The sequence below is a fragment of the Burkholderia sp. Se-20373 genome, assembly GCF_017104705.1.
Taxonomy (GTDB): domain Bacteria; phylum Pseudomonadota; class Gammaproteobacteria; order Burkholderiales; family Burkholderiaceae; genus Burkholderia.
The window spans coordinates 1-50,667 of sequence record NZ_JAAGPH010000048.1 but is presented as its reverse complement, the minus strand read 5'-3'; the positions used below and the strand labels follow the sequence as shown (position 1 = coordinate 50,667).

At 66.9% G+C, this 50,667-nt stretch carries 49 protein-coding genes and 3 pseudogenes; 18 read left to right on the top strand and 34 right to left on the bottom strand.

The window, feature by feature from the left end:
* A pseudogene (locus G3N96_RS17795) lies at positions 1-467 on the top strand (peptidoglycan endopeptidase); the annotation flags it as partial.
* 149 nt (positions 468-616) lie between these two features.
* Here the strand turns inward: G3N96_RS17795 and G3N96_RS17790 are convergent.
* The 10 genes from G3N96_RS17790 to G3N96_RS17745 all read right to left on the bottom strand — a co-directional run bounded on the left by G3N96_RS17790 (position 617) and on the right by G3N96_RS17745 (position 8,239).
* A complete protein-coding gene (locus G3N96_RS17790; protein ID WP_089495013.1) occupies positions 617-1,627 on the bottom strand; it encodes an inorganic phosphate transporter in 1,011 nt (336 codons plus the stop codon).
* Between the two features lie 10 nt (positions 1,628-1,637).
* Positions 1,638-2,264, bottom strand: a complete 627-nt coding sequence (locus tag G3N96_RS17785) for a DUF47 domain-containing protein (protein ID WP_089495014.1) — start codon at positions 2,262-2,264, stop codon at positions 1,638-1,640.
* A gap of 138 nt (positions 2,265-2,402) precedes the next feature.
* Positions 2,403-3,785: a replicative DNA helicase gene (locus G3N96_RS17780; RefSeq protein ID WP_006486249.1), complete on the bottom strand. Its 1,383-nt coding sequence runs from the start codon at positions 3,783-3,785 to the stop codon at positions 2,403-2,405.
* Positions 3,786-3,924: 139 nt separating this feature from the next.
* Positions 3,925-4,377 carry a 50S ribosomal protein L9 gene (rplI, locus tag G3N96_RS17775; protein ID WP_021156519.1) on the bottom strand — a complete coding sequence of 151 codons (453 nt, stop codon included), beginning with the start codon at positions 4,375-4,377 and terminating at the stop codon, positions 3,925-3,927.
* A gap of 27 nt (positions 4,378-4,404) precedes the next feature.
* A complete protein-coding gene (gene rpsR / locus G3N96_RS17770; RefSeq protein ID WP_006486248.1) occupies positions 4,405-4,680 on the bottom strand; it encodes a 30S ribosomal protein S18 in 276 nt (91 codons plus the stop codon).
* Between the two features lie 4 nt (positions 4,681-4,684).
* Positions 4,685-4,984, bottom strand: a complete 300-nt coding sequence (priB, locus tag G3N96_RS17765) for a primosomal replication protein N (protein WP_011657069.1) — start codon at positions 4,982-4,984, stop codon at positions 4,685-4,687.
* Positions 4,985-5,024: 40 nt separating this feature from the next.
* On the bottom strand, positions 5,025-5,399 hold the full coding sequence (rpsF, locus tag G3N96_RS17760; RefSeq protein WP_206137974.1) for a 30S ribosomal protein S6: 375 nt from the start codon (positions 5,397-5,399) through the stop codon (positions 5,025-5,027).
* Between the two features lie 235 nt (positions 5,400-5,634).
* Positions 5,635-6,519 (bottom strand): zf-HC2 domain-containing protein, encoded by an 885-nt coding sequence (locus tag G3N96_RS17755; RefSeq protein WP_206137973.1) that lies wholly within the window; start codon positions 6,517-6,519, stop codon positions 5,635-5,637.
* Positions 6,509-7,150 (bottom strand): RNA polymerase sigma factor, encoded by a 642-nt coding sequence (locus tag G3N96_RS17750; protein WP_206137972.1) that lies wholly within the window; start codon positions 7,148-7,150, stop codon positions 6,509-6,511. Before G3N96_RS17750 ends, G3N96_RS17755 begins: the two co-directional genes overlap by 11 nt.
* 177 nt (positions 7,151-7,327) lie before the next feature.
* Positions 7,328-8,239, bottom strand: a complete 912-nt coding sequence (locus tag G3N96_RS17745) for a LysR family transcriptional regulator (protein ID WP_206137971.1) — start codon at positions 8,237-8,239, stop codon at positions 7,328-7,330.
* A 172-nt stretch (positions 8,240-8,411) separates the two neighbouring features.
* On the opposite strand from G3N96_RS17745, the gene gcl reads away from it, so the two are divergent.
* The 4 genes from gcl (at position 8,412) to lysM (ending at position 12,909) form a co-directional block, all read left to right on the top strand.
* Positions 8,412-10,187 carry a glyoxylate carboligase gene (gcl, locus tag G3N96_RS17740; RefSeq protein WP_124583680.1) on the top strand — a complete coding sequence of 592 codons (1,776 nt, stop codon included), beginning with the start codon at positions 8,412-8,414 and terminating at the stop codon, positions 10,185-10,187.
* Between the two features lie 43 nt (positions 10,188-10,230).
* Complete coding sequence (gene hyi / locus G3N96_RS17735; RefSeq protein ID WP_206137970.1) at positions 10,231-11,040, top strand: hydroxypyruvate isomerase; 810 nt, start codon at positions 10,231-10,233, stop codon at positions 11,038-11,040.
* Positions 11,041-11,081: 41 nt separating this feature from the next.
* Positions 11,082-11,975 carry a 2-hydroxy-3-oxopropionate reductase gene (locus tag G3N96_RS17730; RefSeq protein WP_124583682.1) on the top strand — a complete coding sequence of 298 codons (894 nt, stop codon included), beginning with the start codon at positions 11,082-11,084 and terminating at the stop codon, positions 11,973-11,975.
* A gap of 463 nt (positions 11,976-12,438) precedes the next feature.
* The gene (lysM, locus tag G3N96_RS17725; RefSeq protein WP_039367010.1) at positions 12,439-12,909 is read left to right on the top strand and encodes a peptidoglycan-binding protein LysM; all 471 of its coding nucleotides are present in this window, start codon (positions 12,439-12,441) and stop codon (positions 12,907-12,909) included.
* Between the two features lie 96 nt (positions 12,910-13,005).
* Here lysM and G3N96_RS17720 read toward each other — a convergent pair whose 3' ends face one another.
* Complete coding sequence (locus G3N96_RS17720; protein WP_206137969.1) at positions 13,006-14,028, bottom strand: asparaginase; 1,023 nt, start codon at positions 14,026-14,028, stop codon at positions 13,006-13,008.
* A 261-nt stretch (positions 14,029-14,289) separates the two neighbouring features.
* Here G3N96_RS17720 and G3N96_RS17715 point away from each other — a divergent pair, with 261 nt between their 5' ends.
* Positions 14,290-14,580 (top strand): PsiF family protein, encoded by a 291-nt coding sequence (locus tag G3N96_RS17715; RefSeq protein WP_043188161.1) that lies wholly within the window; start codon positions 14,290-14,292, stop codon positions 14,578-14,580.
* Between the two features lie 281 nt (positions 14,581-14,861).
* On the top strand, positions 14,862-15,311 hold the full coding sequence (locus G3N96_RS17710) for a hypothetical protein (protein WP_050013249.1): 450 nt from the start codon (positions 14,862-14,864) through the stop codon (positions 15,309-15,311).
* On the opposite strand, the gene G3N96_RS17705 is transcribed toward G3N96_RS17710, so the two are convergent.
* Complete coding sequence (locus G3N96_RS17705; protein WP_206137968.1) at positions 15,301-15,513, bottom strand: hypothetical protein; 213 nt, start codon at positions 15,511-15,513, stop codon at positions 15,301-15,303. The two genes, G3N96_RS17710 and G3N96_RS17705, sit on opposite strands and share 11 nt — an antisense overlap.
* A 28-nt stretch (positions 15,514-15,541) precedes the next feature.
* Between G3N96_RS17705 and G3N96_RS17700 the strand changes: the two genes are divergently transcribed.
* Positions 15,542-16,129 carry a YSC84-related protein gene (locus G3N96_RS17700; RefSeq protein ID WP_039367021.1) on the top strand — a complete coding sequence of 196 codons (588 nt, stop codon included), beginning with the start codon at positions 15,542-15,544 and terminating at the stop codon, positions 16,127-16,129.
* Positions 16,130-16,234: 105 nt separating this feature from the next.
* Here the strand turns inward: G3N96_RS17700 and G3N96_RS17695 are convergent, their stop codons facing one another.
* From G3N96_RS17695 to mltG, 9 genes are all read right to left on the bottom strand, one after another.
* A complete protein-coding gene (locus tag G3N96_RS17695) occupies positions 16,235-17,299 on the bottom strand; it encodes a glycosyltransferase family 4 protein (protein ID WP_124583686.1) in 1,065 nt (354 codons plus the stop codon).
* Between the two features lie 239 nt (positions 17,300-17,538).
* Positions 17,539-18,717, bottom strand: a complete 1,179-nt coding sequence (locus G3N96_RS17690) for an AAA family ATPase (protein ID WP_206137967.1) — start codon at positions 18,715-18,717, stop codon at positions 17,539-17,541.
* A 30-nt stretch (positions 18,718-18,747) separates the two neighbouring features.
* Positions 18,748-19,920, bottom strand: coding sequence for a mechanosensitive ion channel domain-containing protein (locus G3N96_RS17685; RefSeq protein ID WP_124583690.1), 1,173 nt, complete (start codon positions 19,918-19,920; stop codon positions 18,748-18,750).
* Positions 19,921-20,009: 89 nt separating this feature from the next.
* Complete coding sequence (locus G3N96_RS17680) at positions 20,010-20,366, bottom strand: Rap1a/Tai family immunity protein (RefSeq protein WP_059506076.1); 357 nt, start codon at positions 20,364-20,366, stop codon at positions 20,010-20,012.
* A gap of 119 nt (positions 20,367-20,485) precedes the next feature.
* Complete coding sequence (locus tag G3N96_RS17675) at positions 20,486-21,196, bottom strand: ankyrin repeat domain-containing protein (RefSeq protein ID WP_124583692.1); 711 nt, start codon at positions 21,194-21,196, stop codon at positions 20,486-20,488.
* Positions 21,197-21,239: 43 nt separating this feature from the next.
* A complete protein-coding gene (locus tag G3N96_RS17670; protein WP_069248154.1) occupies positions 21,240-22,019 on the bottom strand; it encodes a TatD family hydrolase in 780 nt (259 codons plus the stop codon).
* Between the two features lie 143 nt (positions 22,020-22,162).
* Positions 22,163-23,191, bottom strand: a complete 1,029-nt coding sequence (locus tag G3N96_RS17665) for a DNA polymerase III subunit delta' (protein ID WP_206137966.1) — start codon at positions 23,189-23,191, stop codon at positions 22,163-22,165.
* A gap of 19 nt (positions 23,192-23,210) precedes the next feature.
* Entirely contained in the window at positions 23,211-23,831 is a 621-nt protein-coding gene (gene tmk / locus G3N96_RS17660; protein ID WP_039367036.1) for a dTMP kinase, read from the bottom strand.
* Positions 23,831-24,850 (bottom strand): endolytic transglycosylase MltG, encoded by a 1,020-nt coding sequence (gene mltG, locus G3N96_RS17655; RefSeq protein ID WP_206137965.1) that lies wholly within the window; start codon positions 24,848-24,850, stop codon positions 23,831-23,833. Before mltG ends, tmk begins: the two co-directional genes overlap by 1 nt.
* A 77-nt stretch (positions 24,851-24,927) precedes the next feature.
* Here mltG and G3N96_RS17650 point away from each other — a divergent pair, with 77 nt between their 5' ends.
* Positions 24,928-25,962 carry a folate-binding protein YgfZ gene (locus G3N96_RS17650; protein ID WP_206137964.1) on the top strand — a complete coding sequence of 345 codons (1,035 nt, stop codon included), beginning with the start codon at positions 24,928-24,930 and terminating at the stop codon, positions 25,960-25,962.
* Positions 25,963-26,038: 76 nt separating this feature from the next.
* Positions 26,039-26,884 (top strand): NRDE family protein, encoded by an 846-nt coding sequence (locus tag G3N96_RS17645; protein WP_206137963.1) that lies wholly within the window; start codon positions 26,039-26,041, stop codon positions 26,882-26,884.
* Between the two features lie 20 nt (positions 26,885-26,904).
* Here G3N96_RS17645 and G3N96_RS17640 read toward each other — a convergent pair whose 3' ends face one another.
* The 4 genes from G3N96_RS17640 to G3N96_RS17625 form a co-directional block, all read right to left on the bottom strand.
* Positions 26,905-27,345 (bottom strand): GNAT family N-acetyltransferase, encoded by a 441-nt coding sequence (locus G3N96_RS17640; protein ID WP_069248160.1) that lies wholly within the window; start codon positions 27,343-27,345, stop codon positions 26,905-26,907.
* 41 nt (positions 27,346-27,386) lie between these two features.
* Positions 27,387-28,346 carry an alpha/beta hydrolase gene (locus G3N96_RS17635; protein WP_206137962.1) on the bottom strand — a complete coding sequence of 320 codons (960 nt, stop codon included), beginning with the start codon at positions 28,344-28,346 and terminating at the stop codon, positions 27,387-27,389.
* A 173-nt stretch (positions 28,347-28,519) separates the two neighbouring features.
* Positions 28,520-28,999: a PaaI family thioesterase gene (locus G3N96_RS17630; protein WP_046545900.1), complete on the bottom strand. Its 480-nt coding sequence runs from the start codon at positions 28,997-28,999 to the stop codon at positions 28,520-28,522.
* Entirely contained in the window at positions 28,996-29,310 is a 315-nt protein-coding gene (locus G3N96_RS17625) for a Dabb family protein (protein ID WP_027787175.1), read from the bottom strand. Before G3N96_RS17625 ends, G3N96_RS17630 begins: the two co-directional genes overlap by 4 nt.
* A 118-nt stretch (positions 29,311-29,428) precedes the next feature.
* On the opposite strand from G3N96_RS17625, the gene G3N96_RS17620 reads away from it, so the two are divergent.
* Positions 29,429-29,800 (top strand): Arm DNA-binding domain-containing protein, encoded by a 372-nt coding sequence (locus G3N96_RS17620; protein ID WP_206137961.1) that lies wholly within the window; start codon positions 29,429-29,431, stop codon positions 29,798-29,800.
* A gap of 25 nt (positions 29,801-29,825) precedes the next feature.
* The gene (locus G3N96_RS17615; RefSeq protein WP_124583850.1) at positions 29,826-30,749 is read left to right on the top strand and encodes a recombination-associated protein RdgC; all 924 of its coding nucleotides are present in this window, start codon (positions 29,826-29,828) and stop codon (positions 30,747-30,749) included.
* A gap of 143 nt (positions 30,750-30,892) precedes the next feature.
* On the opposite strand, the gene G3N96_RS17610 is transcribed toward G3N96_RS17615, so the two are convergent.
* A complete protein-coding gene (locus G3N96_RS17610) occupies positions 30,893-31,423 on the bottom strand; it encodes an isochorismatase family protein (protein WP_124583852.1) in 531 nt (176 codons plus the stop codon).
* Positions 31,424-32,236: 813 nt separating this feature from the next.
* On the opposite strand from G3N96_RS17610, the gene G3N96_RS17605 reads away from it, so the two are divergent.
* Positions 32,237-34,381, top strand: a complete 2,145-nt coding sequence (locus G3N96_RS17605) for a hypothetical protein (protein WP_206137960.1) — start codon at positions 32,237-32,239, stop codon at positions 34,379-34,381.
* 163 nt (positions 34,382-34,544) lie between these two features.
* On the opposite strand, the gene G3N96_RS17600 is transcribed toward G3N96_RS17605, so the two are convergent.
* From G3N96_RS17600 to G3N96_RS17580, 5 genes are all read right to left on the bottom strand, one after another.
* Positions 34,545-35,945 carry a GGDEF domain-containing protein gene (locus G3N96_RS17600; protein WP_124583856.1) on the bottom strand — a complete coding sequence of 467 codons (1,401 nt, stop codon included), beginning with the start codon at positions 35,943-35,945 and terminating at the stop codon, positions 34,545-34,547.
* 261 nt (positions 35,946-36,206) lie between these two features.
* A complete protein-coding gene (locus G3N96_RS17595; RefSeq protein ID WP_206137959.1) occupies positions 36,207-37,385 on the bottom strand; it encodes an acetyl-CoA C-acyltransferase in 1,179 nt (392 codons plus the stop codon).
* Between the two features lie 46 nt (positions 37,386-37,431).
* Positions 37,432-38,064, bottom strand: coding sequence for a bifunctional nicotinamidase/pyrazinamidase (gene pncA / locus G3N96_RS17590; RefSeq protein ID WP_124583860.1), 633 nt, complete (start codon positions 38,062-38,064; stop codon positions 37,432-37,434).
* 40 nt (positions 38,065-38,104) lie between these two features.
* Positions 38,105-40,189 carry a 3-hydroxyacyl-CoA dehydrogenase NAD-binding domain-containing protein gene (locus tag G3N96_RS17585; RefSeq protein ID WP_206137958.1) on the bottom strand — a complete coding sequence of 695 codons (2,085 nt, stop codon included), beginning with the start codon at positions 40,187-40,189 and terminating at the stop codon, positions 38,105-38,107.
* A 201-nt stretch (positions 40,190-40,390) separates the two neighbouring features.
* Positions 40,391-42,034: a 3-(methylthio)propionyl-CoA ligase gene (locus G3N96_RS17580; RefSeq protein ID WP_206137957.1), complete on the bottom strand. Its 1,644-nt coding sequence runs from the start codon at positions 42,032-42,034 to the stop codon at positions 40,391-40,393.
* A 146-nt stretch (positions 42,035-42,180) separates the two neighbouring features.
* On the opposite strand from G3N96_RS17580, the gene G3N96_RS17575 reads away from it, so the two are divergent.
* The 5 genes from G3N96_RS17575 to G3N96_RS17555 all read left to right on the top strand — a co-directional run bounded on the left by G3N96_RS17575 (position 42,181) and on the right by G3N96_RS17555 (position 45,993).
* Entirely contained in the window at positions 42,181-43,749 is a 1,569-nt protein-coding gene (locus G3N96_RS17575; protein ID WP_124583867.1) for a protein adenylyltransferase SelO, read from the top strand.
* A 44-nt stretch (positions 43,750-43,793) separates the two neighbouring features.
* On the top strand, positions 43,794-44,225 hold the full coding sequence (gene msrB / locus G3N96_RS17570) for a peptide-methionine (R)-S-oxide reductase MsrB (RefSeq protein ID WP_206137956.1): 432 nt from the start codon (positions 43,794-43,796) through the stop codon (positions 44,223-44,225).
* A gap of 126 nt (positions 44,226-44,351) precedes the next feature.
* Complete coding sequence (locus G3N96_RS17565) at positions 44,352-44,882, top strand: septation protein A (protein WP_011352350.1); 531 nt, start codon at positions 44,352-44,354, stop codon at positions 44,880-44,882.
* A 1-nt stretch (position 44,883) separates the two neighbouring features.
* On the top strand, positions 44,884-45,192 hold the full coding sequence (locus G3N96_RS17560) for a BolA family protein (protein WP_059678099.1): 309 nt from the start codon (positions 44,884-44,886) through the stop codon (positions 45,190-45,192).
* Positions 45,193-45,210: 18 nt separating this feature from the next.
* Complete coding sequence (locus tag G3N96_RS17555; protein WP_089495040.1) at positions 45,211-45,993, top strand: peptidylprolyl isomerase; 783 nt, start codon at positions 45,211-45,213, stop codon at positions 45,991-45,993.
* A gap of 175 nt (positions 45,994-46,168) precedes the next feature.
* Here G3N96_RS17555 and G3N96_RS17550 read toward each other — a convergent pair whose 3' ends face one another.
* From G3N96_RS17550 to G3N96_RS17540, 3 genes and pseudogenes are all read right to left on the bottom strand, one after another.
* A complete protein-coding gene (locus G3N96_RS17550; protein WP_124583965.1) occupies positions 46,169-46,714 on the bottom strand; it encodes an N-acetyltransferase in 546 nt (181 codons plus the stop codon).
* 5 nt (positions 46,715-46,719) lie between these two features.
* Positions 46,720-50,544 (bottom strand): annotated as a pseudogene (purL, locus tag G3N96_RS17545) (phosphoribosylformylglycinamidine synthase); the annotation flags it as partial.
* Positions 50,531-50,656 (bottom strand): annotated as a pseudogene (locus G3N96_RS17540) (DUF6566 family protein); the annotation flags it as partial. The pseudogenes G3N96_RS17540 and purL, both read right to left, overlap by 14 nt.
* Between the last annotated feature and the right edge of the window lie 11 nt (positions 50,657-50,667).

Genomic DNA, 50,667 nt, shown 5'->3' with positions numbered 1-50,667 from the left:
CGGTGGTCGTGACTGCCGCCGCGCCGCGGCCGCCTGCCTATGCCTCGTCGCAAGCGAGAACCGCGCAGGCGTCTGCGCCGGTCATCGCTGCCGCGCCGGTCGTGACGACCGCCGCAGCCGCACCCGCGGCCCCGGCCGCCGATCCGTACGAACCGCCGCCACCGCGTAGGCAGGCCGCGCAGCAACAGGCAACGTCAGTGAATGATGGGATGACCGCGATGACGGCCAATACAGCGCCTGCCGCCCCGGTCGAGTCCGGCACGCAGATTCCGACGACGGCGCTCACGGCCGCCCAGGCCGCCGCATTCGATGCCGAACCGCCGCCGGCCGCCGCGCCGGCATCTCCGCGCGGTATCGAACCCCCACCTGTGCAGGTATTGCGCGCGTCGACGCAATCCGCGCCCGTCAGCCCGCGCACCAGTACGGCAGACGATCCGATCGCACGGTTTGCGAACGGAAGCTACTGACCGGTTGCCCGAACCTCGCCAGTCAATCACGTTGGCGGTATCTGCCGCCGCCCCGCCCGTTCCGCCGCGAACTCCCCGCTCCCAAAGAAAATGCGCCGCAGCCTTTCGGCTTGCGGCGCATCGGATTGCCGATCCGGCTACGTCGGCGATCAGAAGATCTGGTGCCCGAGCCACCATCCGCCGGCCGCGAACAACGCAGCCGCAGGCAACGTCAGCACCCAGGCCCACACGATGTTGCCGGCTACCCCCCAGCGCACGGCCGACAGCTTCTGCGTCGCGCCGACGCCGACGATCGCGCCGGTGATCGTGTGCGTGGTCGACACCGGAATGCCGAGGAAGGAGGCGAGGAACAGCGTCATCGCACCACCGGTTTCCGCACAGAAGCCACCGACCGGCTTGAGCTTCGTGATCTTCTGGCCCATCGTGCGCACGATGCGCCAGCCGCCGAACAGCGTGCCGAGGCCCATCGACAGGTAGCACGCGCCGATCACCCACGCCGGCGGCGCATCGGCGGTCGCCGACGCATAGCCCGACGCGATCAGCAGCATCCAGATGATGCCGATCGTCTTCTGCGCGTCGTTGCCGCCGTGGCCGAGGCTGTACAGCCCGGCCGACAGCAGCTGCAGCCGGCGGAAACGCCGGTCGACCTTGCTGGGCGCGGTGCGGAAATACAGCCACGACACGCCGAGCATGAACAGCGAACCGAGGATGAAGCCGAGCAGCGGCGAGATGAAGATGAACGCGATCGTCTTCAGCAGCCCGTCGATGTTCAGCGAGCTCCAGCCCGACTTGGCGAGCGCCGCGCCGACGAGGCCGCCGATCAGCGCGTGCGACGAGCTCGACGGGATCCCGTAGTACCACGTGATCACGTTCCAGCCGATCGCACCGACCAGCGCGCCGAAGATGACGTAGTGGTCGACGATCTCGGGGTCGATCGTGCCTTTACCGACGGTCTGCGCGACTTTCAGGTGGAAGATGAAATATGCGATCACGTTGAACGCGGCCGCGAACACGACGGCCTGCTGGGGCTTCAGCACCCCGGTCGACACGACGGTGGCGATCGAGTTCGCCGCGTCGTGAAAGCCGTTCATGAAGTCGAATATGAGCGCGACGAGCACGAGTGCCGCGACCATCCATAGGGCGAGTTGTATCGAATGCATCGTGGTCCGCTCAGGCGTTTTCCAGCACGATGCCTTCGATGATGTTCGCGACGTCCTCGCACTTGTCGGTGATCTCTTCGAGCAGCTCGTAGATCGCCTTCAGCTTGATGAGCGTCTTCACGTCGTCTTCCTCGCGGAACAGCTTCGACATTGCGGCGCGCAGCACGCGATCGGCTTCCGACTCCCAGCGGTCGATCTCCTCGCACTGCTTGAGGATCTGCGCCGACTGCTTCATGTCGGACAGCAATCCGACTGCCTGCTGCACGTGCTGGGCCGACTGCGTGACGATGTGCGCGAGCTGGCTCGCTTCCGACGTGACGGAACGTACGTCGTACAGCGACACGGCCGTCGCGACGTCTTCCATCAGGTCGAGGATGTCGTCCATCGTCGTGATCAGCTTGTGGATCTCGTCGCGATCGAGCGGTGTGATGAACGTCTTGTGCAGCAGATCGATCGCCTCGTGCGTGAGCTTGTCGGCGGCCTTCTCGGCGGTCTGCACGTTTTGCTTGTGAATCTCGGCATCGGCGAGATTGTCGATCAGCAGTTCGAGTTCGCGCCCGCCGGCAACGATGTGCTTCGCGTGCGCGTTGAAGAGTTCAAAGAACTTGCCCTCGGTGGGCATGAATCGACCGAACATGGGATTCCTGAGAGATTGTCAAACTACTGTCACGAAAACGGGCGGTATTGTACCGTTTCCGGTCGCGCCGCGCCGCGCGCATGTGCGCACGGCGGGATTGGATACAACGTTTGGCGATTTAGGACTTTACAACCGGCGTTACTCGCCGTAGAAGGTCTGCGCTCCAGCAAAGTTGTCGAACTTCGTGTATTGCCCCAGGAACGTGAGCCGAACGGGGCCGATCGGGCCGTTACGCTGCTTGCCGATGATGATTTCGGCCGTGCCCTTGTCGGGGCTGTCCGGGTTGTAGACTTCGTCACGGTAGATGAACAGGATCACGTCCGCGTCCTGTTCGATTGCGCCGGATTCACGCAAATCCGACATCACCGGGCGCTTGTTCGGACGCTGTTCGAGGCCGCGGTTCAGCTGCGACAGCGCGATCACCGGCACGTCGAGCTCCTTCGCGAGGCTCTTCAGCGATCGCGAGATTTCCGAGATTTCGGTCGCGCGGTTCTCGCCCTGCGACGAACCCGACATCAGCTGCAGGTAGTCAACGATGATCAGGCCGAGCTTGCCGCATTGCCGCGCAAGACGCCGGGCCCGCGAGCGCAATTCCATCGGGTTCAGGCCGCCGGTTTCGTCGATGAACAGCTGTGCCTCGCTCATCTTCTGCACCGCGTGCGTCAGTTTCGGCCAATCCTCGTCCGTCAGGCGGCCGGTACGCATCCGGTGCTGGTCGAGCCGGCCGATCGAGCCGAGCATCCGCATCACGAGCTGGGTGCCCGGCATTTCCATCGAGAACACCGCGACCGGCAGCCCGTACTCGACCGCGACGTATTCGCCGATGTTCATCGAGAAGGCCGTTTTACCCATCGAGGGTCTTCCGGCCACGATGATCAGTTCACCGCCGTGCATCCCGGACGTCATCCGGTCGAGGTCGACGAAGCCCGTCGGCGTGCCCGTGACGTCGCTCGGATTCGCCGTGTGATACAGCGTATCGATGCGCTCGACGACCTGCGTGAGCAGCGGGCCGATCTCGAGGAAGCCCTGGTTGCCGCGCGCGCCCTCTTCGGCGATCGAGAACACCTTCGACTCGGCCTCGTCGAGCAGCTGGCGGACTTCCTTGCCCTGCGGGTTGAACGCATCGGCCGAGATTTCGTCGGCAACCGACACGAGCCGGCGCAGCACCGCGCGGTCGCGCACGATTTCCGCATAGCGGCGGATGTTCGCCGCGCTCGGCGTGTTCTGTGCGAGCGCGTTCAGGTAGGCCAGCCCGCCGACGTCGTCGGCCTTGCCGGACGTGGTCAGCGCTTCGTACACGGTCACGACGTCGGCCGGGCGCGTCGACGCGATCAGGCGGCCGATGTGCTCGTAAATGATCCGGTGGTCGTAGCGGTAGAAATCGCCCTGCGACAGGAAGTCGGCAATCCGGTCCCAGGCCGCGTTGTCGAGCAACAGGCCGCCGAGCACCGACTGCTCGGCTTCGACCGAATGCGGCGGGACTTTCAGCGATTCGATTTGAGGATCTTGCGGCGCGTTCATGGGTTGGGATTATCGCGAATTACACAGGACGGCGCCATACCGGCCACCGGCGAACGAGCAATAAAAAAGGCAGGCCCCGGTTGCCCGGGCGCCTGCCCTTGTCCGGACGGCGGAAGCCGCCCGGAAAGCTTGCGTACGCTTACGCGTGGTCGCCGATCACGTTGATCGTGACGTCGACGACGACGTCCGTATGCAGCGCGACCTGGACGTTGTGCTCGCCGATCATCTTCAGCGGGCCTTCCGGCATGCGAACTTGCAGCTTCTCGACTTCGAAACCTGCCTTCTTCAGCAGTTCCGCGACGTCGCCGTTCGTGACCGAGCCGAACAGACGGCCGTCAACGCCCGACTTCTGCGTGATTTCGAACGACTGGCCGTTCAGCTTCTCGCCGACTGCCTGCGATGCCGCCAGCTTTTCAGCGGCAATCTTTTCGAGTTCAGCGCGGCGCACTTCGAATTCGGCGATCGCTTCCTTCGTTGCACGGCGAGCCTTGCGGTTCGGGATCAGGAAGTTGCGAGCGTAACCGTCCTTGACCTTGACGATGTCGCCGAGGTTACCCAGATTGGCGACTTTTTCCAACAGAATGATTTGCATTCGAATTCTCCTTATTGCGTCGCCTGATTACGCCTTGTGCTGATCGGTGTACGGCAGCAGCGCGAGGAAACGCGCACGCTTGATGGCCGTATCCAGCTGACGCTGATAGTGCGCCTTCGTACCCGTCAGACGAGCCGGCGTGATCTTGCCGTTTTCGCCGATGAAGTCCTTCAGCGTTTCCGTGTCCTTGTAGTCGATCTGCTCGACGCCTGCAGCCGTGAAACGGCAGAACTTCTTGCGCTTAAAGAGCGGGTTTTGTTGCTGACGACGCTTGTCGAATTTCTTACCAGTCGGGCGGGGCATGATTTCAGTCCTTTCCAATGTCCTGCAATGCTGTGATGTGAAACACCAAGGTTCTCGCGTTGCGGCTTTTCTTTGCCAGGAAGCCCGTGAACAGCGTTTCGACGCCCATTTCACGGCTTTCCAGCCTGCCGCTCGCCTCACCGGCCGCCACCGCCTCGATCGTCATTTCGACCTGACGGGGAATGCCTGCTTCGACGACTTCCGTGCGGTGATGCAATGTGGCGCTTGCGATCGGAACGCCTGCCGGCGTATATCGCACCGGTGCGCGTTCGACGACGCTCGCCGTCAATTGCAACCTGTTCACGTGAGTGACGCGCTCCTTGATGGCTTAATGAATGACGAACTTAAGCCTGCGCTTCGGTCGGCTGAGCTGCAGCCGCCTTCTTGGCTTCTTCGCGCTGAACTTCCTTCATCATCGGCGACGGGCCGGTTTCAGCCTTCTTCATCTTGACGATGAGGTGGCGCAGCACGGCGTCGTTGAACTTGAACGCGTGTTCGAGTTCGTCGAGCGTCGTCTGGTCGCACTCGATGTTCATGCAGACGTAGTGAGCCTTCGCGAGTTTCTCGATCATGTAGGCCAGTTGGCGACGGCCCCAGTCTTCGACGCGGTGGATCCGACCGCCGTGCGACGTGATCGTGGTCTTGTAACGCTCGATCATCGCGGGCACTTGCTCGCTCTGATCGGGGTGCACGATGAATACGATTTCGTAGTGACGCATTACACACTCCTTGTGGATTAAAGCCACCCGGGCGTCTGAACCGGTGTGGCAAGTGAGAAGCCGAAGATTCTAACCCGGATACGGGGCGCGTGCAAGGCCGATCGACGATTCGTGCGCGGATTCGGCCATGTTTTCAAAGACTTGAAGGGGGAACCCGGGCAGGTCGGCCGCGCTTCGGCCTATTTCCCGGTCAGGGTCGGAACAGAAGCGCGCGGCAGACCGCCGCCCGCCGCCGTCATTCGGTGCGCGTCACGCCGAGTCGCGCATCGAGCGCGGTCCTGAATGCCGTGAGCGCCGACGGTTCGGCGTCGGTCACGGCCCACCAGGTCATTCCGGCCGCCTCCCAGCGGTCGAGCGCGTAGCCTTGCGACACGGTCGTGTACGGCGCCCCCGGCCCCTCCCCGGCCGGCCGCACGTAGACGTCGATCACGTGCTGCCGGTAACGGTAGACGAGCACCGCGACGCGCCGCCGCCCGACGTAGTCGAGCCGGCCGCCGACCAGCGCGAAGCCGTCCGTCGCGAGATCCTCGACCGGCGGCGCATAGTCGATCCGGCCGTTGAACCACGGCTTGACCGTGTGCCGGTCGGTCGAGATCACGTCGATGTCGCGCGCCGACAGGTCGGCCCGCACGTGGCTCGACACGAGTTCGTCGACCGTGCGGTCGGTGTCGGCGTGGCGGGCGGACAACGTCATCCCGCCCGCCGCGGCAAGCGCCACCAGCAGCGCGACGCCCCAGCCGAGGCCGGGCAGCGCGGCCACGCGCGGCCCCATGCCGGCCGACGCCGGGCGTGCCGCCCCGCCTTGATCCGTCAGCCACGAAAACCAGCGGCGGCCACGCGGACGCGCCCGCGGCCTTGACCGCGGTTCGGGCTGCGCCTGCTCACGCACGGGCGCATCGGCCGCTGCCGGCAGGCTCGCGAGAATGCTGGCCCGCAACGCATCCGGCGCACGATGGTAGTCGGCCTGGCGCACGGCCTGCACCAGCGTGACGATCCGCGCGCGTTCGCGGCGGCACGCTTCGCATCCTTCGACATGCTGCTGGACCCGCAACGCATCGGGCGCCGACAGCTCGCGGTCGACGTCCGCGTCCAGCAACGCTCGCGCTTCGTTACAGTCCATCGATAGCCTCCGATGCGGTTCCACCAGCCGGCGTACGGCCCTGCCTGCCTTCGGCCGCCGGTGCCGGCTCGCGGCCCAGCAGCGCGGCGAGCTTGCGCCGGCCGCGTGCGAGCCGCGACATCACGGTGCCGACCGGCACGTCCGCGATCGCCGCGATCTCGCGGTAGCTCAGGTCCTCCATCTCGCGCAGCACGAGCACCTCGCGGTATTCGGGCGCCAGCTTCGCGAGCGCTTCGTTCACGAGCCGCACGTTCTCGCCGCGCAGCAGGTGCGCGAGCGGATCGTCGGTCGCGGGTTGCCAGTCGTCGGGCACGTCGGAGTCGTCGAGCGTGTCGGGCAGCGCAACCTCGTGCGCATGCGTGCGGCGCCGCCATTCCGTGTACCAGGTGTGGCGCACGATCGTCAGCAGCCACGGCCGGGCGTTGTCGCCGCGACACGAATCGACGAAGCGCAGTGCGCGCATGCACGCGTCCTGGACGACGTCGTCCGCATCGCCGGCGTTGCCGCTCAGCCAGCGCGCGAGGTTGTACGCGGCGTCGAGATGCGGCAGCACGAGCGCACGAAACCGCTCGCCGCGCGCCACCGCGTCGTCCGCCGACCGCTCTTCGATCGCCTGTCCGGCTTGCCCCACATGGCCTCCCTGGTCCCGGCGGCCGAAGCCGCGCCCGTTCCGAGCACGACGCCCGGACAGACTGGCAACGTGCACGCTTGATGACCTTACCGTCGTTGCGTCGAGTTTATTCCCGCGCCGCGCGCCCGAAGCGATAAAAAATTGCCGGACAGCCCTGTGGCCGGCCCGTCCGCGCCGTTACGGCGTGGTGCTCCAGTAGCCCGGGCTCGCGTAAGCGGCGCGCAGGTAGTCGATGAAGTAGCGCACGCGCGCCGGCACGTAGCGCTGCTGCGGGTAGACCGCGAGGATGTCGTAATCGGGCAACGCATATTCGTCGAGCACGGTTTCAAGCGCGCCCGTCTCGAGCTGGGCGGCGATTTCCCATGTCGAGCGCCAGCCGAGCCCGAGACCTTCGGCCACCCAGCGGTGCAGCAACTCGCCGTCGTTGCAGTCGAGATTGCCCGCCACGCGCATCGTCGCGATCTTGCCGTGGCGCTGGAAATACCAGCCGCGGTTCTGCCCGCCCTGCAGGTTGAACGCCAGGCAGTTGTGCTTGAGCAGGTCGTCGAGCGACTTCGGCCGGCCGTGCCGGCGGAAATACTCGGGCGTGCCGCACACGACACGCCGGTTCGATGCGAGCTTCACCGCGACGAAGTTCGGATCGACGGCCCCGCCGATCCGGATCGACAGGTCGTAGCCTTCGCGCACGAGGTCGACGACGCGGTCGGTCAGGTTGAACGACAGCTGCATCTCGGGCTTGTCGGCCAGAAAGCCGGGGGCGTGCGGCGCGACGTGCTTGCGCCCGAATGCGGCCGGCGCGGACACGATCAGGTGCCCGCTGACCGCGCGGCGCCCGGCGGCCAGCTCGTTCTCGGCCTGGTCCCATTCGGACAGGAGGCCGCGACAACGCTCGAGGAACGCGGCGCCCTCCTCGCTGACCACCAGCCGCCGCGTCGAGCGGTACATCAGCTTCACGCCGAGACGCTTTTCGAGCGCGTCGATGCGCCGCCCGAGCACCACCGGCGACACGCCCTCCTCGAGCGCCGCCGCCGCGAGGCTGCCGGCATCGGCCACCCGCACGAACGTCTCGATCTGCTTGAAGCGATCCATCTCCCGTCTCCGTCTCTGTGCCAGCACCGGCGGAAAGCCCCGCCCGGCCGTCATTCCATACTTTTAGTTTCGAAAAAAGCGACTTCGGCTGATCTTATCAAACCTTTCCTGCATCCCTAAAGTGTCCCCAACAGACCCATTTGCAAGATCCACCCCATTCAAGGAGACATTCATGGCCAAGATGAGAGCCGTCGACGCAGCTGTGCTCGTGCTCGAGAAAGAAGGCATCCAGACCGCGTTCGGCGTGCCGGGCGCCGCGATCAACCCGTTCTACTCGGCCATGCGCAAGTCGGGCGGCATCAGCCACGTGCTGGCACGCCACGTCGAAGGCGCGTCGCACATGGCCGAAGGCTTCACGCGTGCGGCCCCGGGCAACATCGGCGTGTGCATCGGCACGTCGGGCCCCGCCGGCACCGACATGATCACCGGTCTCTATTCCGCTTCCGCCGACTCGATTCCGATCCTCGCGATCACCGGGCAGGCACCGCGTGCCCGCCTGTACAAGGAAGACTTCCAGGCCGTCGACATCGAGTCGATCGCGAAGCCCGTCACGAAGTGGGCCGTCACCGTGCGCGAGCCGGCGCTCGTGCCGCGCGTGTTCCAGCAGGCGTTCCACCTGATGCGCTCGGGCCGTCCGGGCCCGGTGCTGGTCGACCTGCCGATCGACGTGCAACTCGCCGAAATCGAATTCGACATCGACACGTACGAACCGCTGCCGGTCTACAAGCCCGCGGCCACCCGCGCGCAGATCGAGAAGGCGCTCGCGATGCTCAACGACGCGGACAAGCCGCTGATCGTGTCGGGCGGCGGCGTGCTCAACGCAGCGGCGGAAGACCTGCTCGTCCAGTTCGCCGAAACGATCGGCGTGCCGGTGATCCCGACGCTGATGTCATGGGGCGCGATTGCCGACGACCACCCGCTGATGGCCGGCATGGTCGGCCTGCAGACGTCGCACCGCTACGGCAACGCCACGATGCTCGCGTCCGACTTCGTGCTCGGCATCGGCAACCGCTGGGCGAACCGCCACACGGGCAGCGTCGAGGTCTATACGAAGGGGCGCAAGTTCGTGCACGTCGACATCGAGCCGACGCAGATCGGCCGCGTGTTCGGCCCGGATCTCGGCATCGTGTCGGACGCGAAGGCCGCGCTGGAACTGTTCGTCGCCGTCGCACGGGAATGGAAGGCCGCCGGCAAGCTGAAGGACCGCAGCGCATGGGTCTCGGAATGCCAGGAACGCAAGCGCACGCTGCAGCGCAAGACGCACTTCGACAACGTGCCGGTCAAGCCGCAGCGCGTGTACGAAGAGATGAACAAGGTGTTCGGCCGCGATACGTGCTACGTCAGCACGATCGGCCTGTCGCAGATCGCCGCCGCGCAGTTCCTGCACGTGTTCAAGGCGCGCAACTGGATCAACTGCGGCCAGGCCGGCCCGCTCGGCTGGACGATTCCCGCCGCGCTCGGCGTGCGTGCCGCGGACCCGAGCCGCCCGATCGTCGCGTTGTCCGGCGACTACGACTTCCAGTTCATGATCGAGGAACTGGCCGCCGGCGCGCAATTCAAGCTGCCGTACGTGCACGTCGTCGTGAACAACTCGTACCTCGGGCTGATCCGCCAGGCGCAGCGTGCATTCGACATGGACTACTGCGTGCAGCTCGCGTTCGACAACGTGAACGCACCGGAACTGAACGGCTATGGCGTCGACCACGTGGCCGTCGCCGAAGGCCTCGGCTGCAAGGCGCTGCGCGTGTTCAAGCCGGAAGAGATCGAGCCGGCGCTGCGCCAGGCGCAAACGCTCGCGGAAGAGTTCAGCGTGCCGGTGGTCGTGGAAGTGATCCTCGAGCGCGTGACGAACATCTCGATGGGCACCGAAATCGACGCGATCAACGAATTCGAGGATCTCGCCGAAAAGGCCGAGCATGCACCGACCGCGATCTCGATGCTCGACTGAACCGCACGACATTTTTGACTGACCGACCGAAGAGGCTTAGCTCATGCCGAAGTTTGCTGCAAACCTGACCATGCTGTTCAACGAAGTGCCGTTCCTCGACCGCTTCAAGGCGGCCGCCGCCGCGGGCTTCGACGCCGTCGAGTTCCTGTTCCCGTATCCGTACGCGAAAGAGGAACTCGCCGAGCGGCTCGAGACGCATCGCCTGCGCCTCGTGCTGCACAACCTGCCCGCCGGCAACTGGGACCAGGGCGAGCGCGGCATCGCATGCCTGCCCGATCGCGTCGGCGAATTCCAGGAAGGGGTCGGCCGTGCGATCGAGTACGCGAAGGCGCTGAAGGTGCCGCAGCTGAACTGCCTCGTCGGCATCCCGTCGGCCAGCACGGCGCGCGACAAGACGTTCGTCACGATCGTCGACAACCTGCGTTTTGCCGCCGATGCGTTGAAGCGCGAAGGCATCCGCCTGCTCGTCGAGCCGTGCAACAGCTTCGACATCCCGGGCTTCGCGCTGAACCGCTCGTCGGAAGGGCTCGACGTGATCCGCGCGGTCGGCTCGGACAACCTGTTCCTGCAGTACGACATCTATCACATGCAGCGCATGGAAGGCGAACTGGCCGCGACGATCGAACGCAACCTCGCATCGATCGGCCACGTCCAGCTCGCGGACAACCCGGGCCGCAACGAGCCGGGCACGGGCGAGATCAACTACGCGTTCCTGTTCGCGCTGCTCGACCGGCTCGGCTATGCCGGCTACGTCGGCTGCGAGTACAAGCCCCGCACCACCACGACGGAAGGCCTCGGCTGGCTGCAAAGCGTCGCCGGCTGCGCACCGGGCTCGGCGCGTCGCGCCGCCTGAGATCCGCCCTTTCCGTTTTCAGCCCTATAGGAGACTTTCACATGGCAACCATCGGTTTCATCGGCCTCGGCATCATGGGCGCGCACATGGCGCGCAACCTGCTCAAGGGCGACCACCAGCTCGTCGTGAACGGCGCGTTCCCGATTCCGGACGACCTGCGCACGAGCGCGAAGGTCGTCGCGAACTCGACCGAAGTCGCACGGAACGCGGACATCATCATCTCGATGGTGCCGGATACGCCGGACGTGCGTAACGTGCTGTTCGCCGACGACGGCGTCGCGAAGGGCCTCTCGGCCGGCAAGCTCGTGATCGACATGAGCTCGATCTCGCCGCTCGACACGCAGGAATTCGCGAAGCAGATCAACGCACTCGGCTGCGACTACCTCGACGCGCCGGTGTCCGGCGGCGAAGTCGGCGCACGCGAAGCGACGCTGACGATCATGGTCGGCGGCCCGGAGGCGGCATTCGAGCGCGCCAAGCCGCTGTTCGAGAAGATGGGCAAGAACATCACGCTCGTCGGCGACAACGGCGCCGGCCAGACCTGCAAGGTCGCGAACCAGATCATCGTCGCGCTGAACATCGAGGCGGTCGGCGAAGCGCTGCTGTTCGCCGCACGTTCGGGCGCCGATCCGGAGCGTGTGCGCCAGGCGCTGATGGGCGGCTTCGCCGCGTCGCGCATCCTCGAAGTGCACGGCGCGCGGATGACGAAGCGCACGTTCGATCCGGGCTTCCGCATCGAGCTGCACCAGAAGGACCTGAACCTCGCGCTCGACGGCGCACGCAAGCTCGGCCTCGCGCTGCCGCATACCGCGAGCGCACAGCAGCTGTTCAGCGTGTGTGCATCGCACGGCGGCAAGGCATGGGATCACTCGGCACTCGTGCGTGCCCTCGAGATCATGTCGAACTTCGAGATCGGCCAGACGCCGGCCGCGTAACACGGCTGCAACGATGCGCGTTTCCGCTGCGATGGCGGACGCGCGCGACAGACACACGTGACCGGCACGGCCGGTCGCATCGATGCGCGAGGCGCCACGCATTCGCGCATCACGGTGGGGCGCCCCGCCCTGCACTGCCGATGGCATGCGGGACGGGGCGAAAAACGCCGCTCTGGGCTGAGAGCGGCGTGGTGGGGTCCGCAGCGGCACCCGGCGACGCCGGGGAAGCCTTGGTCGGTCAGACGTCGTCGTCGGGTGTCCGCCTGTCGGATTTCGCGTATTACATTTCTTTACGTTCGAGCGTGCGATTTTTCATGCAATCGTCGTCATGAACGCCTACACTTTCGCCACGCCTTTCGAGAAAACCGCCGCGCTAGCGCTCACCTCCGGTGACCGCCCAGCGCGGTGTTTTTTTCGCCACTTCACGGCGCGTTTTCTTTTCAACCACCTAAGGAGTGCAACGATGGGTCTTCTTTCGTTTATCAAAGAGGCGGGTGAAAAACTGCTGGGTCATGCCGATGCGCAAGCCGCGGAAGATCCGAATGCCGCAAACCAGACCGCGGCCGATGCCATCAAGAACTACATCAACACGCAAGGTCTCGACACGTCGAACCTGACCGTGGCGTTCGACGGCGCATCGCGCACCGTGACGCTGTCGGGCAGCGTCGCCGACCTCGACACGAAGGCCAAGGTCAAGGTCGCGGCCGGCAACGTGCAAGGCGTCGCGGGCGTCAACGACGACGATCTGCAGCCGGACGATCCGGAAGTGCAGTACCACGACGTGAAGCCGGGCGACACGCTGTCGGCGATCGCCAAGGAAGTCTACGGCGACGCGAACAAGTACCCGGTCATCTTCGAGGCGAACAAGCCGATGCTGTCGAGCCCGGACCGGATCTACCCGGGCCAGAAGCTCGTGATTCCGCCGCAGTCCTGAGCATTCCTGGACTGGCGGACAAAAAAAGCAGGCCGATGGCCTGCTTTTTTCATGGTGACGCGCGCGGCCCGAGCCGTGCCTGTCGGTCAGCCGGCATCACATCGTATCGAACGCGCGTTGCAGCGCATCGCAGCCGTGAATGCCGTTCGCGAGCGCGAGCATGAGCAGCACGCGCGCCTTGAACGGGTTCAGCGACCCTGCGCTCACGAAGCCAAGCGCATCGTCGCTCGCGGCGCCGTTGCGCATCACGTGCCCCGACCCGACGCGCGACGCGCGAACCACCGCCACGCCTGCCTTCACCGCATCGGCCAGCGCCGCCTGCAGCGTCGCATGGATGGAGCCGTTGCCCGTGCCCGCGACGACGAGACCGCGCACGCCGGCCGCGACGAGCGCATCGACGGCCGTCCGCGTCACGCCCGCGTAGCTCGCGACGACTTCGACAGGCGGCCACGCGGCGGCGATCGCCAGTGGCGTGTCGCGCGAACGCGTGACGCGGCGGGCGAATTCGACCCGGCCGTCCTGCACCCAGCCGAGCGCGCCGAGCTCCGGCGACTGGAATGCATCGACCGCATAGGTGCTCGTCTTCACGACGTCGCGCGCGCCGTGGATCCGGTTGTTGAATGCGACCAGCACGCCCTGCCCGCGCGCGGACGGATGCGCGGCCACCGTCACCGCATTCAGCAGGTTCAGCGGGCCGTCGGACGACAGCGCGGTCGCCGGCCGCATCGCGGCCGTCAGCACGACCGGCTTGTCGCCGTCGACGACCAGGTGCAGCGCATACGCGGTTTCCTCGAGCGTGTCGGTGCCGTGGGTGATCACGATGCCGTCGACCGCCGGGTCGGCCATCAGCGCGTCGATCCGCGCGGCGAGCGTATTCCACAGCGGCAGCGCCAGATCCTTGCTGTCGATGCTGGCGATCTGCTCGGCGTCGACGCGCGCGACAGACGCGAGCGCCGGCACCGCGTCGACCAGGAAAGTGACGCCGAGCGCGCCGGCCTGATAGCCGGCCGTGCTGGCGGCGTCGGGCGCGGCACCGGCGATCGTGCCGCCGGTGGCGAGCACGGCGATGCGCGGCAGGGCCGCCGCGGACGAAGGGGATGCGGAATTCGAAGTATTCATGGCCGCGATTGTAAAGGCTTGCGGCCGGGTTCCGGCGCGGCGACCGAGGCCGGCCGCCGCGCATCATGGTTTGTCCCGATCGTCCGGCAACACGTGCCGTCAACGGCCGTGGTGTCCGCAACGTTATAGAAAGTGCCGTTTTGGTGTTTTCACATTGATTTGCCATAATCGAAGCGCGCTGTGCGATGCGACCCTATCCTCATTGCACGGTGCTTCGTGGCGGCGTCGATAACACGCAATTCACCCCATGGGAGTGTCGAAATGAAAATCCAATCGCTCGTAGCCGCAGTGCTTCTCGGCGGCATGCTGGCTTCCCCCGCGTTCGCGGCGAACAGCCAGCAGGACAAGATGAAGGCCTGTAACACCCAGGCAGCCGGCAAGACGGGCGACGAACGCAAGGCGTTCATGAAGGACTGCCTGTCGGCGAAGCCCGCGAAGGCCATGTCGCAGCAGGAAAAGATGAAGGCGTGCAACACGCAGGCCACCGGCAAGAAAGGCGACGACCGCAAGGCGTTCATGAAGAGCTGCCTGAGCAGCCAGCCGGCCGCCTGAGTTCCGGCGCTCCCGTATCGAATGCCGCGCACCGCTTCGGCGGGCGCGGCATTTTCGTTTTCGTTGCACGCGCATCGACGCACCCCGCCCCCGCGCTTCTTCCGCGCTTTCGTGACGCCTCCCGCCCCGCTTTCCCGGCCCGTCGTGCCGGCGCCGCCACATGGTGCGGCAATTCGCCGCGTTTTCTTCTATGATGGCTGCAACGCGGCCCATCCAAGTACAAGAAGCGCCATCGGGCCGCCCTCGAGACAGACGCGCACACGCGTCAAACGGAGGCATGGATGGCATGGAGACAACACCGCTGGTTCCGCCGCTGGCTGATCGTGATCGTATTCTGGGCCGTGCCCGTCGCGATCGTCGCCGTGCGCGAGATCCGCGAGGAGATGGCGTACAACAAGGCGGACCTGCAACTCGCGCTGACCACCTGGCAGCTCACCGATGCCCAGCAGGCCGCCGGCGCCGCCGCGAAGTGCCACGGGGATCCTGACGAGGCGCGCGCGGCCGGCTGCCCGGCCGACGTGCTCGCCGCCAATGCGCCGCGCCAGCAGGCGGCCCGCGACGAATACGTGGTGCGCCGCAATACGCTCGCGGGCTACCTGTGGCACGCGTTCGTCGGCTACTGGGTCGTGCCGGCCGCGTTCCTGTTCGCCTGCGGCGTCGTGATCGCGCTGATCCGCCGCGCGCTGCGCCGCCCCCCGATCAAGCCGCCCGTTCCACCCGTCACGCACTGATGCGCGCAGCAGGCGCCGCCATCCGCTCGACCATCGTGTTGCCCGCATGCCGATACGACGTCGGCGCGCGGGTGCCGGTTCGTCCGTTGGCGCGCCGCGACATCCCCGAGCGATTTGACGCTTTTTCACGCCGCAACGAAAAGAGGCTGTAATCCGCTGTGATATAACTGCCGACGTGATCCGCTCCCTGAGCGAGACTCACTCCGAACATCATCCGATGGAGAAGAACGATGCAAAAACGGAATCTTGTGCTGAAAGCCGCCGCTGCGCTCATCGTCGGTAGCCTCGCGCTCACCGGTTGCACCACCACCCCGGACAAGCCGGACAACGCCGCAACGAACGCGTCGAAGCGTCAGGCAATCGACTCGAGCGTCGACGCCACGCTGTCGCGCATGTACTCCACGGTCAAGGGCTCGCGTGAACTCGTCGCGAAGTCGCGCGGCGTGCTCGTCTTCCCGGACGTCATCCAGGCCGGCTTCATCGTCGGCGGCCAGTCCGGCAACGGCGCACTGCGCGTCGGCGGCAGCACGGTCGGCTACTACAATACGTCGTCGCTGTCGGTCGGCCTGCAGGCCGGTGCGCAGTCGAAGGCGATCGTGTTCCTGTTCATGACGCAGGAAGCGCTCGACGAATTCCGCGGCTCGGACGGTTGGGCAGCCGGCGCCGGCGCATCGGTCGCGCTCGTGAAGATGGGCGCGAACGGCGCGGTCGACACGACCACGGCCACCGCGCCGGTCCAGGTCGTCGTGCTGACGAACGCGGGCCTGATGGGCGACGTGTCGATCAACGGCACGAAGGTCACGAAGCTGAAGATCTGACGCTCGCGCACCGCCCGTGCGCACCGCGCGCGGGCCATGCACAAACGGCGATGTCCTTGCGGGCATCGCCGTTTTTCCATCCGCGCGCGTCGTGCGCGTCGCGCGTCAGGTCGTCGAGTCGATCACCTTGAAGCGCGAGCGCTTCTGCGCGCGGATCACCGACTGGTAGACGTCGACGTACTGCTGCGCCATGCGGCGCGACGTGAAGCGTTCCTCGAAGCGCTGCCGCACGCGCGCACGCGGCAGCAGGTGCAGCCGGTTCACGGCGGCCACCGCGCTGATTTCGTCCTCGACGATGAAACCCGACACGCCCTCGTCCACCACTTCGGGCACCGCGCCGCGATTGAACGCGATCACCGGCGTGCCGCACGACATCGCCTCGATCATCACCAGGCCGAACGGCTCCGGCCAGTCGATCGGGAACAGCAGCGCATGCGCGCCCGACAGGAATTCGGCCTTCTGGTGATCGGCGATCTCGCCGATGAATTCGACGTGCGGCAGCGCGAAGAGCGGCTTGATCTCGCGCTCGAAGTATTCCTCGTCGGCCGCGTCGATCTTCGCGGCGATCTTGATCGGCAGCCCGCACTGGCGGGCGATGCGGATCGCCGTGTCGACGCGCTTCTCCGGCGAAATGCGGCCGAGGAACGCGAGATAGCGCGGCTCGACGGGCTGCGGCATGTACAGCGTATCGGGCAGCCCGTGGTAGACCGTCGTCAGCCATTTCGCCTGCGGCAGCGGCTGGCGTTGCGCGTTCGAAATCGAGATCACGGGGGCCGTGTTGAACGTGTCGAACACCGGCTGCTGCTCGGGCAGGTCGAGGCGGCCGTGCAGCGTCGTCACGTAAGGCGTCTCCTGCCGGTTGAAGACCGAGAACGAGTAGTAGTCCATGTGGAAATGGAGCACGTCGAAGTCCTTCGCGCGGCGCGCGACCGTCTCCATCAGCAGCATGTGCGGCGCGACCCGGTCGCGGATCGACGAATCGAGCCGCAGCGCACGCGGCCAGACCGGCTCGAGCTTCGCCCGCGTCGTCGAATCGCCGCTGGCGAACAGCGTCACATCATGGCCGAGCTCGACGAGCGCCTCGGTGATGTAGGACACGACGCGTTCCGTGCCGCCGTACAGCTTCGGCGGCACCGATTCGGTCAGCGGCGCGATCTGGGCAATTCTCATGGTCCACGTCTCCTGTGTCCTGTCCGTTGCGGCACGGCCGGCTGGCCTTTGGGCTTTTACGCCCCGGCCCCCCATGCAGCGCCAGCCGGATATCCCTTCATTATTCGCGATCCCGCTGCGCGGAACCGCCCGTCTTTCATTTTATGGGTGTTGTTACAGGCAGGATACATTCCGCCATTCGGGCCGATCCGGCCCCCGATGCGACGATCGCGCCCGAGCGCGTGCCGCCGCCCTGCCCGTCAGCGCGATGGCCACTTCCATGGCGGCAGGTCGCGCGCATCGGCATCGACGAGCCCGGTCGCGCCGAGCTGCTTGTCGAGCACCAGCGATTCGCAGCCGGCCTCGCGCTCGAGCGCCGCGATGAGCCGCGCCGCGTGCGACACGACGAGCACCTGCGAACGCTGCGCCGCCTGCGCGATCAGGCGGCCGAGCGCCGGCAGCAGATCGGGGTGCAGGCTCGTCTCCGGTTCGTTCAGCACCATCAGCGCCGGCGGCCGCGGGGTCAGCAGCACGGCCGCGAGCAGCAGGTAGCGCAGCGTGCCGTCCGACAGCTCGGCCGCCGCGAGCGGCCGCAGCAGCCCCGGCTGGCGCATCAGCACGTCGAAGCGGCCACGGCCGCCCGGATTGTCGATCTCGACCGACGCGCCGGGAAACGCGTCGTCGAGCGCCGCATCGAGTGCCGCGCCGTCGCCGATCTCGCGGATCGTCTGCAACGCGGCGGCCAGGTCGGCGCCGTCATCCGCCAGCACCGGCGTATGGGTGCCGATGTGCGACTGTCGCGCCGGCGCCTGCGCATCGGTCCGGAAGTGATCGTAGAAGCGCCACGAGCGGATCCGTTCGCGCACCGCGATCATCTCGGGTGCGCCGGTTGGATCGGCGAACTCGGTCATCATGCTGTCGAAGCTCGCCACCGGCTGCGGAATCGTGTGCCAGTCGCCCGACGCGGTGCGCGCGCGGATCTGCGCGCCCTGACGGTCGACCAGCAGCGTCGACGGGCGCAACATCGCGCCGCCCCAGATGCACTCGCGCTTCACCACCGGATCGAGCGAAAACTGCGTCGCGTCGTTCTTCACCGGCATGCCGAGATCGATCGCATAGCCGAAATCGTCGCAGGCGAAGCCGAGCTTCAGGCTCACGGGCCCCTTGCGCACCGTGCCGGTGACCGGTGCGTCGCCGTCCAGCATCGCCCGCGAAAAGCGCTCGGGGCCGGCCCACAGCGTCGACGGCAACCCGCCTTCGCGGGCAAGCGACGGGATCACGCGCCCCTGCGCGGTATCGGCGAGCAGCCGCAGTGCGCGGTACACGCTCGACTTGCCGCTGCCGTTCGGCCCCGTGACGACGTTGAGCGCCGCGAGCGGCACGATCAGCTCGCGCAGCGAGCGGTAATTGGCGATGGCGAGCGTGTTCAGCGCGGTCATGACGATGGACGGTGAGCGTGCGTGCCGCTGTCAGCGGCCTTCGGCGGTCTGCGGGTCGGCCGCGGTATTGGCCGCCGTGCTGGCGGCAGGCGACCGCGCGTGCGGCCGTTCGGGATTCGGCGCGTTCGGCGCGGCATCGTGCGGATACAGTTCCATCCGGCTGCGCGGCAGGCATTGCGGATAGCGGTCCTGCAGGTAGGCGATCAACCCTTCGCGCACGCGGCAGCGCAGGTCCCAGCACGACGATGAATCGGCCGCGCTGACGAGCGCGCGCAACTGCATCGTGCGCTCCGTCGCGTCGGTCACCTGCAGCACCTGCACACGGCCGTCCCACTCCGGCGCCGCGTGGACGAGCCGCGCGAGCTCCTCGCGCAGCGGCGCGAGCGGCGTGCGGTAATCGACCGACAGATAGACCGTGCCGATGATTTCCGAGCTGCTGCGCGTCCAGTTCGTGAACGGGTTCTCGATGATCCACTGCAGCGGCACGACGAGGCGCCGCTGGTCCCACAGCCGCACCGACACGAACGAACCGGTGATTTCCTCGATGCGCCCCCACTCGCCCTGGATCACGACCACGTCGTCGAGCCGGATCGGCTGGGTGAGCGCGATCTGCAGCCCGGCGATCAGGTTGCCGAGCACCGGCCGTGCGGCAATACCGGCGACCAGGCCCGCGACGCCGGCGGACGCCAGCAGGCTCGCGCCGACCTGGCGCACGTTCGGGAACGTCATCAGCGCGGCGCCGGTGCCGACGATCACGATCAGCACCATCACGGTCCGCACGAGCACCTTGGCCTGCGTATGGATGCGCCGGGCCTGGAGGTTGTCGGCCGTATCGATCGGATGCGCCTGGATGATGGCGTCGCCGACGCCGGCCGCAAGCCGCACCAGCAGCCACGTGAGCGAAACGATGGAGCCGACCGCCGCCGCCGTGCGCATGCCGCGCACGAACGACATGCCGTCGTCGGCCTGGACCCACAGGAATTCGAGCGCCAGCAGCGCGAGCACGACGAGCGACGGCCTGTCGATGTAGCGCAGGATCGCGCTCATCAGCGGATAAGGCTGCGCGATGCGCTTGACGATGCGTGCGCCGAGACGGTGCACGACCGTGACGACCAGCAAGACGATGATGGACACGGCCAGCGTGCCGAGCCATGAATGCAGCGGCGCATCGGTGATGCGCTGCAGTTCCTCGATTGAAATCATCGGCGCCCTTGGGTTGTGAGGCGCGCACGCCTCGTCCTGGATGCGTCGGCGACGCCCGGGCCGCGCGCGGGCCCGGACACGGCGTCAGGTCAGCTGCCGCTCCTGCAGGGAAACGCCTTGCCGAGACCGAGCGACACCGCGGTGCTCGCGTTGTAGTCGGCCAGCTTCGGATTTTCCGCGATGTACTTGCGCACCGCGTCGGTCATCTGCTGCGCCCGGATGTCGGGCGGCAGGCAGAAATACTGGCCGACCCGCGGCCCCGTCGTGCCGCCGATCGCATCGATGGTGTTGTAGACGCCGTCGGCGGCGCCTTCGATGTAGGCCGCGCACGACGCCCGCGACTTGACGTCCGTCTTCGCGCACAGCCGGTCGAGATCAGCGCCCGTGAAAGCCGCCGCCGACAACGGCACGGCAAACGCCGCGGCACAAAACATTGCGCGCAACATGGTGTTCCTTATGTCAATGCGGCCCGAGACCGCCTGCTGCCTTGGCCGGCGCGGCGCCGGGACGCCCTGCTCCGGCCGGAATCCGGCCGGGCGGGCACCGTCTGCCGCACCGAAAACCGTCATTTTGCACTCTTTTGCGCATCTGCCGGCGTCGATGCCCCGATGCGGGTCGTCCGCTTGCTCAGGATCTCGATCGCGTCCGGCGCGTTGTAGTGCTTCGCGAATTCGAGCGCGGTGATGCCGAGCTGGTTCTTCACCTGCGGATCGGCGCCTTGGTCGAGCAGCAGCGTGACCGTCGACGGATGGTTGCCGCGTGCGGCCATCATCAGCGGCGTCGTGCCGTTCGGCGATGCGGTATCGATGTACGCGTCGTGGTCGAGCAGCAGCTTCACGACTGCATCCTGGCCATTGGTGGCTGCGTAGTGCAGCGGCGCCCAGCCCTTCTTGCTGACTTCCGCGCCCTTGTCGATCAGCAGCTTCGCGAGGCCGACGTCGCCGTTCAGCGACGCGAGCATCAGCGCGGTTTCGCCGGCCTTGTCTTCCTTCTCGAGGTCGACGTTCGGCGTCGTGGCGAGCGCCGCCGCGACCTTGTCGGACTTCTCGCGCGCGGCGATCACGATCAGCGGGTCGCCGTTCGGCGCGATCGTGTTCGGGTCGAGCTTGCCGCTCTTGAGCTGCTTGCCGATGTCGGCGATGTCGTCGAACTTGACGGCCTTGACGATCGCATCGAGCGATTCGGCATGCGCGCCGGCTGCCGCGAACAGGCCGCTCGCGACGAGCGCGGCGGCAACGAGTACGCGTTTCGGCAGATGGTTGGTCGGCTTCGTCATTGTTGTGGGCTCCTTCCCTGGGTTGTCGGCTGCGCGCCCGTCGTTAGCGGGCGATCTTGAACAGCCGGAAAAAGTTCTGCGTCGTCGCATCGGCGAGCGCCTCGACGGCGATCCCGCGCTCGGATGCGATAAAGCGTCCGACATGGCTGACGTACGCAGGTTCATTCGGCTTGCCGCGATACGGCACCGGCGCGAGGTACGGCGAGTCGGTCTCGATCAGCAGCCGGTCGAGCGGCACGCGCCGCGCGACGTCCTGCACGTCGGTCGCGTTCTTGAACGTGACGATGCCCGACAGCGAGATATGGAAGTTCTGCGCGAGCGCCTGCTCGGCCACCGGCCACGGCTCGGTGAAGCAGTGCATCACGCCGCCCGGCACGTCCGCACGCTCCTCGGCCATGATCCGCAGCGTGTCTTCCGACGACGAGCGCGTGTGGATGATCAGCGGCTTCATCGTCGCGGTCGCCGCGCGGATATGCGTTCGAAAGCGTTCGCGCTGCCATTCCATGTCGTCGATCGAGCGGCCTTCGAGACGGTAGTAGTCGAGGCCCGTTTCGCCGATCGCGACGACCTTCGGGTGCGCGGCCAGCTCGACGAGCTCCGCGAGCGTCGGCTCGTGCATGTCCTCGTGATCGGGATGCACGCCGACCGACGCATAGACGTTGTCGTGCGCGTCCGCGATCGCCAGGACCTCCGGCAGCGTCTCGAAATCGACCGACACGCACAGCGCGTGCGTGACGTCGTGCTCGCGCATGTTCTCGAGAACGGCCGGCAGGCGGTCGGCCAGGCCCTTGAAATTGATATGGCAGTGAGAGTCGACGAACATCGTGTTTCCTAATACGTAAGGCGGGCGCTCATGCGCGCGCCGGCAGGCGGCAACGGGCGCCGTTCGTGGGCCGGCCGGCCACGGCGGTCGCGTCGCGGCGTGGGCCCGTCATCGTTTCGCAACCGATGAGAAACAATGCCGGATCACGCGAACATTTCCCGATATCCGAGAAACAGTTCCTCGAATACGAGCCGCGCGTTGAGCGGATGGTTCTCGACCGTCCGCTGCCGCGTCACGGCCTTCATGAAGCGGGCGAACGCGTTCACATCGACCGCTTCCGCGCAGCGCGCGAGCGCCGCCGCGTGCATCGGGAAGTAGCGCGGCGCGCCCGCCATCCGCTGCGCGAGCAGGTCGTACAGCCAGCGCTGCAGCCAGCCGAGCACCAGCGGCACGGGCAGTTTCTGCAGCGTCTCGCCGCACGCGAACGGGTCGCAAGCCGCACCGGCCGCGAGCTGCCCGAGCGTGTAGTCGCGCAGCGGGCGGTTCTCGTCGCTCGCGAGCGCCAGCGCGGCGAGCGGCGCACCGCCCGCCTCGGCGAGCAGCGCCGGCGCATGATCGACGCCCTGCGCGGCGAGCCACGCCGCGGCCGCGTCGGGCGCCGGCACGGTCATCGGCCACTGCCGGCAGCGGCTGATGATGGTCGGCAGCAGGCGGTCGATGCGCGCCGACACGAGCAGGAACACGACGCCCGACGGCGGTTCCTCGAGCGTTTTCAGCAGCGCGTTCGACGCGGCGACGTTGAGCGCCTCGGCCGGATACAGCACGACGACGCGTGCGCCGCCGCGATGCGAACCGACCCCGCAGAAGTCGAGCAGCGCGCGCACCTGCTCGATCTTGATTTCCTTGCTCGGCGCCCGCGTCTTCTTGCCGCCTTCGTCCGCGTCGGCCGCCTTCGCGTCGTCCGCGGCGCCCGGCGCCTCGCCCGCCAGCGCCTCGGGCAGCACGATCCGGTAGTCCGGATGGTTGCCCTGCGAGAACCACGTGCAGGCCGCGCAGGCGCCGCACGGCTCGCCGTTCGGCTGCGGCGATTCGCACAGGAAGCCCTGCGCGAGATGCTGCGCGAACTGCAGCTTGCCGATCCCGGCCTGGCCATGCAGCAGCAACGCGTGCGGCCATTGCGCGCGCAACTGCTGCAGGCGGTTCCAGTCGTCGGTTTGCCACGGATAGATCATGGGGTGCGTTCCTTGCGAATTACAGCGCGGCGAGCACGCGTTCGAGCTGCTGGCGGATCTCGGGAATCGTCTGCGTCGCATCGACGATCGCGAAGCGGTGCGGCGCCTCTTCCGCGCGCCGCAGGTACTCGCTGCGCGTACGCGAGAAGAACGCGTCGGATTCGCTCTCGAACTTGTCGGGCATACGCGCGGCGCCGCGGCGCTCGCTCGCGACTTGCGGCGCGACGTCGAACAGCACCGTCAGGTCGGGCTGGAACCCGCCCTGCACCCAGCGCTCGAGCGTCTCGAGCTTGTCGCGCGGCAGCCCGCGGCCGCCGCCCTGGTACGCGAACGTCGCATCGGTGAAGCGGTCGGATACGACCCAGTCGCCGCGCGCGAGCGCCGGCTCGATCACGAGCGCGAGATGCTCGCGGCGCGCGGCGAACATCAGCAGCGCTTCCGTCTCGAGATCCATCGGCTGGTTCAGCAGGATCTCGCGCAGTTTCTCGCCGAGCTGCGTGCCGCCCGGCTCGCGGGTGACGACGACTTGCCGGCCGGCCGCGGCCAGCTTGCCCTGGAGGCGTTCGCAGAACCATTGCAGGTGGGTGGTCTTCCCCGCCCCGTCGATGCCTTCGAACGTGATGAATTTACCGCTCGCCATTATTGACCTCGTATGTACTTGTCCACGGCCTTGTTGTGGTCGCCGAGCGTATCCGAGAACACGCTCGTGCCATCGCCTTTCGCGACGAAATAGAGCGCGCTCGTCGGTGCCGGATTGATCGCCGCCTGCAGCGCGGCCACGCCCGGCAACGCGATCGGCGTCGGCGGCAGCCCGCGTCGGGTGTAGGTATTGTAAGGAGTGTCGGCCTGCAGGTCGCGCTTGCGCAGGCGGCCGTCGTACGCATCGCCGAGCCCGTAGATCACCGACGGATCGGTCTGCAGCGGCATGCCGATGCGCAGCCGGTTCGCGAACACGGCCGCGACGAACGCGCGGTCGGCCGCATGGCCCGTTTCCTTTTCGACGATCGACGCGATCGTCAGCGCTTCGTAAGGCGTCTTGTACGGCAGGCCCGGCACGCGCGCGGCCCAGGCCTCGTCGAGACGCGTCTGCATCAGATGGTACGCGCGCCGGTAGATGTTCAGGTCGCTCGTGCCCTTGTCGAACAGATAGGTGTCGGGGAAGAACAGCCCCTCACCGCTGCCGCGCTGCACCGCGCTTTCCGGCGCGCCGATCGCGCGCAGCAGCTCGGCGTCGCTCATGCTGGCCGTCGAGTGCGCAAGATCGGGGTTCGAGTCGAGTTCCGCACGCATCCGCTTGAAGGTCCAGCCTTCGATGACCGTCGCGACATACTCGTTCACGTCGCCGCGCGCGATCTTCTGCAGCACCTCGTAAGGCGTGATGCCGGTCTTGAATTCGTAGTTGCCGGACTTGAGCCGGCTCGACAGCCCGAGCACGCGCGTCATCGCGACGAAGCCGAGCGGCTCGACCGGCACGCCGCCGCGCTTCAACTGCAGCGCGACGCTCTTCACGCTGCTGCGCGGCTTGATCGTGACGTCGAGCGATGCCGAACCCAGCAGCAGTGGCCGGGTTGCCCAGTAATATCCGCCGCCCGCGCCGGCAGCGGCCACGACGACGGCCAGCGCCACGATCGTCGCGGCGCATTTCTTCAGTAGGGACATGGAAACGTGACTCAGGTAAGACCCATATAATACTTGCTCGCCTCCGTCAAAGTCAGGGTTGACTGTTCCCTCATTCCATGAGCACACCGTTCGCTTCACCGGCAGTCCAGGCCGCACCCGCCTCGCTCCCCGTTTTCCCCCGTCCGTCCGCCGCCGATTTCGATGCGCCGGGCGCCTGCATGCCGTTGCCGCAGTTCGGCGTGATCGACGTGGCCGGCGACGATGCCGCGACGTTCCTGCACAGCCAGCTCACCAACGACATCGAACATCTCGACGCCGCGAGCGCGCGGCTGTCCGGCTACTGCTCGCCGAAGGGGCGCCTCCTCGGCTCGTTCCTTACGTGGCGCGCCGGCCACGGCGTGCGCCTGCTGGTGTCGAAGGACGTGCAGCCGGCCGTGCAGAAGCGGCTGTCGATGTTCGTGCTGCGTGCCAAGGCGAAGCTGACGGATGCGAGCGACACGCTCGCGGTGGTCGGTTTCGCGGGCGACGTGCGCGACGCGCTGTCGGGCATCTTCGACGCGCTGCCGGACGGCGTGCACGTGAAGGTCGACGGCCCCGCCGGCACGCTGATCCGCGTACCCGATGCAGCCGGCCGCAAGCGCTATCTGTGGATCGGCCCGCGCGCCGAAGTCGACGCGCGCATCGCCGCGCTCGACGGGTCGCTGCCGGTCGTGTCGCCGGCCGTGTGGGACTGGCTCGACATCCGCGCGGGCGAACCGCGCATCACGCAGCCTGCCGTCGAACAGTTCGTGCCGCAGATGGTCAACTTCGACGTGATCGGCGCCGTTAACTTTCGCAAGGGGTGCTACCCGGGCCAGGAAATCGTCGCGCGCAGCCAGTACCGCGGCACGATCAAGCGCCGCACGGCGCTCGCGCACGTCGCCGGCGAGACCGATACCGTGCATGCCGGCGTCGAGCTGTTCCACAGCGACGATCCCGGCCAGCCATGCGGGATGATCGTCAACGCGGCGGCCGCGCCCGCGGGCGGTGTCGACGCGCTCGTCGAGATCAAGCTCGCCGCGCTCGACAGCGGCACGGTGCACCTCGGTTCGGCCGACGGCCCGGCGCTCGCGTTCGATACGCTGCCGTACGCGTGGCCGACGGAAGCGTGATGCACTGACAACCCGTTCGCGCGCCGGCTCGCGAGTCGCAGCCGGCGCCCGATGTTTCCTGCGAGAGATTCGCCCGATGTGTCTGATTGCCTTCGACTGGCAGCCCGATGTCGCCGCCGGTCCCGTCTTTACCCTCACCGCCAACCGTGACGAGTTCTTTCGTCGGACCAGCGCGCCGCTCTCGTGGTGGGAAGATGTACCGGGCGTGCTGGCCGGCCGCGATCTCGAAGCGGGCGGCACGTGGCTCGGCGTATCGCGCGACGGCCGCTTCGCCGCGCTGACGAACTACCGCGCGCCGTTCGACATCCGCGCGGGCGCACCGACCCGGGGCAAGCTCGTGTCCGACTTCCTCGGCGGCCCGTCCGTCGCACCGCTCGACTACCTCGGACGGCTCGCGGAGCATGCGGCCGTCTACAACGGCTTCAACCTGCTCGTCGGCGACTGGCGACGGCATGAGCTCGCGTGGTTCTGCAATCGCGCGCCCGAAGGCGAAAGCAGTGTCGCCGCGCCGGTCGCGATCGCGCCCGGCGTGCATGCGCTGTCGAATGCGCGGCTCGATACGCCCTGGCCGAAAGTGGTGCGCAAGCGCGCGGAGCTCGGCACGCTGCTCACCGACAATCCGACCCCGTCGCTCGACGAACTGATCGCGCTGATGCGCGACCCGCATGTCGCGGACGACGACGCACTGCCGCACACCGGCATTCCGATCGAGCGCGAGCGTGCGCTGTCGGCTGCGTTCATCGAGACGCCCGAATACGGTACGCGCGGCACGACTGCGCTGCGCGTCACGATGAAGGAAGGCGTGCGGCTGACGGTCGAGATCAAGGAGCGCTGCGACGACGACGGCTCGCACCGCACCGTTCGCCCGGGCACGTTCGAGCGCGCGTTCACGTTCGACCTCGACGCGACGCCGCGGCGCTGAGCACGCGAGCAGGCGCTGCGCTAAGGCGCGCGCGCCATCTCGACGTGCGGCACGCCGGCTTCGACGAACGGTTCACCGACCGCCGCGAAGCCGTGCCGCAGGTAGAACGACACGGCCGAATCCTGCGCGTAGAGCCGCACGACGATTTCGCCGCGGCGCCGCGCTGCCTCCAGCAGCGCGTTCAGCACGGCTGACCCGACGCCCTGCCCGCGCGCATCGGCCAGCACCGCGACGCGGCCGATCGTGCCGGACGGCAGCAGCCGCCCCGTCGCGACCGCGCGGCGCGCGCCGGTCGCCGCATCGACGCGGTACGCCACCGCATGGAGGGACAGCGGATCGTCGTCGTCGAGTTCCCATTCCGGCGGTATCTGCTGCTCGCGCACGAACACCGCGTCGCGGATCCGCGCGGCGTCGCCGCCCAGAACCGTCCAGTCGCCCGTTTCCACTACGCCGTTCGTCATCGCAGCTCCCATATGGCGCGTACGCCGCCAAACAACCACCGTCAAACGTCGTCGAATGCGGCCTTCAACGCCGCGACCGCGTCGGCATGCGCGGCCCGCACCTCGGGCACGTAGCCGCCCATCTTGAAGAATTCGTGGATCATCCCCGGATAGCAGACCAGCGTGACCGCGTTTCCCGCCGCGCGCAACTTCTCCGCATATGCGGCGCCTTCGTCGCTCAGCGGATCGTATTCGGCCGTCGCGATCCACGCCGGCGCGACGCCCGCGAACGACGGCGCATCGCGCGTGCCGTCGAGCGGCGCGAAACGCCAGTCGTCGCGGTCCGCCCGATCGCGCACGTATTGCGTGAAGAACCACTGGATCGTGTCCTGCGTCAGCAGGTAGCCGTTCGCGAGCCGTGCGTGCGATTCGGTGTCCTGGAAGCCCGTCACGCCCGGGTAGATCAGCATCTGCAGCGCAAGGCGAATGCCCGCATCGCGTGCGAGCACCGCGCAGACGGTCGCGAGCGTGCCGCCCGCGCTGTCGCCGCCGACGGCCAATCGTTCGGCATCGATGCCGAACGCAGCCGCTTCGCGATGCAGCCATTGCAACGCGTCGTCGGCATCGTTCACCGCGGTCGGAAACCTGTGTTCGGGCGCGAGCCGGTAGCCGACCGACAGCACCGCACATTGCGCATCGTGCGCGAACATCCGGCACAGCGCGTCGTGCGTATCGACGCTGCCGACCGTGAAGCCACCGCCGTGGTAGTAGACGAGCGCGGGCAGCGGCTCCGCGAGGCTCGGCGCGACCGGCAGGTACAGCCTCGCACCGATCGTGCGGCCATCGCGCGTCGGCACGACGCACGCCTCGACCGAATGCATCGGCGCCGGTGCGACGTCGAGAATCGGCGCGCTCTTCTCATACGCGGCGCGCGCCTGCTGCGGCGTCTGGTGGTGATAGGACGGACGTTTCGCGCGCTCGATCATGTCGAGCACCTGGGCGATCTTCGGATTCAGCGGCATCGGTGAGGACGGCGCCTGCGGGGCACCGTGAACGGACAAGCGAGCATGATGCCATGCGTGCGTCCGGCGGGCGCGATGCGCCGTGCGTTGCGACATTCCGCAGTGGGCGATGCGCGCCGCGAAACAAAACGGCCCTGCCGGTGAAGAGGCAGGGCCGCCGTGCGTCGGGGCGCTTACGCGTCGCTCGGGCCGGGCTGGGCGTCCGGCGCGGTGCGCGAACGTTGGCGCTTGATGTCGCGGCCCACCGCGAGTCGCCGCATGTACTTGAACGTGCCGAGCGCCTTCGCGACGAAATTGCCGTCGCTGTCGCGCACTTCGCCTTCGCAGTAGGCCATCGTCGTCGAGCGATGCATCACCCGCCCGTAAGCGCGCAGTTCGCCGCGCCCCGGCTGCATGAAGTTCACCTTCATCTCGACCGTGACGACGCCGATACCGTCGTCGGTCAGGCTGCGTGCGGCCATCGCGAGCGCGATGTCCGCGAGCGTCATCGTCACGCCGCCGTGCGCGATGCTCCACGTGTTCATGTGCCGCTCCTCAAGCGGCAGCACAATCTCGCTTGCGCCGTCCTTCGCGGATACGAGCTGCACGCCGAGCATGTCGACGAACGGGCTTTCGATCGACGGGCCGTCCGTCGGGGTTGCCGCGTCGCTCATCGTGCGCTGTCGACGATGTAGTCGACGCACTCGCGCGATTCGGCCACCGCAACGACGAATTTCTTCACTTCCTGGTGAACCGGATGCACCTGGTAGGCATCGAGTGCGGCCTTGTCCGCGAAATCGGATACCAGCACGATGTCGGCGGTCGCGTCGAGGCCGGGCGTCGCCACGCCGACGTCGATCTGCAGCGTACCCGGCACCAGGTCGCGGCAGCCTTCGAGCTTTTCCTTCAGCTTCAGCGCGTTCTGTGCGCGCGTCGCGCCTTCGGCCGATTCTTTCAACTTCCACATGACGATATGACGGATCACTTCGGTTACTCCTGTTCGTTCCGGTTCGGCGACTTGCCTGTCACCCTTGCCAAGCGGGCATCTTACGCCCTTTCACCGCGCGCTCGCGTTCACCGGAAGTTGCGGCCGATCGAGCAAGATGCGGGTAATCAAGCGGATATCGCGTCGATCACCCGACGACGATATCCGCATTTTTACCGCGCCACTTGATGCCGTCAAAATCCGACGAGCAAAGGCAGGCGACAAGCCTACCAAACTTGCCGGCTTCAATGGACTGGATCTGTTGGTGAATCCGTCTGGCGCCAGGCTGCGGCGGTACAAGTACAGAATTGCCGGGGAGGAGAATTTCCTTGCTATCGACGAAGGCAAAGCGACTTTTCGTGCCGTGCGTGACTTCCGTTCCGTGGCGTATTCGGTGAGCGATGCCCACCTACCCGGCACGACATCCATCAACGATCGGACCGTCATGTCGCGCGACCGAGTCCGCACCCGAAGCATCACCGTCATATAGAATGGTGCACTTTGCCCGTACTCCTATGTGGTTCAAGAACCTTCAGCTTCATCGTCTTCCCGCACCTTGGGCCGTTACCCCCGATCAGATGGAAAAATGGTTGGCGCCCCACGCGTTTCAGCCGGGCACCAGCGTCGAGATGCAGAGCCATGGATGGGCGTCGCCGCGTGACGACGGCGCACTCGTGTATTCGATCAACCGGCAGATGTTGCTGACGTTTCGTGCCGAGAAGAAGCTGCTCCCGGCGTCGGTCGTCACTCAGGTGACCAAGGCCCGCGCGCTTGAAATCGAGGAGCAACAGGGCTTCAAGGTCGGGCGAAAACAGCTGCGCGAACTCAAGGAGCAGGTAACCGACGAACTGCTCCCGCGCGCGTTCACCATTCAGCGCGATACCCGCGTGTGGATCGATACGGTGAACGGCTGGCTCGTCATCGATGCGGCTTCACAGGCTGTTGCCGACGACGTCCGCGGCCTGCTCGTCAAATCGATCGATCAGTTGCCGCTCGCCGGTGTTCAGGTAGTGCGTTCGCCGGTCGCCGCGATGACGGATTGGCTGTTGTCCGGCGAGGCGCCGGGCGGATTCACCGTGGACCAGGACGCCGAATTGCGCTCGAGCGGCGAAGGCGGCGCCACGGTGCGATATGTCGGCCACGCGCTGGAAGCGAACGACATGCGCCGGCACATCGAGGCCGGCAAACAATGTATGCGCCTGGCGATGACCTGGGACAACCGGATCTCCTTCGTACTGACGCCGTCGCTGACGATCAAGCGCGTGACGCCGCTCGACGTGATCAAGGAAGCGGCGGATCCGACCGCGCAGAACGACGCTGAACGCTTCGACTCGGATGTCACGCTGATGACCGGTGAATTGGAGCGGATGTTGGCCAGCCTCATCGATATCCTGGGTGGCGAGCAGCACGACTCGACTCATCAGGCGGCAGCGGCCTGAACGCCGTCGGCGGTCGGGAAACCTCGCCCCCAACGACGGCGAGGTTTCGAGCCGGCACGACAGTTCGACGAGAACGGTCGTCGCGCGGTCGGAGGGGCGCGACCAAGCGCTCGCGCCCGAGTCTTCTCCGCGAGCGCCGCGACTCACTTGATCAGGCGCAGCACATCGCGAAAACGCGGATGCCGGCTGGAGCCCAGCCATTCGAACCCGATCATCTCGACCGTCGCGATTTGCACCCCCGCCGCCCCGAGCCGGGCGATCCCCGCGTCCCGGTCGATGGTCCTGCGCGACCCCACGGCATCGCTGACCACCGTGACTTTGCGGCCGCTGCGCAACAGCCCGAACGCCGTTTGCAATACGCACACGTGCGCCTCGCAACCGGCGACGATGACGCTGTCGCGCCCGTCCGGCAAAGCCTCGACCAGGCCCTCCGCGCACGCATCGAAATGATCCTTGACGACGGTGCTGGAGCACAGCTCCTTGATCTCCGGTACGTTCCGGCCCAGCTGGACCGGGCTCTGCTCGGTACCCATCACCGGCACCCCGAGTATCTGTGCAATACGGGCAAGTCGGACAGCCTGCGTGACGACGGATGACCCTTCGTGAATCACCGGCATCAGCCGCGTCTGAAAATCAACCAATACGACCACTGAATCGTCGGACACGTGCAGCACGGCGTATTCTCCGGAGTGAAGGCGACGTCAACTCCCATCGGCCATCGATGAAAAGTCGCTCTGTCGCAAGATCGTCAGCCCCGCAAACGACGAATATCGAATCGCATCAATGACCGACTGCGGCAATTCGGTAAACGGAAGCGGTTCCCAAGCCTACCAAACTTGCCGGCGCCATTGACGCGATCGCATGGCGTCCGGTTCTCGGGATCACCCACCGGTCCGGTAGCAGGAACGCCGGTTGCTCACCGCTCCGTATGGCCGCATCCATCGCATGCCGTTTGCACCGCCCAAGACACGGTGACAGGCAAACCGCCACGATTCAATCCCGGTGCGGAATCAATCACCAACATCGACATCGATCGCCAATCGATTTTCACCAAACTCGATAATCAGCACATCTCCATTTCCCCGTAAAACCGCACATTTTACCGACCTGACAAGCAATAATTGCGACCCCACTCCATAACATTATTCGAAAACCATCAAATTATTATTGACTTCGACTTTATCCGAACTTTAGAATCCCCTACGACAGCTTACGTTTCGTTTTTCATTTCGTGCACGCCCCATGTCGGCACGGCACCGGAACGCCAACAGAGAAGTGTTTCATGCCTGGCCGGGGCAGCGCATCCTTTTGCTTTCAATTCCGGCATTAACCATCAACCGGTTAATTACCATTCAATTCACCCCAGAATCACGCCCGGATTAATTCCGAATTTCCCAGGAATTCCGCAATACCGGACGAAGCAGATCGAGCACCCGCTCATTCGATAATTCCCATAAAAATCGCCAGTCAGCAGGAGGGACATCAACATGCATCGCCTTGCGAAGTCGCTGTGTCTCGGATTCATCTGCGCCGGCCTGCTCGCGGCCTGCAATGACGACGACGTCAAATCGAGCACCCCGCCGTCGAACAACGCCGCACTGTCGTTCCGCATGGACACCGGCGGGCTGATCAACGCGTTCTACCGGCAGGACAACGTCGCCGCACACCTGCTCGTGCGCTCGTCGACGAAGCCGCGTCTGCTCGTGGTCTTCCCCGCCGGCAACAGCGGCACCGGGCTGTGGTTCGACGACACCGCGCAGCCGGTGAACTGGAGCCTCGACACGCCGCCGTCCGCGCTATCGGCACCCGACACGCACGGCCGTCCGCTGTACGGCATCGGCGCCGATGTGTCGGTGGACACCAACACGCTGACGATCCGGCAGGGCGTGCTCAGCAACGTGCGCTTCCTGCGCGACTTCAACGGCGGTGCCACGATTCCGCAGCAGATCCTCACCGCGCCGACGGTTCAGGGCAGCGCCGCGCAATGGCAACGCGACCGGATCGACGGCGCGCCCGGCTATTCACTGCGCATTACGCTGCGCGACGGCGGCAGCATCACGCCGGCAGCGGGCGGCAAGCTCGTCCTGAGCGCACCGGCGGGCTCGCACACACTGCGGCTGCATGTCGATGCGCTGTCGGGCGAGACGCCGTTGTCGCCGATCACGCACGCCGACCTGCTCGCGCCCTCGGTGAACCCCGACCCGGTGAGCCAGAACGTGCTCGAATTCCTGAGCTTCCACGACAAGCTGCTGGCCGGCTCGTGGCAGTACGACACCTACTTCGGCCGCGACACGCTGATCTCGGTACGCATGCTGATGCCCGTGCTCGAACCCGCGGCGATCGAGGCCGGCCTGTCGTCGGTGCTGAGCCGGCTATCGACCGACGGCAAGGTCGCGCACGAGGAAGGGATCGGCGAATTCGCCCTCGTCGACAACCAGAAGAACGGGCGGCCGAACGATTCGACGCCGACCTATGACTACAAGATGATCGACAGCGACTACCTGCTCGCGCCGATCGCGGCCGCGTGGCTGATCGACGATACGCGCGGCCAGGCGCACGCGGCCGCCTATCTCGCGCAGCGCGGCAGCGACGGGCAGACCCTGGGCAGCCGCCTGGTCGTCAACCTGCTGCACGTCGCGACGACCGCGCAGCCGTTCGCGCAGCAGCCGACGGTCGCGAACCTGATCCACCTGCGGCCCGGCGAAATCGCCGGCAACTGGCGCGACAGCACCGACGGGCTCGGCGGCGGCGTCTATCCGTATGACGTCAACGCGGTGCTCGTGCCGGCCGCGTTGCGTGCCGCGAACGCGTTCCTCACACACGGCCTGCTCGATCCGTATCTGGATGCCGGGCAGCGCGCGACGCTCGCCAACACGGCGAACCAGGCGGCCACGTGGGAAACGCAGGCGCCGCCGCTGTTCCAGGTCAGCGTGCCGGCCGCACAGGCAGCCACCGACGTATCGGCCTATGCGCCGTCCGCGGGTGTGCCGGCCGGCGCCGCACCGGGCACGCCGCTGGCGTTCTACGCGCTGTCGCTCGATCAGCAGGGCAACCCGATTCCGGTGATGAATTCGGACGGCGGCTTCGCGCTGCTGTTCGGCACGCCGCCGGACGACGAGCTTCAGCGGATCGTCACCGATGTCACGCGGCCGTTCCCGACCGGGCTCGTGACCGATGCCGGGATGCTGATCGCGAATCCCGCGTATGCAAGCCAGGCGCTGTGGCCGAAGTTCACCAGTTCCGCCTATCACGGCACGGTGATCTGGTCATGGCAGCAGGCGATGTGGGTGGCCGGGCTCGATCGCCAGCTCGCGCGCCAGGACCTGTCGGCCGCGACACGCACGCTGCTCACGCAGGCACGGCAGACGATCTGGCAGGTGATCTCGAAGGGGCGCGACACGCGCACGTCGGAGATGTGGACGTGGTCGTACGTGAACGGCCAGTACCAGACCGATGCATTCGGCACGCGCAGCGCGGACGCCACCGAAGCGAACGCGGCACAGCTCTGGAGTACGACGTATCTCGCGATCCGCGATCCGCAGCAGCGCGCGGGCAAGTACTGGTGGCAGGCGTCGCAGCGGATGCAGGATGCGCAGCCGAAGCAGCGCGCGGCGGCGCTGGCAGCGCGGTAGCGCGTCGCCGGTCGCGTGCTGACCGGACATGCAAAAGCCCCGGGGGCGTGACCGCCTCCGGGGCTTCGTCGAAGATCGAGGCGCTGGACACCGCCGTTGTACGCCCGGGTGGCCGAATGTTCCGTGTCCGTTCACCGGTGCCCGCGTGCCGCGCCAACCCGCGTCACCGCGCCACGACCCGGTTCCGCCCTTCCCGCTTCGCCTGGTACAACCGTTCGTCGACCACGCGCAGCAACGCATCGACCGTGCTGCCGTCGGCCCCGTATTGCGCAACGCCGACACTGACCGTCACCTGCACGTGCTTGAAATCGAGCCCGAACGGCGAACTCGCGATCGACGAGCGCACGCGCTCGGCCGTCATCCGCGCGCCTTCGAGCGGCATGTCCGGCAGCAGCGCCATGAACTCCTCGCCGCCGACCCGCGCCAGGCCGCCCGCGGGCCGGATCGCATCGAGGCACTGGCGCACAACGCCGCGCAGCACCTCGTCGCCGATCTGATGCCCGTACGCATCGTTGATGTTCTTGAAATTGTCGAGATCGAGCGCGAGCAGGCAGAACGGTGTGCCATCGCGCTCGGCCCGCACCATCTCGCGCTCGACCTGCGCGATGAACTGCCGCCGGTTCGACGCGCCCGTCATCGGATCGGTCGCGGCCATGTATTCGAGCTTCTGGTTCGTGCGCCGCAGTTCCTGCAGCGCGCTCTCGGTGCGCGCCATCGATTCCGACAGCCGGCTCATCAGGTCTTCCTGGCTGTAGATCGCCGAGAACGAGCGCGTCGTCTGCAGCGCCTGCACGACACCGTAGCTGAGCAGGAAGAAGCCGCCGGCAAAGATCGCATGCGCGAGCCACCACATGTGATTCCACGGCTTGCCGAGAATGAACGCGAGCGACGACAGCGCGAACGCCATGATCGACACGCCGTAGATCACCATCAGCGGCGAGCGGATCCGCCGCGCGAGCAGCACGGCGACGTTCAGCAGCGAGAACAGGAGCGCGCCGCCCTCCATCGACAGCCGTGTGCCCGGCGCGCCGGCGACCGGCGAATACGCAATGTACGCCACGACCACGTTGACGATCACGAAGAATACGATCCACGGCAGCCACGTGCGCACGCTCGTGCGCTTCTCGAGGCGATCGGGCGGACGCGAATACGACAGCAGGCCCGTGAGCAGCAGGATCGACATCACGAGCCGCGACGCGGGCCCGTACAGCAGGAACAGCCAGATGTTGTGATGCGCCATCCCGGTGAACCCGCCGTGCAGCGCATAGATCATCGCGAAGCCGAGAAAGCCAAGTGTCAGCCAGCGCAACAGCGGCTCGCCGGATGACCGGTAGCAGACCCACGTCACGTAGGTGACGAACGCGCCTTCGAGCGTCGCGGCGGCGATCGCGATTTCATGGAACGCGTGGTTCTCGAACACGACGTGCGGATCGCTGAAGAACCACAGATAGGCGATCAGATAGGCGGGCAGCAACGCGAATCCGACCAGCAGGCATTTCGCGTAGAGCCTTGCGGCCGCGCTGACGACGCGCGGCGGTTCCCCGGCTGCATAGGTCGTACTCATTCGGTCCCCGGTCGGTCTGCTGCGTTGGTTCGAACCTTCGCGGCACGGATCGCACGACGCACGATCCAGCCCATCGTGCCGAAAGGCAAATGTCAGAGCAAGTATAGGTGGGGCAATTGGTTTGACAAGTAAGGGGAAACGGCATTGCCGGGCGCATGCCTTTTGCTTCCCGATTGTTTCGAATGGCGGATCAGTCGCGCCGATTCGCGTCGCGGCCGCCTGTCTCGCCGAAGCGAAACCGCGGCCGCTCCGTGCCAAAGATCAGAGGATTTCGAACAGGCCGGCCGCGCCCTGCCCGCCGCCGATGCACATCGTGACGACCGCGTACTTCACGCCGCGCCGCTTGCCTTCGATCAGCGCATGGCCGGTCAGGCGTGCGCCCGATACGCCGTACGGATGGCCGACCGCGATCGCGCCGCCGTTCACGTTCAGACGATCCTCAGGAATCCCGAGCGTGTCGCGGCAGTACAGCACCTGCACCGCGAACGCTTCGTTCAGTTCCCACAGGCCGATATCGTCGACCTTCAGCCCTGCCTGCTTCAGCAGCTTGGGCACCGCGAACACGGGGCCGATGCCCATCTCGTCCGGCTCGCAACCGGCCACCGCGAACCCGCGGAACACGCCGAGCGGCTGCAGCCCTTCGCGCTGCGCGGCGTCGGCGCTCATCACGACGCAGGCCGACGCGCCGTCCGAGAACTGGCTCGCGTTGCCCGCGGTGATCACGCCACCCGGCACGGCCGACCGGATCTTCGATACGCCTTCGAGCGTCGTGTCGGGGCGAATCCCTTCGTCGGCCGAGACCGTCACTTCCTTCGTGAACAGACGGCCCGACGCCTTGTCGGCCACGCCCGCGAGCACGGTGATCGGCACGATCTCGTCACGGAAACGCCCGGCTTCCTGCGCGGCCGCGGCGCGCAGTTGCGACTGCACGCCGTACTCGTCCTGCCGCTCCTTCGAGATGCCGTAGCGCTTCGCGACGTTCTCGGCCGTCTGCAGCATGTTCCAGTAGATCTCGGGCTTGTGCTGGGCGAGCCAGCCTTCCTGGATCATGTGGTGGTTCATCTCGTTCTGCACGCACGAGATCGATTCGACGCCGCCCGCGACATACACTTCGCCTTCGCCCGCGATGATCCGCTGCGCGGCCAGCGCGATGGTCTGCAGCCCGGACGAGCAGAAACGGTTCACCGTCATCCCCGGCACCGTCACGGGCAGCCCCGCGCGCAGTGCGATCTGCCGCGCGATGTTCGCGCCGGTCGCGCCTTCGGGGTTCGCGCACCCCATGATCACGTCCTCGACGCGTGCGGGGTCGAGCTTCGCGCGTTCAACAGCGGCCGCGACCGCGTGGCCGCCGAGCGTCGCGCCGTGCGTCATGTTGAACGCACCGCGCCAGGATTTCGCCAGCGGCGTGCGGGCGGTCGATACGATTACGGCTTCGGTCATGCGAGTCTCCTTCGGTCCTGCTTCATGTCCTGGGATAGGGAAGGCGCTACGCCGCCGGGCGTGCGCCCGCGGACGTCACATGCGCGACGCCCGCTGCCTGCATCTGCTGCCATGCGTGGGCGAGCGACCCGTTCAGGTCGATCGCGCGGCACGCATCGTTGATCACCGCGGCTTCGAAACCGGCCGCGCGCGCATCGAGCGCCGACCACGCGACGCAATAGTCGGTCGCGAGCCCGCAGCACCACACGCGCTTCGCGCCGAGCTCGCGCAGATAGCCCGCGAGCCCGGTGCGCGTCGTGCGGTCGGCTTCGACGAACGCGGAATAGCTGTCGACCTGCGCGTCGCCGCCCTTGCGGATCACGAGCCGCGCATGCGGGATGTCGAGATCGCGATGCAATGCCGCGCCGTCGGTGTCCTGCACGCAGTGCACGGGCCACAGCACCTGCTCGCCGTACGGCAGCGCGAGCGTGGAGAACGGTTCGCGGCCCGGGTGATTCGCCGCGAACGACACGTGCTCGCGCGGGTGCCAGTCCTGCGTCAGCACGACCTGGTCGAAGCGTTGCGCGAGCCCGTTGATCACCGGCACGACCGCGTCGCCGTCCGGCACCGCGAGCGCGCCGCCCGGCATGAAGTCGTATTGCACGTCGATCACGAGCAGGACGTCGTCGGTGCGTTTCATTGCATTTCTCCGGGTGTGCGTGACGCCGCGATCCGGCGCGTCAGCCGTTGAACCCGCGGCCGGCCTTCGCGAGTTCCGCGATCGACGGCGCAAGCTGCCATGCGTCGCCGTTCGGGGCGGCCGCATAGCGGCGAATCGCGCGCTCGACGTTGTAGAGGCCGACCACGTCCGCGTACAGCATCGGGCCGCCGCGCCACAGCGGGAAGCCATAGCCGGTCAGGTAGACCATGTCGATGTCGGACGCCTTCGACGCGATCTTCTCCTCGAGGATCTTCGCGCCTTCATTGACGAGCGCGAACACGAGCCGTTCGACGATCTCGTCATCGCCGATCTTGCGACGCTCGACACCGCGCTCCTTCGAATACGCGACAACCATCTCGTCGACGAGCGACGACGGCTTCGCCTTGCGATCGCCCGGCACGTAGTCGTACCAGCCGGCGCCCGTCTTCTGGCCGAAGCGGCCCTGCTCGCACAGGCGGTCGGCGATCTTCGAGTACTGGAGATCGGGCTGCTCGACGTAGCGGCGCTTGCGGATCGCCCAGCCGATGTCGTTGCCGGCGAGGTCGCTCATCCGGAACGGGCCCATCGCGAATCCGAATTTCTCGATCGCACGATCGACCTGCGCGGGCAGCGCGCCTTCCTCGAGCATGAAGAGCGCCTGGCGGATGTACTGCTCGATCATCCGGTTGCCGATGAAGCCGTCGCACACGCCCGACACGACCGCCGTCTTGCGGATCTTCTTCGCGACGGCCATCACGGTGGCGAGCACGTCCTTCGCGGTCTGCGCGCCGCGCACGACCTCGAGCAGCTTCATCACGTTCGCCGGGCTGAAGAAGTGCATGCCGACGACGTCCTGCGGACGCTTCGTGAACGCCGCGATCTTGTCGACGTCGAGCGTCGACGTGTTCGACGCGAGGATCGCGCCCGTCTTCGCGACTTCGTCGAGCTTCTTGAACACCTGCTCCTTCACGCCGAGTTCCTCGAACACGGCCTCGACGATCAGGTCGGCGTCCTTCAGGTCGTCATAGGACAGCGTCGGCGTGATCAGCGCCATGCGCGCGTCGAGCTTCTCCTGCGAGAGCTTGCCCTTCTTCACCTGCGCGTCGTAGTTCTTGCGGATCGTCGCGACGCCGCGCTCGAGCGCGTCCTGTTTCGTCTCGAGCAGCGTGACGGGCAGCCCGGCGTTGATGAAGTTCATCGCGATCCCGCCGCCCATCGTGCCGGCGCCGATCACGCCGACGCGGCGGATCTCGCGCAGCGGCGTATCGGCCGGCACGTCGGGAATCTTGCTCGCGGCACGCTCGCCGAAGAACGCGTGCCGCAGCGCGCGGCTTTCCGGCGTCATCATCAGCGCGACGAACCCCTCGCGCTCGGCCACGCTGCCCTTGTCGAAGCCGTGCAGCACGCCGGCCTCGATCGCGTCGATGCACTTGTGCGGTGCGGGGAAATTCGGTGCGGCGGCCTTCGCGGAATTGCGCGCGAACTGGATGAAGCCGGCGGCGTTCTCATGGACGATCTTGCGATCGCGCACGCGCGGATGCGGCCCCTTCTGCACGCCGACCTTGCGGGCGAACGCGACGGCCGCGTCGAGCAAGTCGCCGTCGGCCATTTCGTCGAACAGCCCGCTCTTCGCCAGTTGCTCCGACGGCACGGGTGCGCCCGACACGATCATGTTCAGCGCGGTTTCGAGCCCCACCGCACGCGGCAAACGCTGCGTGCCGCCCGCGCCCGGCAGCAGGCCGAGCTTCACTTCGGGCAGCGCGACCTGCGCGCCCGGTGCCGCGACACGATAGTGCGCGCCGAGCGCGAGCTCGAGGCCGCCGCCCATCACGACGCTGTGCAGCGCCGCGACGACGGGCTTCGCGCTCGCCTCCACCGCGCGGATCACGGTGTGCAGCGTCGGCTCCTGCAACGCCTTCGGCGTATTGAATTCGGTGATGTCGGCGCCGCCCGAGAATGCGCGTCCCGCGCCGGTCAGCACGATGGCTGTCACCGACGGGTCCTGCGCGGCGCGATCGAGCGCGTCCATGACGCCCTGACGGGTCGACAGGCCGAGCCCGTTGACGGGCGGATTGTTGAGCGTAAGGACGGCCACGCCGTCGCGAGTCGAGTAATCCACTGCCATCTGCCTGCCTCCATGCATCGCGCGCCGGGGTGGCTGCGCTTCATTGTGCGCGGTCGAACAGCCGCATGTCCTGATGAACGGAGGCAGCATACAACGAAAAAGCACGGTCGTTCAATTTGAATTTTGTTCCCGATGCCGATCGCCCGATCCGGGGACGGATCGGGCGATCGCGTCACGAGCCGCTTCCGGCCCGGGCCGGCGTTACGGCTCGCAGACCGCCGTCGGCAACACGTAGTCGCGGAACGTCTCGCGCAGCTTCAGCTTCTGCAGCTTGCCGGTCGCGGTGTGCGGCAGCGATTCGACGAACACGACGTCGTCGGGAATCCACCATTTCGCGACCTTGCCTTCGTAGAACGCGAGCAGCGCGTCGCGGCTCAGGTTCGCCCCTTCGCGCGGCACCACGACGAGCAGCGGGCGCTCGGTCCATTTCGGGTGCGCACAGGCGATGCAGGCTGCCTCGGCCACGCCCGGGTGCGCGATCGCGACGTTTTCGATGTCGATCGAGCTGATCCACTCGCCGCCCGACTTGATCACGTCCTTGCTGCGATCGGTGATCTGCAGGAAGCCGTCGGGATCGATCGTCGCGACGTCGCCGGTCGGAAACCAGCCGTCCGACAGCGGCGACGACTCGCCGCGAAAGTAGTGATCGATCACCCACGGGCCGCGCACCTGCAGTTCGCCGAACGCGACGCCGTCCCACGGCAGTTCGTGACCGTCCTCGCCGACGATGCGCATGTCGACGCCGCAGATCACGCGCCCCTGCTTCTCGAGCAGCTTGCGCTGCGCGTCGAGCGGCCGCTGCGACTGCGCCCAGTTGAGCTTCGCGAGCGTGCCGAGCGGCGACAGCTCGGTCATCCCCCATGCGTGAATCACGCGCACGCCGTATTCGTCCTCGAAGGTGCGCAGCATCGCGGGCGGGCACGCGGAGCCGCCGATCACCGTGCGGTTCAGCGTCGAGAAGCGCACGCCGGCCTCGCGCATGTAGTTGAGCAGGCCGAGCCACACGGTCGGCACGCCCGCGGAAAACGTCACGCGCTCGGCCTCCATCAGCTCGTACAGCGATTTCCCGTCGAGATCCTTGCCGGGCAGCACCAGCTTGCCGCCCGTGAGCGGCACCGCGTACGGCAGCCCCCATGCGTTGACGTGAAACATCGGCACGACGGGCAGCACGGCGTCCATCGCGGACAGGTTCATCGCGTCGGGTAGCGCGGCGCCGTATGCGTGCAGCACGGTCGAGCGGTGCGAATACAGCACGCCCTTCGGGTTGCCGGTCGTGCCCGACGTGTAGCAGAGCCCCGACGCCTGCTGCTCGTCGAGGCGCGGCCAGTCGTAGCGGCCGTCCTCCGCTTCGATGAGCGTTTCGTAGCAGAGGAACGGCGGCGTGCTGGACGGCAGGTGTGCGGCGTCCGTCATCGCGACCCAGCCCTTCACGTGCGGGCATTGCGGCGCGATGGCCTCGACGAGCGGCGCGAAATTGATGTCGAAGAAGACGTAGCGGTCTTCCGCGTGATTGACGATGTACGCGATCTGCTCGGGAAACAGGCGCGGGTTGATCGTGTGGCACACGGCACCCATGCCGCCGATCCCGTAATAGGCTTCCAGATGCCGGTAGCCATTCCACGCCAGCGTGCCGACGCGATCGCCGGTTTCGACGCCGAGCCGCGTAAGCGCCTGCGCCAGCTGCTTCGCGCGGCGTTCGCAATCGCGGTACGTGTAGCGATGCAGATCGCCTTCCACGCGCTTCGACACGATCTCCGTGTCGCCGGCGTGCCGCGCGGCATGCGAAATCAGCGAGGACACCAGCAACGGCATGTCCATCATCTGGCCCAGCAACGGCTTACCCATCGTCTTGTTCTCCGTGAGGATGCGAATCGGTGCCTCTGCGGCGCGCCCGTCAGCGGCCCCGGACGGGCGTGGCGCACGGTGCGCGGGCCACCATGCGGGCGGCGCGGCGCCGCCTTACAATATCGGCTTACCCAGAGGCGCTCAACATGTCGTTTTCCCGAAGCGCAGCCGATCCGGCTGACACCCTCCCCGATCTCGCCGCCACGCTCGGTGAGCCCGCCGTCGGCGCATTCGTCACGCTCGGCGACGCGTTTCATACGCGGCTGCCGGCCGCGCCGCTCGCCGCACCGTACGTCGTCGGCTTTTCCGACGAAGTCGCGCAACTGCTCGACCTGCCGCCGTCGATCGCCGCGCAGCCCGGCTTCGCCGAGTTGTTCGCCGGCAACCCGACGCGCGACTGGCCCGCGCACGCGATGCCGTACGCAGCGGTGTATTCCGGCCACCAGTTCGGCGTGTGGGCCGGCCAGCTCGGCGACGGCCGCGCGCTGACGATCGGCGAGCGCACCGGCACGGACGGCCGCCGCTACGAGCTGCAGCTGAAAGGCAGCGGACGCACGCCTTACTCGCGCATGGGTGACGGCCGCGCGGTGCTGCGCTCGTCGATCCGCGAATTCCTGTGCTCGGAAGCGATGCATCACCTCGGCATCCCGACCACGCGCGCGCTGACGGTGGTCGGTTCCGACCAACCGGTGGTGCGCGAGGAGATCGAGACATCGGCCGTCGTCACGCGCGTGTCGGAGAGCTTCGTGCGCTTCGGCCACTTCGAGCACTTCTTCTCGAACGATCGGCCCGACCTGCTGCACCAGCTCGCCGATCACGTGATCGACCGCTTCTATCCGGATTGCCGCCGCGCCGACGATCCGTACCTCGCGCTGCTCGAGGCCGCGACGCTGCGCACGGCCGACCTCGTCGCGCAGTGGCAGGCCGTCGGCTTCTGCCACGGCGTGATGAACACCGACAACATGTCGATCCTCGGCGTGACGATCGACTACGGCCCGTTCGGCTTCGTCGATGCGTTCGACGCGAACCACATCTGCAACCACTCGGATACGAGCGGCCGCTACGCATACCGGATGCAGCCGCGCATCGCGCACTGGAACTGCTATTGCCTCGCGCAGGCGCTGCTGCCGCTGATCGGCCTGCAGCACGGCATCGCCGACGACGATGCGCGCGCCGAACGTGCGGTGGAGGACGCGCAGGCCGTGCTCGCGAAATTTCCGGAACGCTTCGGCCCCGCGCTTGAACGTGCAATGCGCGCGAAGCTCGGCCTGGCGCTCGAACGCGAGAACGATGCCGAGCTTGCCAACAAGCTGCTCGAGACGATGCATGCGAGCCACGCGGATTTCACGCTGACGTTCCGCCGGCTCGCGCAGATCTCGAAGCACGACGCAAGCCGCGACGCGCCCGTGCGCGACCTGTTCATCGACCGCGACGCGTTCGATGCGTGGGCGAACCTCTACCGCGCGCGGCTGTCCGAGGAAACACGCGACGACGCGGCACGTGCCGCCGCGATGAACCGCGTGAACCCGAAATACGTGTTGCGCAACCATCTGGCCGAAGTCGCGATCCGGCGCGCGAAGGAAAAGGATTTTTCGGAAGTCGAGCGTCTCGCGCAGATCCTGCGCCGGCCGTTCGACGAACAACCGGAGCATGAAGCGTACGCGGCGCTGCCACCCGACTGGGCCGGGTCGCTCGAAGTGAGCTGCTCGTCCTGAGCCCCGACCCGCGCGACTCGACCGACCGATCAGGAGAACCCCACATGTCCCACGATTCCGACGACAAGACCTTCCCGTACGAGAAGGACGACGCCGAGCTGCGCCGCCGGCTCACGCCGATGCAGTACGAAGTCACGCAGCATGCGGCGACCGAGCGTGCGTTCACCGGCGAATACACCGACACCGAAGACGACGGCATCTACAAATGCGTCGTCTGCAGCACACCGCTGTTCGAATCCGGCGCCAAGTTCCACTCGGGCTGCGGCTGGCCCAGCTACTTCAAGCCGCTCAACGGCGAGGTGATCGACGAAAAGGTCGACTACTCGCACGGGATGGTGCGCGTCGAGGTGCGCTGCAACCACTGCGGCGCGCATCTGGGCCACGTCTTCGAGGACGGCCCGCGCGACAAGACCGGTTTGCGGTACTGCATCAATTCGGCTGCGTTAAACTTCGAGTCCCGACCCGAAAGCGAATGAGCGGCGCCGGGCGGATCCGCGGGGGCGCCCCTCGCGCCACCGCCCCGATCCGCTCCGGCGGTGCCTGGCGGGTCCCTACAACGGTGAAAGGCCGCGCAAGCGGCCTTTCACGCAGCTGCGAGCGCCATGAAATTCCTGTTCGATCTGTTTCCGATCATCCTGTTTTTTGCCGCCTTCAAGGTCTGGGGCATCTTTACCGCCACCGCCGTCGCGATCGTCGCGACGCTTGCCCAGGTCGCCTGGGTTGCCTTCCGGCACCGGAAGGTCGACACGATGCTGTGGGTCAGCCTCGGCGTGATCGTCGTTTTCGGTGGCGCCACCCTCGTCCTGCATGACGAGAAATTCATTCAATGGAAACCGACTGTGCTGTACTGGCTGTTTGCGATCGGGCTGCTCGCCGCGCGCTATGCGTTCGGCAACAACCTGATCGAGAAGATGATGGGCAAGCAGCTCACGCTGCCGCACCCCGTGTGGGACAAGCTGAACGTCGCCTGGGCGCTGTTCTTCGCGGTGCTCGGTGTCGCGAACCTGTACGTGGTGCACAACTTCACCGAATCGCAATGGGTGAACTTCAAGCTGTTCGGCACGACGGGCGCGATGGTCGTATTCATCATCCTGCAGAGCCTGTGGCTCACGAAATACCTGAAGGACGAGTGACATGACGGACGCCTTTCTCCACGCGTCGCCCGACGAACGCATCGCGCTGATCGAAGCGCGCCTCACAGCGGCGCTGGCCCCGCTGTCGCTCACCGTGCGCGACGACAGCGCACAGCACGCGGGCCACGCCGGCGCATCCGCCGGCGGCCATTTCACGGTCACGATCGTGTCGGCCGCCTTCACGGGCAAGCCGCGCGTCGCGCGGCACCGGCTGGTGTATGATGCGCTCGCTGATGCGATGCAGCGCGGCATTCACGCGCTCGCGATCGTGGCTTACACGCCCGAAGAATTCAACGAATCTTCAATCTAGTCTCATTAGGAATTCCCGATGATCCTGAAATCCCCCCGCCTGTGGGTCGCGGCGGCTGCTTTTGCAGCGGCACCGGCATTTGCCCAGAACATCGCCGTCGTCAACGGCACGCCGATTCCGAAGTCGCGCGCCGACGCGATGGTTGCTCAGCTCGTCCAGCAAGGCCAGACCGACAGCCCGCAACTGCAGCAGGCCGTCCGCCAGGAACTCGTGAACCGCGAAATCCTGATGCAGGAAGCGATCCGTGAAGGCATCCCGAACCGTCCGGACGTGAAGGCGCAGGTCGCCGTCGCGCAGCAGACCGTCGTGCTGCGTTCGATGATCGAGAGCTTCCTGAAGAAGAACCAGCCGACCGACGCCGAAGTGAAGGCGCGCTACGACGACCTCGTCAAGGGCGCCGGCGGCAATCGCGAATACCACCTGCACCACATCCTCGTCAGTGACGAGCAGCAGGCGAAGGACCTGATCGCGAAGATCAAGGCCGGCGCAAAGTTCGAGGATCTCGCGAAGCAGTTCTCGAAGGATCCGGGTTCGGGCAAGAACGGCGGCGATCTCGACTGGTCCGACCCGAAGGCGTACGTGCCGGAATTCGCGGCGGCCGCGCAGAAGCTGCAGAAAGGCCAGATGACCGACACGCCGGTGAAGACGCAGTTCGGCTGGCACATCATCCGCGTCGACGACATCCGCGACATCGCCCCGCCGCCGCTCGAGCAGGTGAAGCAGCAGATCGCGCAGCAGCTCGTGCAGCAGAAGCTGCAGGCGTTCGAGGAAGGTCTGCGCCAGCAGGCGACGGTCAAGTAACGCCGGCGCACGCCGCACGCGCATCGAAAGCCGCTCTTCGGAGCGGCTTTTTTATTGCCCGCGCACACTGCCTCCGGACGAGTCACGATGCGCTTGCAGCCCGGCTAAAGAAAAAGGCCGCTCCGAAGGGCAGCCTTTCCCGTGCCGGATTCGCGCGCACCGCAAGCGCGGCAGGCTACGCGGGATAGAACACGTCGTGATAGCGAACGTCACCCGACGGCCGCGGCGCCGAGTCGTCGAGCGGCAGTGCAAGGAAATACTCGGGCGGCACGCCCGGGAACACGATGTCGCCGGATCGCGCAAAGCCGAAACGCGTGTAGTACGCGGGTTCGCCGAGCAGCACGCAGCCGCGCGCCCCAAGCCGGCGCAACGCGTCGAGCCCCGTGCGCACCAGCCCTGCGCCGATACTCTGCCGCTGGCAGTCGGGCAGCACCGCGAGCGGCGCCAGCCCGTACCAGCCCTGGCTGCCGGACGGTTCGCCGCCGATCGACACCGGCGAGAACGCAACGTGCCCGATCAGGCGGCCGTCGCGCTCCGCGACGAGCGAGACGCTCAACGCACCGTTCGCACGCAGCGTATCGACGATCCGCCGTTCGAACTGCCCGCCTTCCGGCTCGCCCGCGAACGCGGCGACGATCACGCGGCCGATCGCGTCGGCCTCGCTGGCACGCTCATCGCGCAGCGTGACGACCTCGACCGGCGCGTTCGGGTCGAACATCATCCCGATCAGCCGATCCAGCGGCGTGCGTTGCGGAACACGCGCATCCACGGGCTCGCTTCACCCCAGCTTTCCGGGTGCCAGCTCATTGCGACCGTGCGATGCACGCGCTCCATGTGCGGCATCAACACCGAGAAGCGGCCGTCGGCCGTCGTGACCGACGTGATGCCGGCCGGCGAGCCGTTCGGGTTGAACGGATAGCGCTCGGTCGCTTCGCCGCGGTGATCGACGAAACGCATCGCGACCGCGACGCGATCGATGTCGCCCTGCTGCGAGAAGTCCGCATAGCCTTCGCCGTGCGCGACCGCGACCGGAATCCGCGAACCTTCCATCCCCGCGAAGAAGATCGACGGCGACTTCTCCACTTCGACGAACGAGAAGCGCGCCTCGAACTGCTCGGACTTGTTGCGCGTGAACTTCGGCCACGCATCCGCGCCCGGGATCATCGACGCGAGGCTCGACAGCATCTGGCAACCGTTGCAGATGCCGAGCGCGAACGTGTCGGGACGCGCGAAGAAGGCCGAGAACATGTCGGCGAGGTTCGCGTTGAAGCGGATCGTCTTCGCCCAGCCTTCGCCCGCGCCCAGCACGTCGCCGTACGAGAAGCCGCCGCATGCGACCGCACCCGCGAAATCGGCGAGCGTGGCACGGCCGGCGAGCAGGTCGCTCATGTGCACGTCGTGTGCATCAAAGCCCGCGCGGTCGAACGCGTAGGCCGTTTCCAGATGCGAGTTCACGCCCTGCTCGCGCAGGATCGCGACGCGCGGCCGTGCGCCCGTCGCGATGAACGGCGCGGCGATGTCGTCGGCCGGATCAAAGCTCAGCACCGGCGAAATGCCCGGATCGGCCGCGTCGAGCAGCGCGTCGTATTCGGCATCCGCACAAGCGGGGTTGTCGCGCAGGCGCGCGATGCGCCAGCTCACTTCGCTCCATGCGCGATGGAGTTCGGCACGCGGTGCGTCGAAAATCTTCTTCGCGTCGCGGTACACCTCGATCACGTCACGATCGTTGACCGAGCCGATCACGTGCGAGCACGCCGACAGGCCGAACTCGCGCAGCGCGCCAAGCACCGCGTCGCGATCGGTCGCACGCACCTGCACGACGGCGCCGAGTTCCTCGGAGAACAGCGCGCGCAGCGTGCGATCCTCGCGGCGGCCGCTCGTCTGCTTCGCCCAGTCCTTCGCGTCGCCGTAGTCGGATTCGTGATTCGGGTCGAGCGTCAGCATGTCGACGTTCAGCGACACGCCCGCGTGGCCCGCGAACGCCATTTCGCACACCGTCGCCCACAGGCCGCCGTCCGAGCGGTCGTGGTATGCCAGCAGCTTGTCTTGCGCATTGAGCGACTGGATCGCGTTGAAGAAGCGCTTCAGGTCTTCCACGTCGTCGACGTCCGGCGTCGTGTCGCCGACCTGCTGCGTGACCTGCGCGAAGATGCTGCCGCCCATCCGGTTCTTGCCGCGGCCGAGATCGATCGCGATCAGCACGCTGTCGCCCGCGTCGGCGATGCGGCGCAGTTGCGGCGTCAGGTGACGGCGCACGTCCTCGACCGGCGCGAACGCGGAGATGATCAGCGACACCGGCGACACCACTTCCTTCGCGACGCCCTGCTCGTCCCACTTCGTCTTCATCGACAGCGAATCCTTGCCGACCGGGATGCCGATCCCGAGCGCCGGGCACAGCTCCATGCCGATCGCCTTGACCGTATCGAACAGCGCGGCGTCCTCGCCGGCCGTACCGCATGCCGCCATCCAGTTCGCCGACAGCTTCAGCTTGTCGAGCGATGCGATCGGCGCGCTCGCGATGTTCGTGATCGCCTCGCCGACCGCCATGCGGCCCGATGCCGGCGCATCGATCACCGCGAGCGGCGTGCGCTCGGCCATCGTCATCGCCTCGCCCTTGAACCCCGCGTAGTCGAGCGCGGTGACCGCACAGTCGGCCACCGGCACCTGCCACGGGCCGACCATCTGGTCGCGCACCGACGTGCCGCCGACCGAGCGGTCGCCGATCGTGATCAGGAACGACTTGCTGCCGACCGTCGGGTGCTTCAGCACGTCGATCGCGACCGTCGACAACGCGATGCCCGTCACGTCGACCGGCGCACGCTCGGTCGCCACGCGCGTGACGTCGCGATGCATGCGCGGCGGCTTGCCGAGCAGCACTTCCATCGGCATGTCGACCGGGTATTCGTCGGCGCCCGTCGCTTCGTCGTCGACGAGCTTCAACTGGCGCTCGTCGGTCGCGACACCGACCACCGCGAACGGGCAGCGCTCGCGGGCGCAGATCGCCTCGAAGCGCGGCAGCTCGGCCGGCGCGATCGCCAGCACGTAGCGCTCCTGCGCTTCGTTCGACCAGATTTCGCGCGGCGACAGGCCCGATTCCTCGAGCGCGACCTTGCGCAGCTCGAAGCGCGCGCCCTTGCCCGCACCGTCGACGATCTCGGGGAACGCGTTCGACAGGCCGCCCGCGCCGACGTCGTGGATGCTCAGGATCGGGTTTTCCGCGCCGAGTTGCCAGCAGCCGTTGATCACTTCTTGGGCGCGACGCTCGATTTCCGGGTTGCCGCGCTGCACCGAGTCGAAGTCGAGTTCGGCCGTGTTCGCGCCGGTCGCCATCGAGCTCGCGGCGCCGCCGCCCATGCCGATACGCATGCCCGGGCCGCCGATCTGGATCAGCAGCGAGCCGGCCGGCACGTCGTGCTTGTGCGTATGTTGGTCGGCGATGTTGCCGAGACCGCCCGCGATCATGATCGGCTTGTGATAGCCGTGCACCTTCCCGCCGACGTTCTGCTCGTACACGCGGAAGTAGCCGCCGAGGTTCGGACGGCCGAATTCGTTGTTGAACGCAGCGCCGCCGAGCGGGCCGTCGATCATGATCTGCAGCGGTGACGCGATGCGGTCCGGACGGCCGTACGGGCCGTGCGCATCGTTCGGGTTGCGCTCGCCGACCGGCTGGGCCGCGTCGCGCGCGTTTTCCCACGACTGGCGTGCGTCGGGCAGATCGAGGTTCGACACGGTGAAGCCCGTGAGGCCGGCCTTCGGGCGCGCACCGCGGCCCGTCGCGCCTTCGTCGCGGATCTCGCCGCCCGCGCCGGTCGCCGCACCCGGGAACGGCGAGATCGCCGTCGGGTGGTTGTGCGTCTCGACCTTCATCAGCGTGTGCGTGAGCTCGGTGTGGCGGCCATAGCGTTCACCCGGCTCGCCGGCCGCGCCTGTGTTGCGCGGGAACCAGCGTTCGGCTTCGGCGCCGACCATGATCGACGAGTTGTCCGAATACGCGACGATCGTGCCCTGCGGGTTCAGCTTCTCGGTGTTGCGGATCATCGCGAACAGCGACATGTCCTGCGCTTCGCCGTCGATCGTCCACTGCGCGTTGAAGATCTTGTGGCGGCAGTGCTCGCTGTTCGCCTGCGCGAACATCATCAGCTCCACGTCGGTCGGGTTGCGTTCGAGCTTGCGAAACGCGTCGACCAGGTAGTCGATCTCGTCGTCGGCGAGCGCGAGGCCCAGCTCGACGTTCGCGCGTTCGAGCGCGCCGCGGCCGACGCCCAGGACGTCGACGCGCGCGAGCGGCTTGGCCGGCAGTTCGTCGAACAGGTGCTTCGCGTCGTCGCGTGCCGCGACCACGCTTTCGGTCATCCGGTCATGCAGCGCGGCTGCCACGGCTGCGCGCGCATCGTCCGACAGCGCCTTCTTGCCGCCGAGCAGGCCCGACTTCAGCGTGACCGTGAATTCGACGCCGCGCTCGATGCGGCGCACCTGCGTGAGGCCGCAGTGCTGCGCGATGTCGGTCGCCTTGCTCGCCCACGGCGAGACCGTGCCGAAGCGCGGCAGCAACGACGCGTGGTTCGGCTCGTGGACGCCCACGGCGGTTCAGCCGGATGGGTTCATCGGCGATCAGCGTTGAAAGACGAAACCACTCTTCATCGGTAAGCTCATCGAAGAACATAGTAGATCTCT

Bases quoted from the DNA above. Each gene is read 5' to 3' on its own strand.
- G3N96_RS17685 (WP_124583690.1), bottom strand. From the start codon at position 19,920: ATGATTTCAATCGAGGAACTGCAGCGCATCACCGATGCGCCGCTGCAT.
- G3N96_RS17555 (WP_089495040.1), top strand. From the start codon at position 45,211: ATGATCCTGAAATCCCCCCGCCTGTGGGTCGCGGCGGCTGCTTTTGCA.
- G3N96_RS17560 (WP_059678099.1), top strand. From the start codon at position 44,884: ATGACGGACGCCTTTCTCCACGCGTCGCCCGACGAACGCATCGCGCTG.
- G3N96_RS17600 (WP_124583856.1), bottom strand. From the start codon at position 35,945: ATGAGTACGACCTATGCAGCCGGGGAACCGCCGCGCGTCGTCAGCGCG.
- G3N96_RS17700 (WP_039367021.1), top strand. From the start codon at position 15,542: ATGCAAAAACGGAATCTTGTGCTGAAAGCCGCCGCTGCGCTCATCGTC.
- hyi (WP_206137970.1), top strand. From the start codon at position 10,231: ATGCCGAAGTTTGCTGCAAACCTGACCATGCTGTTCAACGAAGTGCCG.
- G3N96_RS17665 (WP_206137966.1), bottom strand. From the start codon at position 23,191: ATGATCTATCCGTGGCAAACCGACGACTGGAACCGCCTGCAGCAGTTG.
- gcl (WP_124583680.1), top strand. From the start codon at position 8,412: ATGGCCAAGATGAGAGCCGTCGACGCAGCTGTGCTCGTGCTCGAGAAA.
- G3N96_RS17605 (WP_206137960.1), top strand. From the start codon at position 32,237: ATGCATCGCCTTGCGAAGTCGCTGTGTCTCGGATTCATCTGCGCCGGC.
- G3N96_RS17650 (WP_206137964.1), top strand. From the start codon at position 24,928: ATGAGCACACCGTTCGCTTCACCGGCAGTCCAGGCCGCACCCGCCTCG.
- rpsF (WP_206137974.1), bottom strand. From the start codon at position 5,399: ATGCGTCACTACGAAATCGTATTCATCGTGCACCCCGATCAGAGCGAG.
- rpsR (WP_006486248.1), bottom strand. From the start codon at position 4,680: ATGCCCCGCCCGACTGGTAAGAAATTCGACAAGCGTCGTCAGCAACAA.
- rplI (WP_021156519.1), bottom strand. From the start codon at position 4,377: ATGCAAATCATTCTGTTGGAAAAAGTCGCCAATCTGGGTAACCTCGGC.
- G3N96_RS17780 (WP_006486249.1), bottom strand. From the start codon at position 3,785: ATGAACGCGCCGCAAGATCCTCAAATCGAATCGCTGAAAGTCCCGCCG.
- G3N96_RS17640 (WP_069248160.1), bottom strand. From the start codon at position 27,345: ATGACGAACGGCGTAGTGGAAACGGGCGACTGGACGGTTCTGGGCGGC.
- G3N96_RS17720 (WP_206137969.1), bottom strand. From the start codon at position 14,028: ATGAATACTTCGAATTCCGCATCCCCTTCGTCCGCGGCGGCCCTGCCG.
- G3N96_RS17675 (WP_124583692.1), bottom strand. From the start codon at position 21,196: ATGACGAAGCCGACCAACCATCTGCCGAAACGCGTACTCGTTGCCGCC.
- G3N96_RS17595 (WP_206137959.1), bottom strand. From the start codon at position 37,385: ATGACCGAAGCCGTAATCGTATCGACCGCCCGCACGCCGCTGGCGAAA.
- G3N96_RS17670 (WP_069248154.1), bottom strand. From the start codon at position 22,019: ATGTTCGTCGACTCTCACTGCCATATCAATTTCAAGGGCCTGGCCGAC.
- G3N96_RS17715 (WP_043188161.1), top strand. From the start codon at position 14,290: ATGAAAATCCAATCGCTCGTAGCCGCAGTGCTTCTCGGCGGCATGCTG.
- G3N96_RS17630 (WP_046545900.1), bottom strand. From the start codon at position 28,999: ATGAGCGACGCGGCAACCCCGACGGACGGCCCGTCGATCGAAAGCCCG.
- G3N96_RS17790 (WP_089495013.1), bottom strand. From the start codon at position 1,627: ATGCATTCGATACAACTCGCCCTATGGATGGTCGCGGCACTCGTGCTC.
- G3N96_RS17745 (WP_206137971.1), bottom strand. From the start codon at position 8,239: ATGGATCGCTTCAAGCAGATCGAGACGTTCGTGCGGGTGGCCGATGCC.
- mltG (WP_206137965.1), bottom strand. From the start codon at position 24,850: ATGTCCCTACTGAAGAAATGCGCCGCGACGATCGTGGCGCTGGCCGTC.
- G3N96_RS17710 (WP_050013249.1), top strand. From the start codon at position 14,862: ATGGCATGGAGACAACACCGCTGGTTCCGCCGCTGGCTGATCGTGATC.
- tmk (WP_039367036.1), bottom strand. From the start codon at position 23,831: ATGGCGAGCGGTAAATTCATCACGTTCGAAGGCATCGACGGGGCGGGG.
- G3N96_RS17580 (WP_206137957.1), bottom strand. From the start codon at position 42,034: ATGGGTAAGCCGTTGCTGGGCCAGATGATGGACATGCCGTTGCTGGTG.
- G3N96_RS17695 (WP_124583686.1), bottom strand. From the start codon at position 17,299: ATGAGAATTGCCCAGATCGCGCCGCTGACCGAATCGGTGCCGCCGAAG.
- G3N96_RS17645 (WP_206137963.1), top strand. From the start codon at position 26,039: ATGTGTCTGATTGCCTTCGACTGGCAGCCCGATGTCGCCGCCGGTCCC.
- lysM (WP_039367010.1), top strand. From the start codon at position 12,439: ATGGGTCTTCTTTCGTTTATCAAAGAGGCGGGTGAAAAACTGCTGGGT.
- G3N96_RS17635 (WP_206137962.1), bottom strand. From the start codon at position 28,346: ATGCCGCTGAATCCGAAGATCGCCCAGGTGCTCGACATGATCGAGCGC.
- G3N96_RS17565 (WP_011352350.1), top strand. From the start codon at position 44,352: ATGAAATTCCTGTTCGATCTGTTTCCGATCATCCTGTTTTTTGCCGCC.
- msrB (WP_206137956.1), top strand. From the start codon at position 43,794: ATGTCCCACGATTCCGACGACAAGACCTTCCCGTACGAGAAGGACGAC.
- G3N96_RS17620 (WP_206137961.1), top strand. From the start codon at position 29,429: ATGCGGGTAATCAAGCGGATATCGCGTCGATCACCCGACGACGATATC.
- G3N96_RS17615 (WP_124583850.1), top strand. From the start codon at position 29,826: ATGTGGTTCAAGAACCTTCAGCTTCATCGTCTTCCCGCACCTTGGGCC.
- G3N96_RS17585 (WP_206137958.1), bottom strand. From the start codon at position 40,189: ATGGCAGTGGATTACTCGACTCGCGACGGCGTGGCCGTCCTTACGCTC.
- pncA (WP_124583860.1), bottom strand. From the start codon at position 38,064: ATGAAACGCACCGACGACGTCCTGCTCGTGATCGACGTGCAATACGAC.
- G3N96_RS17785 (WP_089495014.1), bottom strand. From the start codon at position 2,264: ATGTTCGGTCGATTCATGCCCACCGAGGGCAAGTTCTTTGAACTCTTC.
- G3N96_RS17755 (WP_206137973.1), bottom strand. From the start codon at position 6,519: ATGGACTGTAACGAAGCGCGAGCGTTGCTGGACGCGGACGTCGACCGC.
- G3N96_RS17690 (WP_206137967.1), bottom strand. From the start codon at position 18,717: ATGACCGCGCTGAACACGCTCGCCATCGCCAATTACCGCTCGCTGCGC.
- G3N96_RS17575 (WP_124583867.1), top strand. From the start codon at position 42,181: ATGTCGTTTTCCCGAAGCGCAGCCGATCCGGCTGACACCCTCCCCGAT.
- G3N96_RS17730 (WP_124583682.1), top strand. From the start codon at position 11,082: ATGGCAACCATCGGTTTCATCGGCCTCGGCATCATGGGCGCGCACATG.
- G3N96_RS17550 (WP_124583965.1), bottom strand. From the start codon at position 46,714: ATGATGTTCGACCCGAACGCGCCGGTCGAGGTCGTCACGCTGCGCGAT.
- G3N96_RS17680 (WP_059506076.1), bottom strand. From the start codon at position 20,366: ATGTTGCGCGCAATGTTTTGTGCCGCGGCGTTTGCCGTGCCGTTGTCG.